We start from the raw sequence: 49,725 nt of genomic DNA, 5'->3' as shown, positions 1-49,725 counted from the left end.
CCCCCCCCTCCCCACCCCCCCCCCCCCCCCACCCCCCCCCCCCCCCCCCCCCCCCCCCCCCCCCCCCCCCCCCCCCCCCCCCCCCCCCCCCCCCCACAGGTTTTTTGTCGCCTTGGATAATGATTTCAACCACCCGCACTGTGTTTCAAACGATTGAAACCGTGGACACTGGCGGCGTTCTCGCACATCCCGTCGAACATTCCTGTGATTAACTGGTTTGCGCAAACCAACAGGAGTTGCTTGCTCATGGAATTGAGAATCGATCGACGGGCCTTGGTGCCGGTCGTACAGCAAATCGTTGATGCGTTGACCTGCTGGATCCGCTGCAACGACGTCGCCCCCGGCACGCGTTTGCTTTCCGTGCGAAAAATCGCGCACATCAATCTGCTCAGTCAGTCTTGTGTCGCCGAAGCCTGTGAGCGACTGGTTGCACAAGGGGTGCTGGCGTCTCGTCATGCGGCCGGTTACGTCGTGGCCAATCCGGCTTCGGGCTCTGGGCCGCAGCAGGATGCTACCTTGTGTCTGTTGCCATTGGGGGCTGGTGGCTTGCCCGAAAGCTGGCGCGAGACGGACGATCTGTCTTACGCAATCCGGGAGGTCAGTCGCACCGATATGGCCGGCCTGTTCAATTACAGTTCGCCGCTGGGCCTGCCCGCTTTACGCCAACAGATCCTCAAGTGCTTGAAACAGCTGGATATCAACGTCGTGGACAGTCGAATCCTGACGACGGCGGGGGCCAGTCAGGGGCTGGATCTGATCGTGCGGACGCTGTTCAAGGCGGGAGATTGCGTGGTCGTCGAAAGTCCCGGTTATCCCGTGTTGTTCGATCTGCTCAACCTGCATGGTGTCGGCATGCTTGAAGTGCCACGAACTCCCTGCGGGCCGGACGTGACTGCTTTGGAGGCGTTGATGGTGAAATACCGCCCTCGCGGATTATTCATCAACAGCTTCCATCACAATCCGACCGGCTGCAGCCTGACGCCCGAGGTGGCGCAGCGGGTGCTGCAACTGGCGAAAGATCATGGCGTGCTGGTAATCGAAGACGATGTTTATGCGGACCTCCACAGAAGCCCCGGCAAGCGCCTCGCCGCGCTGGATGGCGACGTGATCTATGTCGGCAGCTATTCCAAAACCCTCAGCAGCTCCTTGCGGGTCGGTTTTGTCGTGGCCAGTGTCGAGATGATTGCGCGGTTGGCCGAGATCAAGATGATCAGCAGCATGGGCACCTCGCGATTTTGCGAGGCGGTGGTGGCCTGCCTGTTGGCCAATGGCACCTACCGCCAGTTGGTGCAGCGTCAGCGACAGCGTCTGGACAGTGACCGCCATGCGGCATTGAAGCTGCTCGAGGATACCGGGTGGGAGGTGTTCGGTGAGCCGGCGGGCGGCCTGTTTATATGGGCACGATCGCGGATGCAGACCTGTGCTCAAATGAGAGAACAGGCTCGGCGCCTCGGCGTCTTGCTGCCATCGACGACGGCCTTCAGTCCTACCGGCGCAGCCACTGACTGGCAGCGTATCAATGTGGCCTATGCGTGTGATCCGCGAGCCCGTTTTTTTTTTCAGGCCTGCGCTCCGAATCGACCTCAAGCGTTCTGAAAACGACGCGGACGTAGCTTTTTGCCATTATTCCGACGCCAGAGACTTGTGTTGCCACAGGCCCGTTGCGAATCTGCGCCTACAGAAAATGGCAGGGGACTGAGTGCAATGATTTCGGGCGTGCAAGGACGTTTTGCCAACCTCGGTATGGCAAAAAAACTGGGACTCGGGTTTGTGCTGGTGCTGTTGTTGACGGCCTTGGTGGCGGCCATCGGCGTCTGGTCCCTGCAAACCATCAGCCATCGCTTCGACGGGCTCAAGCAAATGTCATCGCTCAACAGCGGGCTGCTGAAGGTACGTTTGTTGGAGCAGGAATACGCCTTGCACGGTAACCCGAAAACCGCCGATGCCTTGCACGAAGGCGTGGATGGCTTGATCGCCCTGGCCAATCACCTCAAGACTGAGTCGGCGGCCAACGTACCAGTGATGAATGATGTCGAGCAGTCACTCGTTGCTTACCGCAAGGCGTTCGACGAGTTCGTCTCGCTCAGTCAGGCCAAGGACCTGGCGCTGGAAATGGCCAGTTGGTCGGTGTCCAGCGTGGCCAATAACCTAGATGTATTGCAGTCCGGGTTGGCCGATGACGGTACCTACACCTTGAAAGATTCCGAGGGCAAGGACGGTGCGCAATTCGTCGAGCAGGCCAATCAGGTCAGCCAGGTGTCGCGCTTGATGCTGCAGGCCATGAACGAAGCACGCGTTCGCCTGGATCAGAGCCGCAAGGGCGACGACAGCGCTGGACAAGGCAAGATCGAGCAGGCCAGCCAGGCGCTGGACCTGGCCGGACAGCTGAAAACCTCGGTCAAGGATGAGGGATATCTGACCGTCCTCAATGAAGTGACGGGTCACATCGCCAGTTTCAGCGACAAGCTCGCCGAGTACACCGGGCTTCTGGAACAGGAAAAGACCGTCTATCAGCAATTGCATCAACGCGCAGCCCAGGTGGTGGAGCGGGTGGATCAGGCCTATGTCGCCGAAGACCAGTCGATGCAGGCCGAACTGAAAAAGAACTCGCTGCTGATCATCGGTTCTTCCGCGTTGGCGTTGCTGGTTGGATTGATTGCGTCCTGGGTCATAACCCGTTTGATCGTGGGGCCGCTGCGCAGTGTGATTTCCGTGGCGCAACAGATTGCCTCGGGGGATTTGAGCGGAACGGTCGAAGTCTCCCGCCGGGACGAGATCGGTCAGTTGATGCAGGCCATGCAGCAGATGGGGGCGGGACTGAGCCATATCGTCAGCGGTTTGCAGGCAGGTATCGAACAACTGGCGACTTCAGCGCAATCGCTGTCGGCGGTGACTGAGCAGACCAACCTTGAGGTCAGTAGCCAAAAGGAAGAAACCGAACAGGTTGCCACGGCAATGAACCAGATGACGGCCACTGTGCATGATGTCGCTCGTAACGCCGAGGAGGCTGCCGTAGCGGCGCAAACGGCGGACGGCAAGGTTGAAAGTGGTCAGCTTGTGGTGCGCCAGAGTATGACGCGGATCGAACAACTGGCGGATTCGGCCACTTCGGCCAGTTCGAGCATTGAGAGCCTGAGCGCGGAAATCCAGAATATCGGCTCGGTGCTCAGTGTCATCAAGAGCGTGGCTGAACAGACCAACCTGCTGGCGCTCAACGCCGCCATCGAAGCTGCCCGGGCTGGCGAACAGGGCAGGGGTTTTGCGGTCGTGGCCGATGAGGTGCGTGCATTGGCCAAGCGGACCCAGCAGTCGACCGAAGAGATCGAACGTCTGGTCAGTGCCTTGCGCTCGGCGGCGCAGACGTCGGTGCAGCAGATTCAGAACAGTGGCGAATTGGTGAAGCTGGCGGTCAGCGATGCACTGCAAACCGAAAGTGCGCTGGGCAGCATCGCGGCGGCGGTGTCGTTGATTCAGCAGATGAACCAGCAGATCGCTGCGGCTGCCGAGGAACAGAGTTCGGTGGCCGAGGAGATCAATCGCAGTGTCACGAGTATCCGTGCCAGCGCTGATCAGTCATCCCTGGCGATGCAGGGGAATGCGGCGTCGAGTATTGAGCTGGCACAGTTGGGCGTTGAATTGAAGGGGATGGTGGGGCATTTCAGGCTTTGATTCCGAAACCGCCGGCCCCTGTAGGAGCGAGCTTGCTCGCGATGGACGTTGACGATGACGAGGGGTGTCAGGATGAACGCGGCGCCCTGAAGTTGATCGCGAGCAAGCTCGCTCCTACATGAAGCAAAAAAGCCACCTGTCCGGGTGGCTTTTCTATTTCCGATCGCTTGATCAGTCGTAGATCACTTTCTTCTTCCAGTCCGCATCGGCTTCGACGTCCTTGAGGCCTTCGGTCAACTGGTTCACTTCGCCTTCTACCGGGGCGATGCGGTCCATGACCTGTGCGTTGGCGCGAGCCAGGAGCTTTTCCAGATACTCCAGCTGTTCTGCGTAGACCTGTGGTTCCTGCTGCTTGCGCAGGTATTGCACGCCGCGTTCGAACGCCAGGCGTGCCTGGCCGGGCTGGTTCTGTTGCAGGGAATGCTGGCCGAGGTTATTGAAGAACTCGATGTGCAGCAGCACCAGGATATGCCGGACTTCGCGGATCCAGCGCTTGGCTTCGTTGGGCGGCAGGAAGCCGTCCTGGGCGGCGCGGGTGATCTGTCCATGCATGGCTTCGAGCAGGAAGCGCACGTCCTTGGCCTTGGCTTCGGTCTGGATCGGTGCCGGTGGATTGTTGACCGGGATCGATTCGCCTTGGGCAACCAGGGTTTCCAGCTCGGCGATCCGCGCCTTGAGGTTGGCGCTGGTTTTTTCCAGGTTCAGCAGGCGTTGGCAGACGTTCAACTCCAGGCGGGTCAGCAACAGCTTGAGCGCCGGTGTCATCAATTGGCCAGGGAAGGTCTCGGTGATCTCTCCACAACGACGCAGGCGGTCGTTGAGTTCAACCTTGGTGCGGGCCCTTTCCAGCTTATTGTTCTCCACCACATGGTTGATGTAGCCAATGGCGATCAATAATGCGATCCCGGCTACGACGAGCAGGGTGATCATGAGTGGTGTCACCGGTAAGACCTCTTATATGGGGTTCGCGTGCGAGTGTAGTGGCTGGGCATTTAAGCGCCTAGCACCGCACAACGGGCTGGTTCGACAAGGCATAACCTGTATCGGCCACAGCCCTGTTTTATAAATGCTGGCACCAATAAAGCAAATCGCCATCATTTAAGACATGGACTATAGCCTTTTGATGAGTGTCAGAATATAGGCGTCAAACACCGTGCGACGGAAAATCCGGATGGGGGCGAAAAGCAGGGCCAAGTCATTGATTTAAAAAAATTTATAACAGGGGGTTGACGACCTCTCAAACCATCCATAGAATGCGCGCCACTTGCAGCGTAAAGCACACAGCGAAACGAAGCAGGGAGTGAATGTTGTAGCGTGTCCCCTTCGTCTAGTGGCCTAGGACACCGCCCTTTCACGGCGGTAACAGGGGTTCGAGTCCCCTAGGGGACGCCAATGCGGGAATAGCTCAGTTGGTAGAGCACGACCTTGCCAAGGTCGGGGTCGCGAGTTCGAGTCTCGTTTCCCGCTCCAATTTTAAACAGCATTGCTTTCGGGCAGGGCTGAGTGAAACCAGAACCAAGTCTTCGGATGCGGATCTGGACACCGAAACACACACCATGTGTTCCGGGTAGCGTGTCCCCTTCGTCTAGTGGCCTAGGACACCGCCCTTTCACGGCGGTAACAGGGGTTCGAGTCCCCTAGGGGACGCCATTTGCGGGAATAGCTCAGTTGGTAGAGCACGACCTTGCCAAGGTCGGGGTCGCGAGTTCGAGTCTCGTTTCCCGCTCCATATTTAACGAAAACGCCGCTCAATCGAGCGGCGTTTTTGTTTGCGTGCGATTTGTACCTGAAGCAGAAAAAGGCCCGTCAGTCAGACTGAGCGGGCCTTTTGCATGTCCGGTGTTTTACATCGACAACATCAACCGACCGGCAAACAGAATCAGGATCACGCCCATGGTGCGTTCAAACCAATGCCCCATGCGCAAAAACAGCAGTCGCACTTTGTTGCTTGAAAAAAACAAGGCAACGATCACAAACCACGATGCGTTCACAACGCACATCCACAGGCCGTAGAGTGCTTGAATCTCCAGCGGTGTGGTGGCGCTGATGAGCGTGGTGAATATCGCTAAAAAAAACAGAGTGGCCTTGGGGTTGGTGGCGTTGGTCAGAAAACCTGTAGTGAACGCCTTCAGCAGGGTTTGCTCTCCACTCGGAACGCCCGCTTCCTCTTCGCCTTCAATCACGGATTTGGGTTTGCTGCGCATCAGGCTGATGCCCAAGTACAGGATGTATACACCTCCGATAACCTTGGCCACGGTCAATAGCCAAGGCGTTGTGTGCATCAATGCCCCGACGCCAAGCAGGGTGTACAGCACATGCACGGAAATGCCGGCGCCGATACCCAGTGCTGTGCAAATACCCACCCACCGGCCAAAGCGCACGCTCTGGCGGATCGTCACGGCGAAGTCCGGTCCGGGGGCGACCACGGCCAGGAAGTGGATGGCTGCCAGTGCCAGAAACTCTCCCAGGTAATTCGGAAACATCTCAACTCCAGAAGGTCAGGGGCGAAGTCGTGCCGCGGTAGCCGACAAAGAAGGAAAGGCTCAAGCGTGGATCGGCCACGCCCGGTGTCACCGCATGCATTCGGCGCGAATTGAACATGATGAAGTCGCCCGTCTCCGGGCGAACCTCCAGGCTTGGCGTGCCGAGGAGTGCCGGGTCGATGCCGTAGCTGTCGCCACGCATTTCATCGAACCGTTCCGGGGACATGTCGTGGTTCCACATCTGCAATGCACCGCCTTCGGTGGGCATGTTCAGATAAACATTGCAGGCGAACTGAGCTTTGAGGCTTCGTGCCCGCAAGCTGTCCGGGGCGTCCTTGGCGAATATGTCGTGATGGGCAAGAAAGCACACACCGGGTTTCACCACCCGGGACAACCCTACGTACATCTTGCGACCATCGAGATTTTCCAGCTGTGCCCCCGCTGGCCAGCACTCATCGAGCATGCAACGCAAGGTGTCGACCGGTGATGAGTAGGGTGCGCAACGGTTGCGCAGTTCCGCGATGTTGCGCGTAGCGCGTTCGAAGTAGTCCTCGACCAGCAACGGCTGGTTTTCCGCCTCATAAAACGCCATGCCGATGCGGCCGATACTGGGCGCATTGATATAGCCTTCGAATCCCGGTGCGAGGATCCTGTCGCCGATCTGGATCGCCAGAGGCGGGGGCAGCCAGCCTTTGACGCGGATGGCGAGGACTTCTTCGTTGGCCAGCTTTTTTATGCACGTCTCATCGAGACGCTCGACGTCTAGCATCATGTCTCAGGTCCGTCTGTCAGAGAGTCAATGAAGCCCGCGAATGCAGGTGCCTGCCGCGTCAGGCGATGTCGGTAGCGGCATCGCCCAGGACGTTCAGTCCACGCGGTAGTGAACGGATAGCGTCCCTTTCTTGTGTGAAAGGGATTCGATCGTGACCGTGCCCAAATCCTTCAGGCTACGTACATGGGTGCCGCCGCAACCGTAGGCGGGAAGTTCGCCGAAACCGATTTCCCGGGCGCCTTCACGTAGTGACGTGAGGCGCGGCAGATCATGGGCGATCCATTGTTGAATACCGTGCTGCCGGGTGTGGGCTTCGACGTCCTGTGCCGATTCTGCGGGTTTGAATTGCACACGTCCTTCGCCCGGCCAGTGATGAGCCTTGGTCGGCATCCAGCCCATGGCTTGAACGAAGTGTCCGATCAGGTGGCCGGCGGAATGCATGCGCGTGTTGAATTGACGACGCGGTTCATCGATCCGGATCCGGATCATCCCGAGCGTTACCGGGCGGTCGACAAAATGAATGATCCGGTCCGGATCCTGAACGACTCGCAAAACCTGGCTGTCGCCGATCCATCCCGTGTCACAGGGTTGTCCTCCACCCTGGGGGTGAAACAATGTCGCGCGCAGCACCACCGCAAACTCGTTCTCGTGAGGCGTGCATTCCAGGACTTCCACATTGGCCTTGAGGTCATCACTATGGAAAAAGAGGCGAAGCGTCATATTCCATGCTCGTATTAATCTTTCCATTTTAATTATATGGATCGTGGAATTACGTGATAATCCGTTCAAACATCAAAGGACTGTTGCGTTGTGAGCATAAATCTTCCATTGCCGCTGCTGGGTGAAATGGCGATATTCGTCAAGGTGGTCGAGACCGGCAGTTTCTCCGAGGCGGCTCGCCAGTTGGGCTCTTCACCCTCGGCGGTCAGTCGTAGCATTTCGCGGCTGGAGAAAGCCCTCGCCATACGCTTGCTGCAACGGACTACGCGCAAATTGCGCTTGAGCGATGGTGGCGAGGAAGTCTTCAAACGTTGTCAGGACATGGTCAGCGCTGCCCGGTCGGTGATGGAAATCAGTGGCCAGTTCACTGATGAGCCTGAGGGTGTGGTGCGAATCAGCGTCCCGAAAGCGGTTGGCCGAATCGTGATTCACCCACATATGCCGGAGTTTCTACGCCGTTACCCCAAAGTGGATGTGGAACTATTGCTTGAGGATCGCCAGGTGGATTTGATCGACGATCACGTCGACCTGGCGATTCGAATCACCGATCGGCCGCCGGCAGGGCTGGTGGGGCGGCAATTGCTGACCATCGATCATTTGCTCTGCGCAACGCCACAGTACCTGGCCGAGCACGGGACGCCGACTCATCCCCATGATCTGCTCAATCACAGTTGCATCTACCTGGGTGAAACGCCGAGCGATGCGCGCTGGAAGTTCAAGAAGGGCAACAAAACAGTGACCGTTGGCGTGCGCGGACGATATGCCGCCAATCATACGGGCGTACGTTTCGGTGCCGTGTTGCAGCACATCGGCATTGGCAGTCTTCCGTACTTCACGGCGCGCCGTGCCCTGGAAAAGGGGTTGATGGTGCAAGTGCTGCCGGACTGGACCTTTCTGGCGTCCTACCACGGAGGTGCCTGGTTGCTGCATTCGCCAACCCGATACCTGCCACCCAAGATACGGGTGATGATCGATTACCTGGTGGAGTGTCTGGAGAAGGAACCGACGTTGGGCAAGCCGGGCAAGTCAAGCCGGGAAAACATTGCCGTTTCGGAGTATGAGCTGCCCGAGAGTGATGGGTTGTTCTGAAGGACCCTTTCGCGAGCAGGCTCGCTCCCACAATGGATTTGTGAGGGATATGGATTTTGTGTTCACTACCGAACCCTGTGGGAGCGAGCCTGCTCGCGAAGAGGCATTCAAATGCTCCACAAAAATCCAATCAAACAAAAAGGCCCGCATGAATAACCATGCGGGCCTTTCGCATTACTGATCGAGGATCAGTGCTTGCTGTCCTGATCCGACAACGCCAGCAACTGCTTTTCCTGATTCCAATCGAAAGGTTCGTCGTTCTGCTCGGCTTCGAAGCGACGTTCCTCCAGTGCCTGATACAGGTTGATTTCGTCATCGGGCATGTAGTGCAGGCAGTCACCGGCGAAGTACCACAGCAGGTCGCGCGGGACCAGGTGGGCAATTTGCGGGTAGCGGGTGATCACCTGGCACAGGATGTCCTGGCCCAGGTATTGGCTTTCGATCGGATCGACCGGCAGCAGGGCACGCAGTTCGTCAAAGCGCTCCAGGAACAAGGCATGGCTTTCTTCGGGAACCTGGTCGGCCTCACCCACGGCGACCAGGATGCTGCGCAGGTGGTCGAGCAAAACGAGATGATCGGCAACGATGTTGGACACGAGATAAGTCCTCAAGAGCAAAACGGGCGCGGGAGTATAAAGCTCCTGCGCCCTTTTTTACATGCTGTACAGGCTTGGCTGGATCAGCGGACCTTGCCTTTGGCCAATGCAATCTCGTCTTTGTCGAAATCATCGACATCGATCACCTTGCGTCGTGCCGCTTCCGCCTCCCGAAGGGTTTGAGCTTCCACTGGTTGCAACACGCCGGCTTCCAATGCGGCATCGATGACGTGTTCACCGGCGGCCGGTTTGACCTGGCCGCTCTTGAGCGCCACATGAAGCTTCTTCTGCAGCGGTTGTGCAGCGCTCAGCAGGTTGCAGGCATGTTGCAGGATGCCGATCGGATCTTCCTTCGATTGCGGGCGGTAGCAACCCAGCAGTACTTCCTCGAGTGCCGGGTCGCCTTTCGCTCGGCCGATCACCTTGGCGACTTCGGCGCCAAGCTTGTCCGACGGCCCTTTGTGTCGGCGGCCGAGCGGGAACACGATCACCCGCAGCAGGCACGCCAGCATTTTGTTCGGGAAATTATTGAGCAGTTCATCCATGGCCCGCTCCGCCTGGCCGAGGCTTTCCTCCATGGCCCAGATAAACAGCGGTTCCATGTGCTGCGGTGCATCGAGGTCGTTGTAACGTTTGAGCGCGGCGCTGGCCAGGTACAGGTTGCTCAACACATCGCCCAGTCGCGCCGACAGACGTTCACGGCGTTTCAACTCGCCGCCCAGTAACATCATGCTGAGATCGGCCAGCAGCGCGAAGGCGGCCGCCTGACGGTTGAGCGCGCGGAAATAACCCTGGCTGAGCGTGTTGCCCGGCTCGTGTTCCAGAAGACCGAAACCGAGGTTCAGCACCAGCGTGCTGGCCGCGTTGCCGATGGCAAAACCGATGTGCTTGAGCAACAGGGCGTCGAACTCGGTCAGTGCCTGATCCTTGTCCTCACGGGTGGCCAGGGCCATTTCCTTGAGCACGAAGGGATGGCAGCGAATCGCGCCCTGGCCGAAGATCATCAGGTTGCGCGAGAGAATGTTCGCACCTTCAACGGTGATGCAGATCGGTGCGCCTTGCCACATGCGTCCGAGATAGTTGTTCGGCCCCATGATGATCGCCTTGCCGCCATGAACATCCATGGCGTGGCTGATGCACTCGCGGCCGCGTTCGGTGAGGTGATACTTGAGAATCGCCGACAGCACCGACGGTTTCTCGCCGAGGTCCACGGCGTTGGCAGTCAGCATTCGCGCGGCGTCCATCATCCAGGCGTTGCCGCCGATGCGGGCCATGGCTTCCTGAATACCTTCGAAGGCTGCAATCGGCACATTGAACTGCTCGCGGATCTGCGCGTATTGGCCGGTCACCAGGCTGGTGAATTTGGCCATGCCGGTGCCCACCGCCGGCAGGGAAATCGAACGTCCGACCGACAGGCAATTCATCAGCATCATCCAGCCCTTGCCGAGCATGTCCTGTCCGCCGATCAAGAATTCCAACGGTACGAACACGTCCTTGCCCGAATTCGGGCCGTTCATGAATGCCGCGCCCAGCGGCAGGTGACGTCGACCGATGTCCACGCCCGGGGTGTCGGTTGGAACCAGTGCCAGGCTGATGCCCAGGTCTTCCTGCTCACCCAGCAGGTGGTCCGGGTCGTAGGCCTTGAACGCCAGGCCGAGCAATGTGGCGACCGGGCCAAGAGTGATGTAGCGCTTTTCCCAGTTCAGGCGCAGGCCTAGAGTTTCCTTGCCTTCCCATTGACCTTTGCAGATCACCCCGGTGTCGGGCATGCCGCCAGCGTCAGAGCCGGCCAGCGGCCCGGTCAGGGCGAAACAAGGGATGTCGTCGCCCCGCGCCAGGCGTGGCAGGTAGTGATTGCGTTGTTCGTCGGTGCCGTAGTGCAGCAGCAGTTCCGCCGGCCCCAGAGAGTTGGGGACCATCACGGTGGATGCGAGGTCGCCGCTGTGGCTCGCCAGCTTCATCGCCACCTGCGAGTGGGCATAGGCCGAGAAGCCTTTGCCGCCATACTCTTTGGGAATGATCAGGGCGAAGAAACCGTTGTCCTTGATGTAGGTCCAGGCCTCGGCCGGCAAATCCATGGTCTGGCCGAGTTGCCAGTCGCTGACCATCGCGCAGAGTGCTTCGGTAGGACCGTCGATGAAGGCCTGTTCCTCTTCGCTCAATTGCGCCTTCGGATACGACAGCAGTTTGTTCCAGTCCGGACGACCGCTGAACAGTTCGCCGTCCCACCACACGGTGCCGGCTTCGATGGCGTCGCGTTCGGTTTGCGACATCGGCGGCAGGGTTTTCTGGAACCAGTTGAACATCGGCGCGCTGAAGAATTTGCGACGCAGATCTGGCAATAGCAACGGTGCGGCCACGGCGGCGACCAGCACCCAGAAAATCAGCAGTAACCAGCCCGGTGCGCGACTGAAGGCGCCCATTGCCAGCAGGTAGACAGCCACGATGCCCAGGGCGGGCAGTGGCGCGATGCGACGGTGGGCTAACCAAGCTATCCCGACAACCAAAACCAGTATCCACAACAGCAGCATATTTAATCCTCCGTGAAACCAGGGCGAACCAACCCACAGAGCTTAGACGGCATCCGCGAAACAGGCGGGTCGGAGCGATGTGATCGAATCGTGGGAAACCATGGATGATTTTGTAGGCCTTCCAGGTGAGAGACCCGTGAAAAATCGTTCATTGAGCGGGCGACAAAGCGTCCATGTTTGGCCGAAACGTCGTTATCTCTGTGCTGAACCTCTCGCTAGACTCGGGGCTTGCCCTGGACATTACCAGCATGGAGATTGCCCGCATGCACGAGTACCTAAGCCCCGGCCGCTTCATCGATAGTGACCACCCCTCGGTGGTGGAGTTCGCCGAAAAACATCGTGGCGACAGTCGCGAGCCGATCGAGCAGGCGGTTCGTCTTTACTACGCCGTGCGCGAGGCCGTGCGCTACAACCCGTACACCTTCAGCCTGGATCCGCAGACGTTGCGCGGCAGCTATGCGCTGGCGGCCGGGGAGAGTTATTGCGTGCCCAAATCCACGCTGCTGGCCGGCGCGGCGCGGCATTGCGGGATCCCGGCGCGGATCGGCCTGGCGGACGTGCGCAATCATTTGTCGACGCCGCGCTTGCTTGAGTTGCTCAAGAGCGACGTGTTCGCCATGCACGGTTATACCGAGCTGTATCTGAACGACCGCTGGGTCAAGGCCACGCCGGCGTTCAATCAAGGCTTGTGCGATTTGTTCAATGTCGCACCGCTGGAATTCGACGGGATCAGCGACAGCGTTTTCCATCCCTTCAATCGCGACGGCGAGAAATTGATGGAGTACCTGATCGATCACGGTCAGTTCACCGACGTGCCCGAAGCATTCTTTTTCGAGCACCTGCGCAAGTGCTATCCGCATCTGTTCGGCGCACAACAGCAACCTCTGCTGGGGGACATGCAGAGCGATTTGAGTCGCGCCTGATCCGGCGTATGCTGCCTGCGCATTCATCAATCGAGAGGCGGTCATGCTGAAGATCTGGGGTCGGAAGAATTCGTCGAATGTAAGGAAACCATTGTGGGCCGCCGAGGAACTCGGCCTGGCCTACGAAGCCATTGATGCGGGCGGCGCTTTCGGTGTCGTCGATACGCCCGAGTACCGCGCCATGAACCCCAATGGCCGCGTGCCGGTGATTGAAGACGACGGTTTTGTGCTGTGGGAATCCAACGCCATCGTTCGTTACCTGCTGGCCAAACATGCGGCGGACACCGCGTGGTATCCGTCAGATTTGCAGGTACGCGCCACCGCTGACAAATGGATGGATTGGACCACGTCCAGTTTTGCCGGCCCTTTCCGCACCGTGTTCTGGGGCGTCTTGCGCACCCCGGCAGAGCAACAGGACTGGCCCGCCATCAAGGCGGCGATCAAGGAGTGCGACGCGCTGCTGGCCATGGCCGATCAGGCATTGGCGACCCAGCCGTATCTGTCCGGAGACCAGATCGGCATGGGCGACATCCCTTTGGGCAGTTTCATTTATGCCTGGTTCGAGATGCCGATCGAGCGTGCCCCGCAGCCTCATCTGGAGGCCTGGTACGCGCGATTGAAACAGCGTCCGGCGTATCGCAAAGCGGTCATGACCGCGTTGACTTAATACTCACTATCGACACACTTGACTGTACTTGTGTGGCGGCGACAAGCACCATTGTGCTAGCGCGCTGTGGTTGTGTTGCTCGCCGCCCGCCCATATTCATTCCTTTCTTTCCTTCTTGGTGCGTAAATCCGATATGAGTTCCGCTCTGTCCATCCGGCAGCTAACCAAAACCTACGGCAACGGTTTCCAGGCCCTGAGTGGTATCGATCTGGACGTCGCCGAAGGTGACTTTTTCGCCTTGCTCGGCCCGAACGGCGCCGGCAAATCCACGACCATCGGCATTCTTTCGACCCTGGTGAACAAGACCAGCGGCACGGTGAATATCTTCGGTCACGACCTGGACAAGAACCCGGCCGCGCTCAAGCGCTCCATCGGCGTGGTCCCCCAGGAATTCAACTTCAACCAGTTTGAAAAGACCTTCGACATTGTCGTGACCCAGGCCGGTTACTACGGCATTCCGGCGAAGGTCGCCAAGGAACGCGCCGAGCAGTACTTGACCCAGCTCGGTCTGTGGGACAAGCGCGATGTGCCGTCGCGTTCGCTGTCCGGTGGCATGAAGCGCCGGCTTATGATCGCCCGCGCGTTGGTTCATGAACCGCGCCTGTTGATCCTCGACGAACCGACTGCCGGCGTAGACATCGAACTGCGTCGCTCGATGTGGACCTTCCTCACCGAGCTGAACAAAAAAGGCATCACCATCATCCTCACCACACACTATCTGGAGGAGGCCGAGCAGTTGTGCCGCAACATCGGCATCATCGACCACGGCACCATCGTCGAAAACACCAGCATGAAGCAGTTGCTCGGCCAGTTGCATGTCGAGACCTTCCTGCTGGATCTGAAAAACAGCCTGAGCGCGGCACCGCAACTGATCGGCTACCCCTCGCGGTTGCTTGATGCTCACACCCTGGAAGTCCAGGTGGACAAGAGCATGGGCATCACCGCGCTCTTCACCCAGTTGGCGCAACAGAGCATCGAAGTGCTGAGCCTGCGTAACAAAACCAATCGCCTCGAGGAGTTGTTCGTGTCCCTGGTGGAGAAAAATCTGTCGAAGGTGGCGGTATGAGTTCCGAGCTGCGCCCCAACCTCGTAGCCCTCAATACCATCGTTTACCGTGAAGTCCGGCGATTTACCCGGATCTGGCCGCAGACCCTGCTGCCGCCGGCCATCACCATGGTCCTGTACTTCGTGATCTTCGGTAACCTGATTGGTCGGCAGATTGGCGACATGGGTGGCTTCACCTATATGGAGTACATCGTGCCGGGTCTGATCATGATGTCGGTGATCACCAACTCCTATGGCAACGTGGTGTCGAGTTTCTTCGGCAGCAAGTTTCAGCGTTCCATCGAAGAACTGATGGTGTCGCCGGTTTCGCCGCACACCATTCTGATCGGTTACACCTTGGGTGGCGTGCTACGCGGATTGATGGTCGGGATCATCGTGACCCTGCTGTCGCTGTTCTTCACCCAATTGCAGGTGCATCACCTGGGCGTGACTGTTCTGGTGGTGGTGCTGACAGCGACGATCTTTTCGCTACTGGGCTTCATCAACGCCGTTTTTGCGCGCAACTTCGATGACATCTCAATCATTCCGACCTTTGTGCTCACGCCGTTGACCTACCTGGGCGGGGTGTTCTACTCGATCTCGTTGCTGCCGCCGTTCTGGCAGACCGTCTCCCTGGCCAACCCGGTGTTGCACATGGTCAATGCGTTTCGCTACGGGATCCTCGGTGTTTCGGATATCCGGATCAGCGTGGCGATTGCGTTCATGCTGGTGGCGACGGTGATTCTGTACTTCGGTTGCGCGCGGTTGCTGGTGAGTGGGCGGGGGATGCGTACTTAAGAAATTCCGCGGTGTCTGCAATCGCGAGCAGGCTCGCTGCCACATTGGAATGCATTTCAAATGTGGGAGCGAGCCTGCTCGCGAAGGCGTCATCTCAGGTACCAAAAAAAACGGCCTCCCAATCGGAGGCCGTTTTGCATTTCTCACAGGCGACTCTGCTTGCGCCGCCGCCATTGCCGGGCGACCCACCAGCGCCAGTACATCATCACCAGACAATAGGCCAAGGCCCCAAGCGCCAGCCCGGTCACCACCGACCCCAGCAAAAACGGCTGCCACAATGTCGAGAGCTCGCCGCTGATCCATTCCCAGGTCAATTCGTCCGGCAGATGACGAGCGGGAACATCCATCAGCCAGGCACCGGCCTGGTAGGTGCAAAAGAACACGGCGGGCATGGTGATCGGGTTGGTCAGCCAGACCAGACTGACAGCAATCGGCATGTTGCCGCGCACGACGATGGCGAGTACGGCGGCGACCAGCATCTGCAACGGAATCGGCAGGAACGCCGCGAACAGGCCGACGGCCATAGCCCGGGCGACCGAGTGACGATTGAGGTGCCAGAGGTTGGGGTCATGCAGCAGCGTCCCGAGAAAGCGTAAGGATTTGTGTTCCCTGATGCTGGTCGGATCTGGCATGTAACGTTTGAATAAGCGCCGGGGCATAAGGCTTCTCGGTCGGTTAAGGCCGCAAGTATGTCTGGATTCCATGAACCGCCCATTCAGACTTTGTGACAATTGTTAACCGTGCTTGTGCGGTCGACCGGCTATGCCTAGGGGCGGGAATTTAAGTACAGCTCAAGGACGGGCGTATGCGCACTGGGATGGTGGCATTGGCGCTGGGTTTGCTGACCCTGCGTTTTTTACCGGTTTTACCGTCGGTCGGGTTGTGGTTTTTGTTACCGGTGGCGGGTTTGCTGTTGCTGCCATTCAGGACATACCCGGTGGCGTTTTTTCTGTTTGGTTTGAGTTGGGCTTGCTTGCAGGCGCAGTGGGCGCTGGATGATCGGTTACCGCCGGACCTGGATGGCGAAACACGGTGGGTCGAAGGACGGGTAACGGGGCTGCCCCAGCTCGGCGAGGCCGTGGTGCGTTTCGAATTGGCAGACGCCAAGTCGCGGCACGGACAAGTGCCACGTCTTATGCGCCTGGCCTGGTACGACGGACCGCCAGTGAACAGCGGCGAACGCTGGCGACTGGCGGTCAAGTTGAAGCGTGCCGCAGGGTTACTCAATCCCCACGCCTTTGATTACGACGCCTGGCTGCTGGCGCAGCGCATCGGTGCTACCGGAACGGTCAAGGACGGCGAGCGACTGGCCGAGGCGCGATGGGCCTGGCGTGACAGCATTCGTCAGAAGCTATTGGCAGTGGACGCACAGGGTCGATCGGGCGCACTGGCGGCGCTGGTGCTCGGGGACGGTGCCGGGCTCAGTCGCGAAGACTGGCAAGTATTGCAGGACACCGGCACCGTGCATCTATTGGTGATTTCCGGACAGCACATCGGTTTGCTGGCGGGATTGGTGTACCTGCTGATCGCCGGCCTTGCCCGATATGGTCTCTGGCCAAGCCGTTTGCCGTGGCTTCCCTGGGCCTGCGGTCTGGCATTCGTCGCCGCCCTCGGCTACGGCTTATTGGCCGGTTTTGAGGTGCCAGTGCGGCGCGCCTGCCTGATGATCGGTCTGGTGCTGTTATGGCGCTTGCGATTTCGCCATCTTGGCGCGTGGTGGCCGTTGTTACTGGCACTTAATGGTGTTCTGTTACTGGATCCGCTGGCCAGCCTGCAACCGGGGTTCTGGCTGTCTTTCGCCGCCGTCGCGGTGCTGATCTTCACCTTCAGTGGTCGCTTGGGGCCCTGGCGCTGGTGGCAAACCTGGACTCGCGCCCAATGGCTGATCGCGATCGGTCTTGGGCCGATCTTACTGGTGTTGGGGCTGCCGATCAGCGTCAGTGGGCCATTGGTCAACTTGCTGGCGGTCCCCTGGATCAGCCTGGTGGTGCTGCCTCCGGCGTTGCTCGGGACGCTATTGTTGCCGGTGCCTTACATCGGCGAAGGTTTGCTGTGGCTGGCGGGCGGTTTGATCGATGGGTTGTTCAGGGTGCTGGGATGGGCGGCTGGCCGGGTTCCGGCGTGGGTGCCCGTTGCAATTCCGCTGTGGGTCTGGGGTTTTGGCGCCTTGGGGGCTTTTCTTTTGTTACTGCCGCGAGGCGTGCCGATGCGCCCGTTGGGATGGCCGATGCTGCTGTTGCTGGTTTTTCCGCCGCGCTCCGAGGTGCCCGATGGGACCGCCGATATCTGGCAGCTGGATGTCGGCCAAGGCCTGGCAATCCTGGTGCGAACCCGTCATCACACGCTGTTGTATGACACGGGCCCGCGTTTCGGCGAAATCGACCTGGGTGAGCGCGTGGTTCTGCCGACCTTGCGCAAACTGGGCGTGAAAGATCTGGACCTGATGCTCATCAGTCATGCCCATGCAGATCACGCCGGCGGGGCGCAATCGGTTGCCAATGGGCTGCCGGTAAGGCGCGTGCTGGGCGGTGAACCTGACGCGTTGCCGACCGAACTGCTATCAGGGGACTGCGAAAGCGGTCGGCGATGGACCTGGGATGGTGTGAACTTTGAACTGTGGCAGTGGCCGGGCGCCCGCGAAAGTAATCCAAAATCCTGCGTCCTGCAGATTGAAGCCAACGGCGAGCGATTGCTGCTGACCGGCGATATCGACACGGCCGCCGAGCATGCCCTGCTGGACAGTCCATTGGCCGTGACGACCGATTGGTTGCAGGCGCCGCACCATGGCAGTCGCAGTTCGTCTTCCATGGCGCTGCTCAACGGCTTGCAGCCTCGAGCAGTACTGATCTCCCGTGGCCAGGGCAATTCGTTTGGCCACCCCCATCCCACGGTGCTGGCACGCTATCGAAAACACGGCATGGCAATTTATGACAACGCGCAGCAGGGTGCCATTCATCTGCAACTGGGGCGTTTCGAATCACCGCGTACGATGCGTCAGGAACGGCGTTTCTGGCGCGATCCGCCCCCCATGGACAAATAACCGCGAGCTATTAAAGCCCGACCGGATGCGACATCACGGTCTTCGGTGCGCTCACCCCCTATGTTAGAGTGGCGCACTTTTTCGAGGGGACTGTCACTGTGTGGGAATTGGTCAAATCCGGCGGTTGGATGATGCTGCCGATCATTCTGAGTTCCATCGCGGCCATGGCGATCGTTGCCGAGCGCCTTTGGACCCTGCGTGCCAGTCGCGTGACCCCGGAGCACTTGCTCGGGCAGGTCTGGGTCTGGATCAAGGACAAGCAACTCAATAAGGAGAAGCTCAAGGAACTGCGTGCCAATTCGCCATTGGGCGAGATCCTGGCGGCGGGCCTGGCCAACTCCAAACATGGTCGCGAGATCATGAAAGAATGTATCGAAGAGGCTGCCGCCCGGGTCATCCACGAGCTGGAACGCTACATCAATGCCCTCGGTACCATCGCCGCCATGGCGCCGCTGCTGGGGCTGCTGGGTACCGTTTTGGGTATGATCGATATCTTCAGTTCGTTCATGGGCACGGGTATGGCGACCAACCCGGCAGTGTTGGCTGGTGGTATTTCCAAAGCCCTGATTACCACGGCTTCAGGTCTGATCGTCGGTATCCCGGCGGTCTTCTTCCACCGCTTTCTGCAACGACGCATCGATGAACTCGTCGTGGGCATGGAGCAGGAAGCCATCAAGCTGGTTGAAGTCGTGCAGGGCGACCGCGACGTTGATCTGGCTGGGAGCAAAGCGTGAAGTTCCGCCGCAAACAACGGGAGAACATCGACATCAACCTCGTGTCGCTGATCGACGTGGTTTTTGTCCTGCTGCTGTTTTTCGTGGTGACCACCACCTTCACCCGTGAAACGCAGCTGCGCGTTGACCTGCCTGAAGCGGTCAGTGGCTCACCTGCCGAGGACCAGTCCAAACCGCTGGATATCGCGATCAGTGCAGATGGCGTGTTCTCCGTGAACAACCAGATTCTGCCGAAGAGCGATCTGGCAAGCCTGATGGATGCGTTGCAGAAAGAGTCCAATGGCGACACCAGTCGACCGCTGTCGATCAGTGCCGATGGCAAATCCCAGCATCAATCGGTGATCACCGCCATGGACGCCGCCGGCAAGCTTGGCTTCAGCCACTTGCGCATGACGACTGTCGAGGCGGCGCCGACCGCGCCCTGATAGCCATGTCCGATCGCCTGCTCGCCGCGTGGTACCGAGGTCATCCGGCCCTGAAGTTGCTGCAGCCGCTGGAATGGTTGTACCGACGCGTGGTCAACAACAAACGCAAGCGTTTTCTGGCGGGCGAGGGTGAAATCTATCAGCCGCCCGTACCGCTGATCGTCGTTGGTAATATCACCGTCGGCGGCACCGGCAAGACGCCAATGATTCTGTGGATGATCGAGCATTGTCAGCGCAGCGGCCTGCGGGTCGGCGTGGTCAGTCGCGGTTACGGCGCCAAACCGCCGCACTTGCCGTGGCGGGTGGAGGCGGATCAGGGTGCAGGCATTGCCGGCGATGAACCGCTGTTGATCGTCCAGCGCACGGGAGTGCCATTGATGATCGACCCGGATCGCAGCCGCGCCGTCAAAGCCTTGCTGGCGAGCGAGCCGCTGGACCTGATCCTGTCCGATGACGGCATGCAGCATTACCGTTTGGCTCGCGACCTGGAACTGGTGTTGATTGACAATGCCCGGGGCCTGGGCAACCGCCGTTGCCTGCCGGCCGGACCCTTGCGCGAACCGGTCGAGCGCCTGCAAAGCGTTGATGCGGTGCTCTACAACGGCGCCGAGGCTGATCGCGAGGGCGGCTTTGCCTTCCAGTTGCAACCTACCGCATTGATCAATTTGCGCAGCGGCCAACGGTGCACCCTTGATCACTTTGCCCCGGGTCAGGCGGTGCACGCCGTCGCCGGGATCGGTAACCCGCAACGTTTCTTCAGGACCCTCGAAACGCTACACTGGCAGCCAGTCCCGCACGCATTCGCCGACCACGCCGAGTACAGTGTTCAGGCTTTGAATTTCACCCCGTCATTGCCATTGGTGATGACTGAGAAGGACGCGGTGAAGTGCCGTGCCTTCGCCGCTGCCGACTGGTGGTACCTGGCGGTCGATGCTGTGCCGTCGCCGGCTTTTATAGCCTGGTTCGACACACAGTTGATGCGCCTGTTGCCGGCTCGTCTGTTGCCATAAATCCGTTTTTATCCAGGGAATGCTCATGGACACCAAATTGCTCGACATCCTCGCTTGCCCGGTCTGCAAAGGCCCGCTCAAACTCAGCGCCGACAAGACCGAGCTGATCAGCAAGGGCGCAGGTCTGGCTTACCCGATTCGCGACGGTATCCCGGTAATGCTTGAAAGCGAAGCCCGCACCCTGACCACCGACGAGCGTCTGGATAAATGACCACAGCCTTTACCGTCGTCATTCCATCGCGCTACGCCTCCACCCGTTTGCCGGGCAAGCCACTGCTGCCAATCGCTGGCAAGCCGATGATCCAGCACGTCTGGGAACAAGCGAGCAAAAGCAGCGCCCAGCGTGTTGTGGTGGCGACTGACGATAAGCGCATCCGCGAGGCCTGCATCGAGTTTGGCGCCGAAGTGGTGATGACCCGCGAGGATCACAACTCCGGCACCGATCGCCTGGCGGAAGTCGCGGCGAAACTCGGCCTGGCACCCGACGCCATCGTGGTGAACGTCCAAGGCGACGAACCGTTGATCCCGCCCAGCGTGATTGATCAAGTTGCCGCCAACCTGGCCGCCCACACCGAAGCCCGCATGGCTACCCTGGGCGAGCCGATCGAAGACGTTGAATCCCTGTTCAATCCCAACGTGGTCAAAGTTGTCAGCGACATCAATGGCCTGGCACTGACCTTCAGTCGCGCCACGTTGCCTTGGGCGAGGGATGCCTTTGCCCAGAGTCGTGAATCCCTGCCGGAAGGCGTGCCTTATCGTCGCCACATCGGCATCTATGCCTACCGCGCCGGATTCCTGCATGACTTCGTCAGCTGGGGGCCGTGCTGGCTGGAAAACACCGAATGCCTGGAACAGCTGCGGGCACTTTGGCACGGCGTGCGGATCCACGTCGCCGACGCATTGATTGCGCCACCAGCGGGCGTCGATACCGTTGAAGACCTTGAGCGCGTTCGTCGCCTGCTGGAGGCCTGATGCGGGTCTTGTTTGTCTGCCTGGGCAACATCTGCCGTTCACCCACGGCCGAAGGCGTGTTGCGACACAAACTGCGGGAGGCGGGGCTGGCCGATCAGGTCGAAGTCGCTTCCGCCGGTACCGGTGACTGGCACGTTGGCAAGGCGCCGGACAAGCGCAGCCAGGCCGCGGCAAAGCTGCGCGGTTATGACCTGTCTGCCCAGCGCGCCCAGCAAGTCACCCGCGCCGATTTCGCCACCTACGACCTGATTCTGGCGATGGACAACAGTAACCTGCGCAACCTCAAGGCCTTGCAACCGGCCAAGGGCAAGGCCGAGCTGGACCTGTTCCTGCGCCGCTATGAATCCGAAGTCGATGAAGTCCCGGACCCGTATTACGACGGGGAGCAGGGCTTCGAGCAGGTGTTGGACTTGATTGAACGTGCCAGTGATCGGCTGGTGATCGAACTGAAGGGACGCGTATGAGTTTGCAGGTTCGATCACAGGTTTCGCTCAAACCGTACAACAGTTTCGGTGTGGACGTTCAAGCCCGCCTGTTTGCCGAAGCCCATAACGACGCCGACGTGCGAGAGGCCTTGGCCTATGCGCGGCAGCATGACGTGCCACTGCTGGTGATCGGCGGTGGCAGCAACCTGCTGCTCACGGCGGATATCCCGGCGCTGGTGCTGCGCATGGCCACTCGCGGAATTCGCGTGGTGAGCGATGATGGTAGCAAAGTAGTCATTGAGGCAGAGGCGGGCGAGCCCTGGCACCCGTTCGTGCAACATACGCTGGTGCACGGCTTGTCGGGCCTGGAGAACCTCAGTCTGATTCCCGGCACCGTGGGTGCGGCCCCGATGCAAAACATCGGCGCCTACGGTGTGGAGATCAAGGACGTGTTCGCCGGCCTGACCGCCCTTGATCGCCAGAGTGGCGAGCTGCGCGAGTTCACTCTGGATGAATGCAACTTCGCGTACCGTGACAGCGTGTTCAAACAGGAGCCGGGTCGCTGGTTGATCCTGCGCGTGCGTTTCATCCTCGACCGCACCGCGCACTTGCATCTGGAGTACGGGCCGGTGCGTCAGCGCCTGACCGAGCAAGGCATCGAGCATCCGACGGCCACCGATGTCAGCCAGGCGATTTGCAGCATTCGCAACGAAAAGCTCCCGGATCCGGCGGTGCTGGGTAACGCTGGCAGCTTCTTCAAGAACCCTCTGGTGTCAGCGGCGTTGGTTGCACGACTCAAACTCGAGCACCCGGATCTGGTGGCCTACGCTCAACCCGACGGGCAGATGAAGCTGGCCGCCGGTTGGTTGATCGAGCGGGCGGGTTGGAAAGGTTTCCGCGAGGCCGATGCAGGCGTGCATAAGTTGCAGGCGCTGGTGTTGGTCAACTATGGAAGCGCGACCGGTCTGCAGTTGCTCGACCTGGCGCAGCGAATCCAAAAAGACATTTCAGAACGTTTCCATGTCGAACTGGAAATGGAGCCGAACCGCTATTAGAGGAGCAGCGGCAAGCTTCAAGTTGCAAGCCGCAAGCTACAATCTCTATGTATCGAACTTCTCTGCACTGCTTCTACTTGAAGCTTGCAGCTTAAAGCTTGCAGCTAAAAAGCCCTGTCTCAGCAGGGCTTTTTTGTTAATGCTGCGTTAACTTAGCGAGCTAACGATGCATTGCATTTGCTCCACAAAAGGCCCGGTGCAGACACCTCCGTCGGCATAAGAGAGCCCCATTAGCCTGAGTCGATCTGCGTGATGCCAACCGCCGACTTTCCGGCGGCAGATTGCTCGACCCCATAACCCAATACTATGCGGGCGTGCCCATGATTACCCTGAAACTCAATGGTCAAGACCATCAACTCGACGTCACCGAGGACATGCCGCTGCTCTGGGCCATCCGTGACGTGGCCGGTTACAACGGCACCAAATTCGGCTGCGGCATGGGCCTGTGCGGGGCCTGCACTATTCACATCGAGGGTGCGCCGGCGCGTAGCTGCATCACGCCGATTGGTTCGGTGATAGGCCAAAACGTTACCACCATCGACAACCTGCACGCCGACCCGGTGGGTAAAGTGGTGCAGCAAGCCTGGCTCGATACCGCCGTGGCCCAATGCGGTTACTGCCAGGGCGGGCAAATCATGTCCGCCACTGCGCTGCTCAAGACCAATCCGAACCCGAGCGACGAACAGATCGAAGAGGCAATGGTCGGCAACATCTGCCGTTGCGGCACCTACAACCGCATCAAGACGGCTATTCGTGCGGCATCCACTCACCTGAAGGAGGCCAAGGCATGAACCGGTTACCGAATGATTTTGCCCTGAGCAACCTCAGCCGCCGTGGATTCCTCAAGGGGGTGGGGGCCACCGGCGCCCTGGTGGTCGCCGCGAGTTGGGGCTGGCAAGACGTTTTCGCCGAAGAGAAGGAGAAGAAGTTCGGTGCTGACGGCATGCCTAACGGCTGGGTCGATGACCCCAAGGTGTATGTCAGTATCGCCACTGATGGCACGGTGACTGTGGTTTGCAACCGTTCGGAAATGGGCCAGGGCGTGCGCACCAGCCTGACCATGGTCGTGGCCGACGAACTGGAAGCTGATTGGGCGAAGGTCAAAGTACGGCAGGCACCGGGCGACGAAGTGCGCTTCGGCAATCAGGACACAGACGGTTCCCGCAGCATGCGTCACTGGTACGAGCCGATGCGCCGTTGCGGTGCCGCCGCGCGAGCCATGCTGGAACAGGCTGCCGCCGATCAGTGGAAGGTGCCGGTCGGTGAGTGTCATGCGCAATTGCACAAAGTCGTCCACAAACCGTCCGGTCGCGAACTGGAATATGGCGCATTGGCCACTGCCGCCAGTGCCCTGGCTGTACCGGCACGTGACAGCTTGAGGCTCAAACAGCCATCGGAGTTTCGCTATATCGGCAAGGAAGGCACCAAGGCCATCGACGGTGACGACATCGTTAACGGTCGCGCCGTGTATGGTGCCGATGTGTATTTCGACGGCATGCTGTTCGCGGTCATTGCCCGGCCTGCGGTGTATGGCGGCAAGGTGAAAAGTTTCGATGCCTCGGAGGCCATGAAAGTCCCCGGCGTGGTCAAGGTGATTCAGATCGAAAGCCGCCCGTTGCCATCGGAGTTTCAACCCCTGGGCGGCGTTGCCGTGGTGGCGAACAATACCTGGGCGGCGATCAAGGGCCGCGAGGCGCTGAAAATCGAATGGGATGATGGTCCCAACGCCAGTTACGACTCGATTGCTTACCGCAAAGAGCTGGAAGCAGCCTCCCTTAAACCCGGCAAAGTGGTGCGTAATACCGGCAACATCGATGAAGCCATGAAAAGCGCTGACAGCACGCTGGAAGCGTCCTATTACCTGCCGCATCTGTCGCAATCGCCGATGGAGCCGATGGTCGCCATCGCCCGTTATAAGGACGGCATGTGTGAAGCCTGGGGACCGAGCCAGGCGCCGCAAGTCACCCGCGAGCGGATCGGCGAACGCCTGGGCCTGCCATTCGACAACGTCACCTTCAATGTCACCCTGCTCGGCGGCGGTTTTGGTCGCAAGTCCAAGCCTGACTTCATCATCGAAGCCGCCATTTTGGCCAAGGAGTTCCCCGGTAAAGCGGTGCGGGTGCAATGGACCCGTGAAGACGACATCCATTGCTCGTATTTCCACACAGTGTCGGTTGAACACCTGAAAGCCAGCCTGAACAAAGATGGCCTGCCGTCCGGTTGGTTGCACCGTACGGTGGCACCGAGCATCACTGCGCTATTTGCACCGGGTATGAACCACGAAGCGGCTTTCGAATTGGGCATGGGTTTCACCAACATGGCTTACGCGATTCCCAACATCCGCTTGGAAAACCCCGAAGCGACCGTTCACACCCGCGTGGGCTGGTATCGCTCGGTGTCGAACATTCCTCACGGATTTGCGATTCAAAGCTTCATCGACGAGTTGGCGCACAAGGCCAAGGAAGATCCGCTCAAGTATCAGATCAAGTTGCTTGGTCCGGACCGGCAGATCGATCCGCGTACCCTGAGTGAAGAGTGGAACTACGGCGAATCGCCCGAGCGTTATCCGATCGACACCGCGCGTTTGCGCACCGTGTTGGAAACCGCCGCCAAGGCTGCCGGTTGGGGGCGCCAGTTACCGAAGGGGCGAGGCCTGGGGCTGGCGGTGCATTACAGCTTCGTCACCTACGTGGCGGCGGTGATCGAGGTCGAAGTCAAAGACGATGGCACCTTGATCGTGCACAAGGCGGACATCGCCGTGGATTGCGGGCCGCAAATCAATCCCGAGCGGATTCGCGCGCAATTCGAAGGCGCGTGCGTCATGGGGCTGGGCAATGCGGTGCTGGGCGAGATCAGCTTCAAGGACGGCAAGGTCCAGCAGGACAACTTCCACATGTACGAAGTGGCGCGCATGTCGCTGGCGCCGAAGGAGGTCGCCGTGCATCTGGTCACGCCACCTGGCAACGTGCCCTTGGGTGGCGTAGGCGAGCCGGGTGTGCCGCCGATTGCCCCGGCGTTGTGCAACGCGATTTTCGCCGCCACTGGCAAGCGCATCCGCGATCTGCCGGTCCGTTACCAGCTGCAGGGCTGGGATAAGGCTGGGGCCTGATGGACAGCGCTGATCTGAACGTCCTGCGCAGCGTGCTGGAGTGGCATCGCGCGGGTCACAGGGTGGTGTTGTACAGCGTGGTTCAGACCTGGGGCACCGCGCCCCGGGCACCGGGGGCGATGCTGGCACTGCGCGAAGACGGAATGGTGATTGGCTCGGTGTCCGGCGGCTGTGTCGAGGATGACCTGATTGCGCGACTGCATGACGGTCGTATCCCGGCTGACGGGCCGCCGGTGCAACTGATTACCTACGGCGTGACTCGCGAGGAGGCGGCGCGTTTCGGTTTGCCCTGTGGCGGCACCTTGCGCCTGACCGAAGAGCGCATTCGCGAGGCCGATTGGGTTGCACAATTGCTGGCCCGTTGTGAAGCGCATGAAATCACCGCACGCGAGCTGAACCTTGAGTCCGGTGAAGTGACTTTGACTCCGGCCAGCAAGTTGGACGCGTTGACGTTCGATGGGCAGCTCTTGCGCGCCATCTACGGCCCGCGTTGGCGTTTGTTGCTGATTGGTGCGGGGCAATTGTCCCGTTACGTGGCCGAGATGGCCCGGTTGCTGGATTTCGAAGTGCTGATCTGCGATCCGCGCAGTGAGTTCGTCTACGGCTGGGAAGAGCAGCACGGTCGATTTGTCTCGGGCATGCCCGACGAAGCCGTGCTGAACATTCAGGCCGACGAACGCACGGCCATCGTCGCCCTGACTCACGATCCACGCCTGGATGACATGGCCTTGCTCACGGCCCTGGATTCCAAGGCTTTCTATGTCGGTGCGCTGGGCTCGCGGGTCAATAGCCAGAAGCGCCGGGACAATCTGGCTCAACTGGGATTGTCACAACAGGCCATCGACCGCCTGCACGGCCCGATCGGCTTGCACATCGGCAGCCATAACCCCGCGGAAATTGCCTTGTCGCTGCTGGCTGAAATTGTAGCGATCAAGAATGGCGTGGAGTTGAAGCAGAAAAAGCCGTCGCGGGAGGGCGTATGAGCGTGTCTATCGGTGTCATCGTCCTGGCGGCGGGGCAGGGCAGTCGGTTTCGGCAAATCGCCGGTGATGAAAAGGACAAACTGTTGGCGGACTGTGCGGGGCGTGATGGCGCTGTCCGTTCGGTGATCGAGCATGCACTGGTGAATTTACCGGCCGGACTGAACAAGCGCGTCCTCGTGACCACCGCGGATCGCCCGCAAGTCATCCGCATGGCCAAGGCTTATGGCTGCGAGATCGTTTTAATCGAGTCGACGGGAATGGGTGACAGCATTGCGGCCGGGGTGGCGGCGTGCCCGCATCTTGGTGGTTGGTTGATGGTGCTGGGGGACATGCCGTTTATCCTGCCATCAAGCATTGAGCAGATCGTTGCGCAGATGGCGGAGGATTGCATCAGTGTGCCGGTGCAGGAGGGTGACTATGGGCATCCGGTGGGGTTTGGCGGCAGCTTCGGCTCGGGGTTGATGGCTTTATCAGGCGACCGCGGCGCCAAGCCGTTGTTTGCGCAGGGGCGCGTGATTGAAGTCGCGGTGGATGATCCCGGCGTGCTGTGGGATGTGGATGTGCCTGAAAAGTTGGTCTACCAGTAATCTCAGATCCAATGTGGGAGCGAGTCTGCTCGCGAAAGTGTTTTCAGATTCAACATAGATATTGGCTGATCAACCGCTTTCGCGAGCAGGCTCGCTCCCACAGGAAATCAATGTGATGGTGTCTGGCATAAAAAAGCCCCGCCCGGGTTCACCGGGCGGGGCTTTTCAGTGGCCGATGGAATCAGACGAGGGGTTTAGGCTCGTGCTCTTTTTCCTGGGCCTGTTCGTGTTGCTCTACCGCGTCCTGAACGGAGCGTGGTGCTTCGTGGATCACGGATTCAGCGGGCTCGGCAGCGACTTCAACTGTCGGGGCAGGTGCAGCCTCGACTGCTTCAGCGACAACCGCTTCAACTGGAGCAGCAGCGGCAGCGGCGGCCAGTTCGGCTTCCTTCTGCAGGCGCTCGGCTTCACGCTTGCGACGACGCACTTCACGCGGGTCGTTCGGCGCACGGCCACTTGGGGTCAGGGCGCTGACAGGAGCGGCTTCCGCCACTGGAGCAGGGGCCTCAACAACCGGCGCCTCGACCACTGGAGCAGGCTCGGCAGCGACAACCACTGGCTCGGAGGCGGTAGCTTCAACCACTTCAGTCTCGACGACCGGTGCTGGTGCTTCGACAGCGGCTGGCTCGGCAACCCAGTTGAACGCAGTTTGCTCTTCGCGAACTTCACGAACGACTTCAGTCACGGCTTCGACAACCGGCTCGGCTGCAACCACTGGTTCCGCGATAACGGCAGGCTCGGCGGCTGCTTCAACCACAGGCTGTGCCTCAGGTGCTGCTGCCAGCTCGATTTCCTGCGAAGCAGTGGCTTCGACCGGAGTGGTCGCTTCAACGACTGGCGCTTCGACTGGAGCGGTTTCCAGGGTGGCGGCAGTGGCACGCTCGGCTTGCTCGTTGGCTTGTGCTTCAGCTGGAGCGCTGATCACGGAGCTGGCAACGGCTGCGGTAACAGCCAGACCGGCAGCCAGATCGGCGGTGCTTGGTGCTTCGCTGCTTTCGCCGAACTCGGACTCTTCCGAACCTTCGATCACATTGCCATTGGCATCACGCTGACGCTCGCGACGGTTGCTGCGACGACGTTGACCACGGGAGCGGCGGCGTGGGCGATCGCCTTCGGCGCCTTCCTGACCTTCTTCCTGCAGTTGCTCTTCGTTGGTTGGCAGCTCTTCATCGGCAACGGCCGCAGCAGCTTGCTCGGCGCGTGGTTGACGTTCTTCACGCGGTGGGCGTGGAGCGCGTTCTTCCCGTGGCTGACGGGTCGGACGTTCTTCGGCGGTAGCTGCGGCGGCCGGGGCGGCATCCAGAGGCTCGCGCAGTTCACGCACACGTTCTTCACGCTCGCCACGTGGCTTGCGGTCTTCACGTGGCGCGCGCGGTGCGCGTTCTTCACGCGGAGCACGTGGTGCGCGTTCTTCGCGAGCTACCGCTGGCGTTTCCTCGCGGGCTTCGCGCAGTTCGCGTGGCTGGCGCTCTTCACGTGGTTGACGCTCTTCACGTGGCGCGCGCTCTTCACGCGGTGCACGTTCCTCGCGAGGCTTGCGATCTTCATCGCGGCGACCATTACGGTTGCGGCTCTGTTGACGACCGCTGCGACGCTCTTCATTACGGGCCGGGCGCTCGGCAGTCGGCTTTTCAACCACGACCGGAGCGGCAGGCTCTTCCTTGCTGGCGAACAGGCTGACCAGCGATTTCACCAGGCCTTTGAACAGGCTTGGCTCTGGCGCAGCGACCGGTGCGGCAACCGGTGCGACCACTTCGGTCGGAACCGGAGCATTGGCGCGGGCCGGCGCAGTCTTGACCGCGGCTTCCTGGCGAACCAGGGTGCGGGTCGCGGCGGCTGGCTGGACGTCTTCCACTTCGGCAGCGGCAGCAGCGATTTCATAGCTGGACTGGTTGGTGGCGGCTTCCGGGCTGTCATCACGCAGACGCTGGACTTCGAAGTGCGGCGTTTCGAGGTGATCGTTCGGCAGAATGACGATGCGGGCGCGGGTGCGCAGTTCGATCTTGGTGATCGAGTTGCGTTTTTCGTTGAGCAGGAACGCGGCCACCGGGATCGGCACTTGGGCGCGAACTTCGGCAGTGCGGTCTTTCAGGGCTTCTTCTTCGATCAGGCGCAGGATCGCCAGCGACAGCGATTCAACATCACGGATGATGCCGGTGCCGCTGCAGCGTGGGCAAACGATGCCGCTGCTTTCACCCAGGGAAGGGCGCAGGCGCTGACGGGACATTTCCAGCAGGCCGAAGCGCGAAATGCGGCCGACTTGTACGCGAGCGCGGTCGGCTTCCAGGCATTCGCGGACTTTCTCTTCCACGGCGCGCTGGTTCTTGGCTGGGGTCATGTCGATGAAGTCGATGACAATCAGGCCGCCGATGTCGCGCAGGCGCAACTGACGGGCGATTTCTTCGGCGGCTTCAAGGTTGGTCTGCAGGGCGGTTTCTTCGATGTCGCTGCCTTTGGTGGCGCGCGCCGAGTTGATGTCGATGGACACCAGTGCTTCGGTCGGATCGATAACGATGGAACCGCCGGAAGGCAGTTCGACGACGCGCTGGAATGCGGTTTCGATCTGGCTCTCGATCTGGAAGCGGTTGAACAGCGGAACGCTGTCTTCATACAGCTTGATCTTGCTGGCGTACTGCGGCATGACCTGGCGAATGAAGGTCAGGGCTTCGTCCTGGGCTTCAACGCTGTCGATCAGCACTTCGCCGATGTCCTGACGCAGATAGTCGCGAATCGCGCGGATGATCACGTTGCTTTCCTGATAGATCAGGAATGGCGCGGAACGATCCAGCGACGCTTCTTTGATGGCGGTCCAGAGTTGCAGCAGGTAATCGAGGTCCCACTGCATTTCTTCACTGCTGCGGCCGAGGCCGGCAGTGCGCACGATCAGGCCCATGTCGGCCGGGGCAACCAGGCCGTTCAAGGCTTCACGCAGTTCATTGCGCTCTTCGCCTTCGATGCGACGGGAGATGCCGCCCGCCCGTGGGTTGTTCGGCATCAGGACCAGGTAACGACCGGCCAGGCTGATGAAGGTGGTCAGGGCTGCGCCCTTGTTGCCACGTTCTTCTTTTTCAACTTGAACGATGACTTCCTGGCCTTCGCTCAGGACGTCCTTGATATTGACGCGGCCTTCGGGGGCTTTCTTGAAGTATTCGCGGGAGATTTCTTTGAGGGGCAGGAAGCCGTGGCGCTCAGAGCCGAAATCGACAAAGGCAGCTTCAAGGCTTGGTTCGATGCGAGTGATCCGGCCTTTATAGATGTTGGCTTTCTTCTGCTCGCGTGCACCGGATTCGATGTCCAGGTCGTAGAGGCGCTGGCCATCTACCAGTGCAACACGCAACTCTTCGGGTTGAGTTGCGTTAATCAGCATTCTTTTCATGTAGTACCGTCGGTTTCCGGGCTGCCGGAAACGGCGTTCGGCACACACGACTTCTCACGGTCGGTGTCAGGTGCGTCGGGAGTGGTTGGCCATTCCCGTGTCCAGCGATGTGCGGCCAATGTGGGCCAGCATCGCGACGTACGCGTCCTGCTTGCTGTGGCTACTTAAGCACTCAGTCAGGAGGAGGAATCAACCGGCGGCTGTGGACGAGATGAAGCGTCTTGATAAAGCCTATTGCTACACAGTCCAGCGGTTGTGCATCTCCACCCTACACGTATCCCTGATAATTCGGGTGCTGCCGCGCGCAGAATCCGCAGCGGGTTGGCATTTACCGTGAGCTCCGAAAGGGGAGGTCACGCATCATGGCTAATTTAGGCGTTGTTTCCGAAGTGTTCGCTCGGGGTCATTCGCAGCTGACTGCACTTTGTGAACTGGCCGTGAATATTGGCTCGCGTGGCGAGTGGAAACTCTGCTTTGCGGCGTGATTCAGGCCTCATGTCACCTGCGCTCGTTACACCTGCAAACTCCACCGTTACGTAGCGAAAGCCCCGTAGGACGGCCTCGCGTCCTGGTGAATTGCGTTGGTCAGGGTCGGTTTTTAACCGTTGGTCCGCTGTCCAGGCCGCTTTTGGCGGCGTTCGCGACTATAGCAGTAATGATTAAGTGCTTCAATTCCATAAAAAATTGATATCATCCGCGCCATGACGACGACTACCCCCCCGACTCCAGGCGTACAACTGCTTGAGGTCTCGCCGGAATATGCCGGCCAACGTATTGATAACTTCCTTCTCGCTCGGCTTAAAGGCGTGCCCAAGACCTTGATTTATCGCATTTTGCGCAAAGGCGAAGTGCGGGTGAACAAGGGGCGGATCAAGCCTGAATACAAGCTGCAGGCGGGCGATATCGTGCGCGTGCCGCCGGTTCGCGTGCCGGAGCGTGACGAGCCGGTGCCCTTGGCCCAAGGGTTGCTGCAGCGACTCGAAGCCTCGATTGTCTACGAAGACAAGGCGTTGATCGTGATCAACAAGCCTGCCGGGATTGCAGTCCATGGTGGCAGCGGCCTGAACTTTGGCGTGATCGAAGCCTTCCGTCAGTTGCGTCCCGATGCCAAGGAGCTGGAGCTGGTTCATCGCCTTGATCGCGACACTTCCGGTCTGCTGATGATCGCCAAAAAGCGCAGCATGTTGCGCCATTTGCACACAGCCTTGCGCGGTGATGGTGTCGACAAGCGCTATATGGCGTTGGTTCGTGGTAATTGGGCCTCTTCGATCAAGCAAGTCCGTGCGCCGCTGGGCAAGAGCAATCTGCGCTCCGGTGAACGTATGGTCGAGGTCGACGAGGAGGAGGGCAAGGAGTCTGTGACCGTGTTCAAGGTCCTGCGTCGCTTCGGTGACTTTGCCACCATGATCGAGGCCAAGCCGATCACCGGTCGAACCCACCAGATTCGCGTCCACACCCTGCACGCCGGGCACTGCATCGCCGGCGACACCAAGTACGGCGATGACGATTTCAGTAAAGAAATCCGTGACCTGGGCGGTAAGCGCCTGTTTCTGCACGCCTACATGCTGACCGTGCCGCTGCCCGATGGTGGCGAACTGAAGCTTCAGGCGCCGGTCGATGAGATGTGGGCCAAAACCGTGGAGCGCCTGAGTGCACCCATCTGACTACAAGCTGTTGATCTTCGATTGGGATGGCACGCTGGCCGATTCCATTGGTCGGATTGTCGAGGCGATGCATGTGGCGTCCGAGCGATCCGGTTTTCCGTTGCGCGATGATTTTGCCGTCAAGGGGATCATTGGTCTGGGGCTGCCGGAAGCGATCCGTACGTTGTATCCAGATATCGGTGATGCTGAATTGGTGGCGTTTCGGCAGCACTATGCGGATCACTACATAGCCTCCGAGGCCGTACCTTCGCCGCTGTTTGAAGGGGTCGTCGAATCGCTCGAGGCGTTTCGGGCCGAGGGTTATCATCTGGCTGTCGCGACCGGCAAGGCGCGTCGCGGGCTGGATCGGGTGCTGAAGTCTCACGGTTGGGAAGATTACTTCGATATCACTCGTGCGGCTGACGAAACCGCCAGCAAGCCGCATCCGCTGATGCTTGAGCAGATCCTCGCCCATTGTGAGGTGCGTCCGGAGCAGGCGTTGATGGTCGGTGATTCGTCATTCGATTTGCAGATGGCGCGCAATGCCGGCATGGATTCGGTGGCGGTCAGCTACGGTGCCCAGTCGATCGAGGCGCTGAAGCTGTTCGAGCCGCGGCTGGCCATTGATCGTTTTTCAGAATTGCATGCCTGGCTGAGTCAGCGGGCTTAATACGTTTTTTGCTGGGGTAGATGGCATGGCCGACGAATGGAAGGCGCCCGCCAAGGCGAGCGCAGAGAACGGTGACGAAAAAAGCTGGAAGCTGCTGGAGAAGACCTTGCTGGCGGGTGTGCAGGAGCAGCGCCGGTCCCGTCGCTGGGGGATTTTTTTCAAGCTGCTGACGTTCGTGTACCTGTTTATTGCGTTGGCGCTGTTCTCGCCGCTGATGGACATCGAAAAAGCGGCCACCCGCAGCGGCAACTACACGGCGCTGATCGATGTGAATGGCATGATCGCCGACAAGGAGCCGGCCAGTGCCGACAATATCGTCGGCAGCCTGCGTGCCGCTTTTGATGACGAGAAGGTCAAGGGTGTCATTCTGCGCATTAACAGTCCGGGCGGCAGTCCGGTGCAGTCGGGTTACGTCTATGACGAAATCCGTCGCCTGCGCGGGCTTCATCCGGATACCAAGCTGTATGCGGTGATTTCCGATCTCGGTGCCTCCGGTGCTTATTACATCGCCAGTGCTGCCGATCAGATCTACGCCGACAAGGCGAGCCTGGTGGGGTCTATCGGTGTGACTGCGGCCGGCTATGGCTTCGTGGGTACCATGGAGAAACTGGGTGTCGAGCGTCGCACCTACAACTCCGGCGAGCACAAGTCGTTCCTTGATCCGTTCCAGCCGCAGAAGCCTGAAGAAACCGCGTTCTGGCAGGGCGTGCTCGATACCACGCATAAGCAGTTCATCAATAGCGTCAAGCAAGGTCGTGGCGATCGTCTGAAGGACAAGGAGCATCCGGAGCTGTTCTCCGGGCTGGTCTGGTCTGGCGAGCAGGCGCTGCCGCTGGGGCTTATCGATGGTCTGGGCAATGCCAGTTATGTGGCGCGGGATGTGATTGGCGAAAAAGAGTTGGTGGACTTCACTGTTCAGGAGTCGCCGTTCGATCGCTTCTCGAAAAAACTCGGTGCCAGCGTGGCCGAGCATTTGGCGATATGGATGGGGTTCAACGGTCCATCGCTGCGCTGAAAGTCCTAAAAGATCGCAGTCTGCGGCAGCTCCTACACAAATCACCTGCAGGAGCTGACGAAGGCTGCGATTTTTTGCGTTTCAGGGGATTTGCACGCCTTCAGTCAGCAGCATGTCCACGAGACGGATCAAGGGCAGGCCAACGAGGCTGGTGGCATCAGGGCCCTCGGTGCTTTGAAACAAGCTGACTCCCAGGCCTTCGGCCTTGAAGCTGCCAGCGCAGTCGTAGGGTTGTTCTGCGTGCAGGTAGCGTTCGATGCGTGCAGAGTCGAGCGTGCGCATGTGTACGGTGAAAGGCACGCAGTCGACCTGGCAGCGGCCGGTTTGGCTGTTGAGTAGGGCTAGGCCGGTCAGGAACGTCACGCTGGCGCCACTCGCGGCCAACAGCTGTTCGCGGGCCTTTTCGAAGGTGTGGGGCTTGCCGATGATGGTGTTGCCGAGCACGGCAACCTGGTCGGAGCCGATAATCAGATGGCCGGCATGGTTGTCGGCCAGCGCCAGTGCCTTTTCCTCGGCGAGGCGTTTGACCAGATCAACGGCGGACTCCCCTGGGCGATGGCTTTCGTCGATATCCGGTGAGCTGCAGGTGAACGGCAGTTGCAGGCGGGCCAGCAATTCCCGGCGATAGACCGAGCTAGAAGCGAGTAATAAAGGCAGCATGGGCAGCTCCAGAAGGCGAGTGCGGATTTTAGCGGGGCTTGCAAGTGACCGACAGGGCTGAATTTCCTTTGACATGGGCGGGTGCATCCCTATAATGCTGCGCCTATGTTGAATGACCCGATTCCACCTCACGTTGACCCGCGCAAATTGGCTGACCGTGGCACCACCCTTCAAGGTGAATTGCTGCTGGCCGATTTGGAGAGACTCTGCGACCCGCTTTCCGACAATGTCGGTACGGTGCAGGCCAAATTAGTTTTTGAACGAGATGAACGTAAATCTGTGGTCATCCACAGCTTTATCGACACTGAAGTCAAAATGGTTTGCCAGCGTTGTCTTGAGCTGGTCACCCTGCCGATCCATAGCGAATGCAGTTATGCTGTGGTGAAGGAGGGTGCGAATACCCAGTCGTTGCCGAAAGGTTATGACGTGCTGGAACTGGGCGAAGATCCTTTGGATCTGCAGTCACTGATCGAGGAGGAGCTTCTGCTCGCCTTGCCCATTGTGCCTGCTCATCATCCGGAAGAATGCCAGCAGCCGGCGGGAGCAGATGAGCCCGAACCGAGCGAGGACGAGGTAACGCGGTCCAACCCGTTCAGTGTATTGGCGCAGTTAAAGCGTGACCCAAACGTTTAGGAGTTAATCAATTATGGCTGTTCAGCAGAACAAAAAATCCCGCTCTGCCCGTGACATGCGCCGTTCGCACGACGCTCTCGAGGCTAGCACCCTGTCTGTAGAAAAAACCACCGGTGAAGTTCACCTGCGTCACCACGTATCGCCAGAAGGCGTATACCGTGGCCGTAAAGTGATCGACAAGGGCGCTGACGAGTAATCACTTGTCCGCTCAAGTCATCGCGATTGACGCAATGGGCGGGGACTTCGGTCCCCGCAGCATTGTTCAGGCCAGCCTTGCTTGCCTGTCTGCAACTCCCTCGCTGCACCTGACCCTCGTCGGTCAACCCTCCCTCCTTGAAGAATTGATCGCTGGCCAATCGGCCGTGGATCGCGCGCGCCTGTCCATTGCTCCGGCGTCCGAAGTCATCACCATGGATGAAAAGCCTGCCCAGGCCTTGCGCGGCAAGCCCGACTCGTCGATGCGCGTGGCGCTTGAGTTGTTGCGCGACGACAAGGTCCAGGCGTGTGTCAGTGCCGGCAATACCGGTGCGTTGATGGCGTTGTCGCGGTTCGTGCTCAAGACTTTGCCGGGTATCGATCGACCGGCCATGGTCGCGGCGATCCCCACGCAGAAGGGTTATTGCCAGTTGCTGGATCTGGGTGCCAATGTCGATTGCAGTGCCGAGCATCTGTTGCAATTTGCGGTGATGGGCTCGGTGGCGGCCGAAACCCTGGGCATCGTTCGTCCGCGCGTCGCGTTGCTGAACATCGGCACTGAAGACATCAAGGGCAACCAGCAAGTGAAGCTGGCCGCCACCTTGCTGCAGAGTGCTCGCGGCATCAACTACATCGGTTTTGTGGAGGGTGACGGTTTGTATCGCGGCGAGGCGGATGTGGTGGTGTGCGACGGTTTTGTCGGCAATATTCTGCTCAAGTCCAGCGAGGGGCTGGCGACCATGATTGCCGGTCGTATCGAGGCGTTGTTCAAGAAAAGCCTGCCGTCGCGCATGGTCGGTGCATTGGCCTTGCCGTTGATGAAGCGCCTGCAAGCCGATCTGGCGCCGGCGCGGCATAACGGTGCCAGCTTTCTCGGTTTGCAGGGTATCGTGGTGAAAAGCCACGGTTCTGCCGGCGTGCAGGGGTTTCAGAGTGCAATTTCCCGTGCGTTGATCGAGATTCAGGAAAACCTGCCGGAACGCATCCACGGTCGTCTGGAGGATTTGTTGCTTTAGGCGTTTTCGTCGGACAATGCTTAAATGTGACCGCTCAGTTTAATTGGCCATCCAACTGTCAGTTTCTTGCGCCCCCAAAGTGGGGCGTCAATTCTCCGACGACAAGATCATTAGGGGCTTGTTACATGTCTGCTTCCCTCGCATTCGTCTTTCCGGGACAAGGTTCGCAGTCCCTCGGCATGCTGGCCGAGTTGGGCGCACAACATCCGCTTGTCCTCGAAACATTCAAAGAAGCTTCCGATGCTTTGGGTTATGACCTGTGGGCACTGACCCAGCAAGGGCCGGAAGAGCAACTCAATCAAACCGATAAAACCCAGCCGGCCATTCTGACCGCCTCGATCGCCTTGTGGCGCCTGTGGCTGGCGGAAGGTGGTGCGCGCCCGGCTTATGTGGCCGGTCACAGCCTGGGTGAATACAGCGCGCTGGTCGCGGCAGGCAGTCTGAGCCTGGGCGATGCAGTGAAGCTGGTTGAAACCCGCGGCAAGCTGATGCAGGAGGCCGTACCGGCCGGGCAGGGCGGTATGGCAGCCATTCTCGGTCTGGAAGACGCGGACGTGCGGGCTGCCTGCGCCGAAGCGGCTCAGGGCGAAGTGGTTAGCGCCGTCAACTTCAACTCCCCGGGTCAGGTGGTGATCGCCGGAGCCAAGGCTGCCGTTGATCGTGCCATCGAGATCTGCAAGGCCAAGGGCGCCAAGCGTGCCATGCCGCTGCCGGTCAGCGTGCCGTCGCACTGCGAGTTGATGCGTCCGGCTGCCGAGCGCTTCGCTGAATCCATCGCTGCCATTGACTGGCAGGCGCCGCAGATTCCTGTAGTGCAGAACGTCAGTGCAGAAGTACCGGCCGATCTGGAAACCCTCAAGCGCGATCTGCTCGAGCAGCTTTACAAGCCTGTACGCTGGGTCGAATCGGTCCAGGCGCTGGCAGCCAAGGGTGCGACCAATCTTGTCGAATGCGGCCCTGGCAAAGTGCTGGCCGGTCTGAACAAGCGTTGCGCCGATGGCGTATCGACTTCCAACCTCAATACCCCAGATGCTTTCGCTGCCGCACGCGCAGCGCTGGCCTGAATCAGGAGAAGCTTGCATGAGTCTGCAAGGTAAAGTTGCACTGGTCACCGGTGCGAGCCGCGGTATCGGCCAGGCTATCGCCCTGGAACTGGGTCGTCAGGGTGCCATCGTTGTCGGCACCGCGACCTCCGCCTCCGGGGCTGAGCGCATTGCCGCCACCCTGAAGGAAAACGGCATTCAAGGCACCGGCCTTGAGCTCAATGTCACCAGCGACGAGTCCGTGTCTGCTGTCCTGGCCAGCATCCAGGAGCAATTCGGTGCCCCGGCGATTCTGGTCAACAATGCCGGTATCACCCGCGATAACCTGATGATGCGCATGAAAGACGACGAATGGTATGACGTGGTCGATACCAATCTGAACAGTCTGTATCGCCTGTCCAAGGGTGTTTTGCGTGGCATGACCAAGGCCCGTTGGGGACGAATTATCAGTATTGGTTCGGTTGTGGGTGCCATGGGCAACGCTGGCCAAGTAAACTATGCCGCCGCCAAGGCCGGACTGGAGGGTTTCAGCCGTGCGCTGGCGCGTGAAGTCGGTTCGCGTTCGATTACCGTCAACTCGGTGACCCCAGGGTTCATCGATACCGATATGACCCGTGAACTGCCGGAAGCGCAGCGTGAAGCCTTGCAGACGCAGATTCCGCTGGGTCGTCTGGGGCAAGCTCAAGAGATCGCGTCTGTGGTCGCTTTTCTTGCGTCCGACGGTGCAGCCTACGTGACCGGGGCTACAATCCCGGTGAATGGCGGGATGTACATGTAAGTTAAATGTGACGGATTGCTTCAAAAAAATGTCATACGAGCTGTCTAAAATCCGTTATAAAGCTGCAATCTATTTATAGGCAGAGGGCTGCAGGGTTTGAGGAGTGAAGCTTTCAGTTGAAAAGCTGAAAAGCCTTTCTATACACTTACCCACTGGCCAGCTGCCTGAATTTGTCCATTAGGAGTGAAAACAAGGTATGAGCACCATCGAAGAGCGCGTCAAGAAAATCGTTGCCGAGCAACTGGGCGTTAAAGAAGAAGAAGTGGTCAACACTGCTTCCTTCGTTGAAGACCTGGGTGCCGACTCCCTTGACACCGTTGAGCTGGTGATGGCTCTGGAAGAGGAATTCGAGACCGAAATCCCTGACGAAGAAGCTGAGAAGATCACTACTGTACAAGCTGCAATCGACTACGTTACTAGCCACCAGGCGTAATAGTTTGTAATCGTTGCTCGCTGTCATGGAAAAACCGCACTGCCGCATGGCGTGCGGTTTTTTCTTTAGGCCTGATGCAAAGTCGTCATTTGAAAAAAGGAGAGTGCTGTGTCGCGTAGACGCGTCGTAGTCACCGGTATGGGTATGTTGTCGCCACTGGGCACGGATGTGCCAAGCAGCTGGCAGGGCATTCTGGCTGGCCGCAGTGGCATTGGTCTGATCGAACACACCGACCTTTCTGCCTATTCCACCCGTTTTGGCGGCTCGGTAAAGGGCTTCAATGTCGAGGAGTACCTGTCGGTCAAGGAAGCCCGCAAGCTCGACCTGTTCATTCAATACGGTCTGGCTGCAGGTTTTCAGGCAGTACGCAATGCCGGTCTGGAAGTCACCGACGCCAACCGTGAGCGTATCGGTGTGGCCATGGGATCGGGTATTGGCGGACTGACCAATATCGAAGAAACCAGCCGCACGCTGCATGAGACCGGTCCACGACGGATTTCTCCGTTTTTCGTACCGGGCTCGATCATCAATATGATTTCCGGTTTCCTGTCCATCCACCTGGGTGCACAGGGGCCTAACTACGCCATCGCCACGGCCTGTACCACCGGTACGCACTGCATTGGCATGGCCGCTCGTAACATCATGTACGACGAAGCCGACGTGATGATTGCCGGCGGCGCCGAGATGGCGGCCTGCGGTCTGGGCATGGGTGGCTTCGGTGCTTCCCGCGCGCTGTCGACCCGCAACGACGAGCCGACCCGCGCCAGCCGCCCATGGGACAAGGGGCGTGATGGCTTCGTGCTTTCCGACGGCGCCGGTGCGCTGGTGCTGGAAGAGCTGGAACACGCCAAGGCTCGCGGCGCGACCATTTATGCCGAGCTGATAGGCTTCGGTACCAGCGGCGATGCTTTCCACATGACTTCGCCACCTGCCGATGGCGGCGGCGCGGCGCGTTGCATGACCAATGCCTTGCGCGACGCCAAAATCAATGGCGATCAGGTCCAGTACATCAATGCCCACGGTACTTCGACGCCCGCTGGCGACCTTGCCGAAGCCAATGCAATCAAGTCGGTGTTCGGTGACCACGCCTACAAGCTGGCCGTCAGTTCGACCAAGTCCATGACCGGTCACCTGTTGGGTGCAGCGGGCGCCGTCGAAGCGATCTTCAGCGTGCTGGCGATCAACAGCCAGGTAGCGCCACCGACCATCAACCTCGATGAGCCGGACGAAGGCTGCGATCTCGATTTCGTGCCGCACACCGCGCGCCATATGGATATCGATGTGGTCCTGTCCAACTCCTTCGGTTTTGGCGGCACCAATGGCTCGCTGGTGTTCCGTCGGTTCGCAGGCTGATGGACTGCTGGGTCGACGGTCAGCCGGCTGACGCTTTGTCGCTGAAGGATCGCGGCCTGGCTTACGGCGATGGTCTGTTCGAAACCATCGCCGTGCGGGATGGCTTTCCAGTCCTGCTGGATCGCCATCTGGTGCGGCTGGCCAGGGGTTGCCGGCGGTTGGCAATCAATCTGGATCATGGTGCTGTGGTCACGGAAGTGTTGACCTATGCCGAGCAACTGAAGGAAGGCGTGCTCAAGCTGATCGTGACTCGCGGCGACAGCCTGCGTGGTTACGCTTTCGATCCTTCGGCCCCGGCCCGTCGTATCCTATCGGGCAACCCTCCTGCGGTTTACCCGCAGGCCTATGCGGAGCAGGGCATTCGCCTGTTTCCCTGTACCACACGACTTTCCTTTCAACCTCTTCTCGCCGGTCTCAAACACTTGAACCGTCTTGAGCAGGTGATGGCGCGCGCCGAGTGGCAGGACAGCGAACATGCCGAAGGTTTGATGCTCGATCAGGCCGGTCGTGTGATCGAGGGCGTGTTCAGCAACCTGTTCCTGGTGCATAACGGCGTGTTGATCACTGCAGATTTGAGCTACTGCGGTGTAGAAGGTGTGATGCGTGCCGAATTATTGTCTCAGGCCGAATCCTTGGGTATCCCCATACAAATCACCGACATCACGCTTGAGCAGCTGCAGGGAGCGGACGAAGTCTTTGTCTGCAACAGCGTGTATGGCGTATGGCCGGTAAATGCCTATGCAGCGCTGAGCTGGCCGGTTGGGCCGCTCACCCGTAAACTTCAAACTATTGCCTGCGCGCTACTGGATGCTTGATACGTGAGACGTAAATTCTTGCTGCTGCTGGAAACCGGACTGGTTCTGGCGGGGCTGATGTTGGGTGCTTCCGCCTGGAAGATTCATTCGGCGCTGGTACAGCCGTTGAATATCACTCAGGAAGAACTGTTGGAGGTGCCCAAGGGCACCACACCGAACCGCACCTTCCTGCGACTTGAAGCCGATGGCCTCATCAAGGACGCTTTCTGGCTTCGCGTGTACTGGCGCTTCAATTTGCCCAAACAACCGCTGCACAGTGGTGAGTACCGGATGGTACCCGGTATGACCGTCGAAGGTCTGATCGATCTGTGGAAGCGTGGGGAAATGGTGCAATACAGCATGACCCTGGTCGAAGGCTGGAACTTCCATCAGGTCCGTGCAGCGCTCGCCAAAGAAGAGAAGCTTGATCGTACCCTTGACGGTTTGAGCGACAGTCAGGTCATGGACAAACTGGGCCATGCCGGGGTTTTCCCTGAAGGACGATTCTTCCCCGACACTTACCGCTTCGTGCGCGGCATGACGGATGTCGAACTGTTGAAAACAGCCTACGACCGCCTCGACGAGGTGCTGGCCAAGGAATGGAGTCAGCGTGCGGCGGACGTGCCCTATACCGACCCCTATCAAGCCTTGATCATGGCCTCGCTGGTTGAAAAAGAGACCGGCGTGCCGCAGGAGCGTGGGCAGATCGCCGGTGTGTTCGTGCGACGCATGGCGATCGGTATGTTGCTGCAGACCGACCCGACGGTAATCTATGGCCTCGGTGATCGGTACAGTGGCAAGTTGACCCGCGCCCATCTCAAGGAACCTACGCCTTACAACACCTATGTGATTGCGGGTCTGCCGCCGACCCCGATTGCGATGGTTGGCCGCGAAGCGATCCATGCGGCGCTGAATCCGGTGGCCGGAAACAGCCTGTACTTCGTGGCGCGTGGAGATGGCAGTCACGTGTTCTCCGATGACCTGGACGCCCACAACAATGCCGTGCGTGAGTACCAGCTCAAGCGCCGTGCCGACTATCGCTCCAGCCCGGCGCCGGTCAACGCGTCCGAGACCCCGCAAGGCCCGGCTGCGCATATCCAGGCTTCGGACGCTCAAGCGCCGCAATCTGAAGCTGCGGAATCTGCAACTCCTGAATCTCAGGCCGAGCAGGATCAGGCTCCAATCCCGGCCGCTTCGCCCAATACCGCGCCCGAGGTTCTGCCTCCGGTACAGCCGCAAGAGACCGCGCCTGAATCTGCACCCGCCCCCGAGTCGGCAGCAAACGCATCGCAAGGCCCGCAATGAATCTGATTAAGGACTGCCTGTGACTGGCTTGTTTATTACACTGGAAGGCCCCGAAGGCGCCGGCAAGAGCACCAACCGTGAATACTTGGCCGAGCGCCTGCGCGCCGCAGGTATCGAGGTGGTACTGACCCGTGAACCGGGTGGCACGCCACTGGCCGAGCGCATCCGCGAAGTGCTGTTGGCGCCGGTCGATGAAGTCATGAATCCGGACACGGAGTTGCTGCTGGTGTTTGCTGCACGCGCCCAGCACTTGTCCGAGGTGATTCGCCCGGCCCTGGCCCGAGGTGCCGTGGTGTTGTGTGATCGTTTCACCGATTCGACTTATGCCTACCAGGGCGGCGGCCGTGGCTTGTCACTGGAGCGTATCGCTACTCTGGAAACTTTTGTCCAGGGTGATCTGCGCCCCGATCTGACGCTGATCTTCGATTTGCCGGTGGAGGTGGGCCTGGCCCGCGCCAGTGCCCGAGGTCGTCTGGATCGCTTCGAACTCGAAGGCCGGACCTTTTTCGATGCCGTGCGCAGTGCCTTCCTCAAGCGCGCGGCAGCGGAGCCGGCGCGTTACGTACTGATTGATGCCGCACAGCCGTTGACGCAGGTTCAGCAATCGCTCGACACCTTGTTGCCGCGTTTGCTGGAGTTGAGCCGTGGCTGAAGCCTATCCGTGGCAGGACAGTCTCTGGCAGCAGTTGGCTGGCCGTTCACAACACGCTCACGCCTATTTGCTGCATGGTCCGGCCGGAATCGGCAAGCGGGCGCTGGCCGAGCGCTTGATGGCGAGCCTGTTGTGCCAGCGCCCGATGGCGCAGGATGCCTGCGGCGAATGCAAATCCTGCCTGCTGCTCAAGGCTGGCAGTCACCCCGATAACTACATTCTGGAGCCGGAAGAGGCTGACAAGGCCATCAAGGTCGACCAGGTCCGGGATCTGGTCAGCTTCGTGGTCCAGACTGCACAGCTGGGCGGGCGCAAAGTGGTGCTGATCGAGCCGGTCGAGTCGATGAACATCAACGCTGCCAACGCCTTGCTCAAAAGCCTGGAGGAGCCTTCTGGCGACACGGTCCTGCTGCTGGTCAGTCATCAGCCCAGTCGTTTGCTGCCAACCATCAAGAGCCGGTGCGTGCAGCAGGCGTGTCCGCTGCCGAGTGAAGTCATGAGTCTGTCATGGCTGGCCAAGGCGCTCCCGGACTGTTCTGAAGAAGAGCGCATTGAGCTGCTGATCCTGGCGGCTGGCTCGCCATTGGCCGCCGTCAACCTGCACACCCAAGGTGTGCGCGAACAGCGTGCGCAAGTGGTTGATGGGGTGAAGAAGCTGCTCAAGCAGCAACAATCGCCCACGCAGCTGGCCGAAGGCTGGAATGCGATTCCGTTGTTGCTGCTGTTCGACTGGTTCTGTGATTGGTCGAGCCTGATCCTTCGCTATCAGCTGACCCAGGATGAAGACGGGCTCGGACTCGCGGATATGCGCAAGGTCATCCAATACCTGGCGCAGAAAACCGGCCAGGACAAGGTTCTGGATATCCAGGACTGGATCCTCGCCCAGCGCCAGAAAGTGTTGAGCAAAGCCAACCTCAATCGAGTGTTGTTGCTGGAGGCGTTGCTGGTGCAATGGGCGACGTTGCCTGCCCAGAGATAACCGTCTGTGCCTAGACTCTGATTGTCAGCAGTGGAGGTCAGCATGAATGAATCTGTCAGTCCGGGACCACGTAACGGTATTTTGTCCCTGACCATCAAAGACAAGTCCGTGCTTTACGCGGCCTACATGCCATTTATCAAGAACGGCGGCCTGTTTATCCCGACCAACAAGAGCTACAGGTTGGGCGATGAGGTTTTCATGCTGCTGCACTTGTTCGATGAACCGGAAAAGATCCCCGTGGCCGGCAAGGTCACCTGGGTCACCCCTAAAGGCGCGCAAGGTAATCGTGCCGCCGGGGTTGGCGTGCAGTTCAATGAAGGCGACAACACTGCGCGCAGTCGAATCGAAACCCATCTGGCCGGAGCCCTGAAGTCCGACCGTCCCACCCATACGATGTAAGTTGCAGCCCTTTTATGCTCGTAGATTCCCATTGTCACCTTGATCGTCTCGACCTTGCCGCCCATGACGGCTCCCTGGATGCCGCACTCGATGCGGCCCGTCAGCGTGGGGTAGGGCACTTTTTGTGTATCGGTGTCAGCGCCGACAACGCCGCCGACGTCAAAGCCTTGGCCGAGCGCTATGACGATGTCGACTGTTCGGTCGGCGTCCATCCTCTGGACGTGCAGCCGGGGGCGGCGCCCGCGCTGGACTGGCTGTTGCAGGAACTCAATCACCCGCGTGTGGTGGCGATCGGTGAAACCGGTCTGGACTACCACTACGAGCCGGAAGCGGCGGAGTTGCAGCAAGAATCCTTCAGGTTGCACCTGCAAGCCGCTCAGCAGACCGGCAAGCCGGTGATCATTCATACCCGTGGCGCCCGTGCCGATACCTTGAACCTGTTACGTGAAGCGGCGTTGCCCCAGGCGGGCGTGTTGCATTGCTTCACGGAGGACTGGGACATGGCCAAGGCGGCGCTGGACATGGGGTACTACATCTCCCTGTCGGGCATCGTCACGTTCCGCAATGCCGATGCGTTGCGCGATGTGGCCAGCAAGGTGCCGGCCGACCGATTGCTGGTGGAAACCGACTCGCCCTACCTGGCACCGATCCCGTATCGCGGCAAACCGAACCTGCCGCAGTATGTGCGGGAAGTGGCAGAGTTTCTGGCAATGTTGCGCGGGGAGCCTTACGAGCGATTTGCCGAACAGACGACGGAAAACTTCAAGCGTTTGTTTCCGTTGGCCCATGTGAAAGGCTGAATCGCAGGCAAAAAAAACCCGGGTTCTGGGGGGTGAATCCGGGTTAAGACCATTAGGAGTAAAACAATGGTACGCGGTCCGTTGGTACCAATATCGGCGTGACACTTGGGGGAGATGCCCCGCCGACAGTTCAAGTATTGATCAGTATTTCACCCAGTCCAGTTTGTCTGCCGCGGTTTTTAAACAAATTTGGAATACGGGCGCTTCAGAAGAGTTCTCATCACCGGGCGACCCAACGGGAAATACTCAAGAAACACAGATATGGTCGGATGATCCGTGCATTTTTGCGTAATTTAGGCATAATACGCGGCTTCGAATTTTGACCCCTACAGACCTTTTCTTATGCATAAAGAACCTCGTAAGGTCCGTGAGTTTCGTCGCCGCGAGCAAGAAATTCTCGATACCGCGCTCAAGCTGTTCCTCGAACAAGGTGAAGACAGTGTCACCGTCGAGATGATTGCTGATGCCGTCGGTATCGGCAAAGGCACGATCTACAAGCACTTCAAATCCAAGGCCGAGATCTACCTGCGCCTGATGCTCGACTACGAGCGCGATTTGAACGAGCTGTTGCACTCCGCCGACGTCGACAAGGACAAGGAAGCCCTGTCCCGCGCCTATTTCGAGTTCCGCATGCGCGATCCACAACGTTATCGCCTGTTCGATCGTCTGGAAGAGAAGGTGGTCAAGGGCAACCAGGTGCCTGAGATGATCGAGGAGCTGCACAAGATCCGCGCCTCGAACTTCGAACGCCTGACCCTGTTGATCAAGGGGCGGATCAGCGAAGGCAAGCTTGAAGACGTGCCGCCTTATTTCCATTACTGCGCGTCCTGGGCGCTGGTGCACGGTGCTGTGGCGCTGTATCACTCGCCGTTCTGGAGCAACGTGCTGGAAGATCAGGAAGGCTTCTTCCAGTTCCTGATGGACATCGGCGTGCGCATGGGCAACAAGCGCAAACGCGATACCGACACCCCGAGCAGCTGAACCATTCAGCAGCCTGATTGCGCCATTATTTTGCTACATGGTGCAGTACCGCAGGAATATACTCAGGCTAAGGACTTGCTAAAACTTGATTTGTGAGTCAAGTTTCAGCGGTCCGAATATTCTTTCGCCGGAGTGACCATGATCGTTGACCGTCAAGGCAGGCGTTTCCGCAATTTGCGAGTCAGCCTGACTTCAGCCTGCAATTACGCCTGTACCTACTGCGTGCCTAACGGCAAGCGGCTGGTGGCTGCGCAGGATGAATTGTCGGCCGAAGCCATGGCACGCGGTGTGGCCTATCTGATTGAAGCGGCCGGCATCGAGCGCTTGCGCATCACCGGTGGCGAGCCGCTGGTCAGTCCGAAACTCGAAACCTTCATGACTGCGGTCGGGCGGATGGGGCTGCAGGACATCAGCCTGACTACCAATGGTCAATTGCTGGCGAAAAAGTTGCCACTGCTGGTGGACGCTGGTATTCGTCGCATCAATGTTTCCCTCGATACCCTGGACGCCGGTGCATTCCGCGGCATTGCCCGTGGCGGCGATCTGGCGACCGTGCTTGGCGGCATGGAGCAGGCCCGCGCAGCCGGGATGAAGATCAAGGTCAACATGGTGCCTCTGCGTGGTCAGAACCTCGATCAGGTCATGCCCTTGCTCGATTACTGCCTGGAGCGCGGCTATGAGCTGCGCTTTATCGAGTTGATGCGCATGGGACACCTGGCCAGTGACGCCAATGCTTTCCTGCAACAGTTCGTCAGTCTTCAACAGTTACTTGGCCTGATCGGCGAGCGCTATGAATACCTGCAGGCTGATGCGCCGATGGATGCCACGGCGGTGCGCTACGAGATTCCGGGGCAGGGCTATTTCGGGGTGATCGCCAACGAAAGCGTGCCTTTCTGTCGTACCTGTTCACGTTTGCGCCTTTCATCCACGGGATGGCTGCATGGCTGTCTCTCGTCGAGTAACCGCCACTATGTCGGCGATTTGCTGGACAAGCCGCGGCATCAAGCACTTCCTGCGCTGCAACGGCTGCTGGTCAAGGCCTTGGGCGACAAGCAGGAAGTGGCGTTTTCCGGCGGTGCGACCGTAATGAAAATTATCGGCGGCTGAACTGGCCTGCTCGCGAATCGATCTGTGCTGATCGATCGCGAGCTGGCGCAAAAGCTGCATCCCACGGCCATTCGCCGGTTTTCCGTCACCGGCCTCTGGAGGATAGGATGCGTAGCCTGGTTTTGCTGCTGGCCGTTTTGGCGCTCGGTGGCTGCATGAATGTCAGCGATATGGCCGAAGGGGCTCGCTACCATATGAGCGACGCCGGCTTTCTGGATCACAGCGACAGTCGCCGGGTGAATAACCTGCGCATTCAACCGGATTCGTTCGTCTACATCGCCCAGGGCGCTTTTATGCCGCCGGGCGGCACCGCTTATCCACGTCCCAACGTAATCGCCGAAGTCGCCTTCGACGGCTTCATCGAATACTTCCCGATGGTCCGCCGCGCACGTACGCCGGAGGGGCTTGACCAGGCCATGAGCGAAGCGCGTTCCGTTGGCGCTCATTACCTGCTCTATACCCGCTTCGCCAAGGCCGATGACCGCATCGGCAACTCGGATGAGTGGCTGGATCAGGAAGCCGTGGACCGCCTTGGTATCGACACTGGCGTGATTCAGATCATGTTGATCGAGACCAGCACCCAGTATTTGATTGATACTGCACGGATCAAGAGTCGTGGTGGCTTGCTGACGTTCCACGACGAGAAACCAGAAGACCTGATGGGCCCGCCGCTGGAGCAATATGCTCGCAGCCTGTTGGGGCTCAGCAACCAGTAATCCAAGGAGATCGCCATGAGTGGCCCGCAAAAAGCCAACGACCTGCTGGGGCAAATCCCCAAGACCCAAGGCTTGCCACCGGTCCACTTGTGGAACCCCGACTTCTGCGGCGACATCGACATGCGTATTGCCCGCGATGGCACCTGGTATTATCTGGGCACGCCGATCGGGCGCAAGCCGATGGTCAAGCTGTTTTCCACCATCATTCGCCGCGACGGTGATGATTATTTCCTCGTTACCCCGGTCGAGAAGGTTGGCATCAAGGTTGATGACGCGCCCTTTGTTGCGGTTGCGCTGGAGGTGGAAGGCGAGGGCGAGGCTCAGGTGCTGCGCTTTGCCACGAATGTCGAAGAGACCGCCGATGCGGGTTCCGAGCACCCGATTCGCGTGGTGATCGATCCGCAGACGCAAGAGCCATCCCCTTACGTACATGTGCGCAGCAACCTCGAGGCCTTGATTCACCGCAACGTGTTCTATCAGTTGGTGGAACTGGCCGTTACCCGCGAGATCGACGGGCAGCGGTGGCTTGGTGTGTGGAGTGCAGGCGAGTTCTTCCGCATCGGTCTCGAACCCTGACACATAACCCTGTGGGAGCGAACAGGCTCGCTCCCACAGTGGTTCGTCGCATTTCCCCGAAAAATCAAATTGACAGTCAATCGTATGATGATTAGCGTGGACCTCCATCGCGAATGGCGTTGAGGTGTCCATGTCCAGCAGTTTTCATGCGTCGACGGTCGATTGGCTGGGTTGCTGGATCGCCACCGGGCAGGTAAAGCCCGGCGAAACCCTCAAGGTCGAAGCCGACCTTGGTGAACAGCTCGGCGTCAGCCGCACGGTCATTCGCGAAGCCATCAAAACCCTGGTCGCCAAAGGCATGCTCGAAGTCGGGCCGAAGGTCGGCACGCGGGTGCTGCCGGTGCGACGCTGGAACCTGTTCGATCCGCAAGTCGTGGGCTGGTTGTCCCGAAGCGGTTTGCCGGAAAATTTTGTCGATGACTTGCTCGATCTGCGCCGCACCATCGAACCGATGGCAGTGCGTTGGGCGTGCGAACGCGCAACCGCCGTGCAAGTGGACGCAATTCTATTGGCTTACAACGCTTTGGAGCGTTCGGTGGACAGTGGCGTCGACTATAACCGCGCCGATCAGCTTTTCCACGAGTGCATTCTTGCCGCCAGCCACAATCAATTCATCGAGCAAATGGTCCCGGCCCTTGGTGCGTTGCTGGCGGTGTGTTTCGAAGTCTCTGCCGCCGACCCGGATGAATTGCGCCGTACCTTGCCCATTCACAAAGACATGGCTGACGCGATCGCTGCACGAGACTCCGCGCGGGGTGTCTGGGCCTGCATGACCCTGATCGATAACGCCGACTTGGCCATCAAACGCTATTACCCACAGGTCATGGCTGACAAAAAAACCGGTTGAATATGAATCCCCTTGTGGGGGGGGGGGGGGGGGGGGGGGGGGGGGGGGGGGGGGGGGGGGGGGGGGGGGGGAGGAGAACCGACTTCAGAGGGGCGTGGCCACACAATACAAAACAAAAAAAA

49 protein-coding genes, 4 tRNA genes and 1 pseudogene are annotated in these 49,725 nt (G+C 59.5%); 45 read left to right on the top strand and 9 right to left on the bottom strand.

Annotated elements, in window-relative coordinates; all coding sequences use genetic code 11:
• Window positions 1-246: 246 nt before the first annotated feature.
• The 3 genes and pseudogenes from ACSFE6_RS17900 (at window position 247) to ACSFE6_RS17890 (ending at window position 3,669) form a co-directional block, all read left to right on the top strand.
• Window positions 247-1,596, top strand: coding sequence for a PLP-dependent aminotransferase family protein (locus ACSFE6_RS17900; RefSeq protein ID WP_435428871.1), 1,350 nt, complete (start codon window positions 247-249; stop codon window positions 1,594-1,596).
• Between the two features lie 108 nt (window positions 1,597-1,704).
• Window positions 1,705-2,808 (top strand): annotated as a pseudogene (locus ACSFE6_RS17895) (HAMP domain-containing protein); the annotation flags it as partial.
• Complete coding sequence (locus tag ACSFE6_RS17890) at window positions 2,788-3,669, top strand: methyl-accepting chemotaxis protein (protein ID WP_435428873.1); 882 nt, start codon at window positions 2,788-2,790, stop codon at window positions 3,667-3,669. The pseudogene ACSFE6_RS17895 and the gene ACSFE6_RS17890, both read left to right, overlap by 21 nt.
• A 171-nt stretch (window positions 3,670-3,840) precedes the next feature.
• On the opposite strand, the gene ACSFE6_RS17885 is transcribed toward ACSFE6_RS17890, so the two are convergent.
• Complete coding sequence (locus tag ACSFE6_RS17885; protein ID WP_435428870.1) at window positions 3,841-4,599, bottom strand: hypothetical protein; 759 nt, start codon at window positions 4,597-4,599, stop codon at window positions 3,841-3,843.
• 386 nt (window positions 4,600-4,985) lie between these two features.
• On the opposite strand from ACSFE6_RS17885, the gene ACSFE6_RS17880 reads away from it, so the two are divergent.
• The 4 genes from ACSFE6_RS17880 (at window position 4,986) to ACSFE6_RS17865 (ending at window position 5,398) form a co-directional block, all read left to right on the top strand.
• Window positions 4,986-5,061 (top strand) — tRNA-Glu (locus ACSFE6_RS17880).
• A gap of 2 nt (window positions 5,062-5,063) precedes the next feature.
• Window positions 5,064-5,139: transfer RNA gene (locus ACSFE6_RS17875), tRNA-Gly, on the top strand.
• Window positions 5,140-5,243: 104 nt separating this feature from the next.
• Window positions 5,244-5,319, top strand: a tRNA-Glu gene (locus ACSFE6_RS17870).
• A gap of 3 nt (window positions 5,320-5,322) precedes the next feature.
• Window positions 5,323-5,398, top strand: a tRNA-Gly gene (locus ACSFE6_RS17865).
• Between the two features lie 115 nt (window positions 5,399-5,513).
• On the opposite strand, the gene ACSFE6_RS17860 is transcribed toward ACSFE6_RS17865, so the two are convergent.
• From ACSFE6_RS17860 to ACSFE6_RS17850, 3 genes are all read right to left on the bottom strand, one after another.
• Window positions 5,514-6,152, bottom strand: a complete 639-nt coding sequence (locus tag ACSFE6_RS17860) for a LysE family translocator (protein WP_435428869.1) — start codon at window positions 6,150-6,152, stop codon at window positions 5,514-5,516.
• A 1-nt stretch (window position 6,153) separates the two neighbouring features.
• A complete protein-coding gene (locus ACSFE6_RS17855) occupies window positions 6,154-6,924 on the bottom strand; it encodes a 2OG-Fe(II) oxygenase (protein ID WP_435428868.1) in 771 nt (256 codons plus the stop codon).
• Between the two features lie 93 nt (window positions 6,925-7,017).
• Window positions 7,018-7,644 carry an alanyl-tRNA editing protein gene (locus ACSFE6_RS17850; protein ID WP_435428867.1) on the bottom strand — a complete coding sequence of 209 codons (627 nt, stop codon included), beginning with the start codon at window positions 7,642-7,644 and terminating at the stop codon, window positions 7,018-7,020.
• 90 nt (window positions 7,645-7,734) lie between these two features.
• Here ACSFE6_RS17850 and ACSFE6_RS17845 point away from each other — a divergent pair, with 90 nt between their 5' ends.
• Window positions 7,735-8,733, top strand: coding sequence for a LysR substrate-binding domain-containing protein (locus tag ACSFE6_RS17845; RefSeq protein ID WP_435428866.1), 999 nt, complete (start codon window positions 7,735-7,737; stop codon window positions 8,731-8,733).
• Between the two features lie 188 nt (window positions 8,734-8,921).
• On the opposite strand, the gene ACSFE6_RS17840 is transcribed toward ACSFE6_RS17845, so the two are convergent.
• Together ACSFE6_RS17840 and ACSFE6_RS17835 are read right to left on the bottom strand one after the other, a co-directional pair.
• A complete protein-coding gene (locus tag ACSFE6_RS17840; protein ID WP_433739245.1) occupies window positions 8,922-9,329 on the bottom strand; it encodes a PA2817 family protein in 408 nt (135 codons plus the stop codon).
• Window positions 9,330-9,412: 83 nt separating this feature from the next.
• Complete coding sequence (locus ACSFE6_RS17835; RefSeq protein WP_435428865.1) at window positions 9,413-11,860, bottom strand: acyl-CoA dehydrogenase; 2,448 nt, start codon at window positions 11,858-11,860, stop codon at window positions 9,413-9,415.
• 263 nt (window positions 11,861-12,123) lie between these two features.
• Here ACSFE6_RS17835 and ACSFE6_RS17830 point away from each other — a divergent pair, with 263 nt between their 5' ends.
• From ACSFE6_RS17830 to ACSFE6_RS17815, 4 genes are all read left to right on the top strand, one after another.
• On the top strand, window positions 12,124-12,783 hold the full coding sequence (locus ACSFE6_RS17830; RefSeq protein WP_435428864.1) for a transglutaminase-like domain-containing protein: 660 nt from the start codon (window positions 12,124-12,126) through the stop codon (window positions 12,781-12,783).
• A gap of 43 nt (window positions 12,784-12,826) precedes the next feature.
• Window positions 12,827-13,450 carry a glutathione S-transferase family protein gene (locus ACSFE6_RS17825; protein ID WP_435428863.1) on the top strand — a complete coding sequence of 208 codons (624 nt, stop codon included), beginning with the start codon at window positions 12,827-12,829 and terminating at the stop codon, window positions 13,448-13,450.
• Between the two features lie 133 nt (window positions 13,451-13,583).
• Window positions 13,584-14,516, top strand: coding sequence for an ABC transporter ATP-binding protein (locus ACSFE6_RS17820; RefSeq protein WP_435428862.1), 933 nt, complete (start codon window positions 13,584-13,586; stop codon window positions 14,514-14,516).
• Entirely contained in the window at window positions 14,513-15,292 is a 780-nt protein-coding gene (locus ACSFE6_RS17815; protein ID WP_435428861.1) for an ABC transporter permease, read from the top strand. Before ACSFE6_RS17820 ends, ACSFE6_RS17815 begins: the two co-directional genes overlap by 4 nt.
• A 143-nt stretch (window positions 15,293-15,435) precedes the next feature.
• Here ACSFE6_RS17815 and ACSFE6_RS17810 read toward each other — a convergent pair whose 3' ends face one another.
• Window positions 15,436-15,951, bottom strand: coding sequence for a DUF2062 domain-containing protein (locus tag ACSFE6_RS17810; RefSeq protein ID WP_435428860.1), 516 nt, complete (start codon window positions 15,949-15,951; stop codon window positions 15,436-15,438).
• Window positions 15,952-16,097: 146 nt separating this feature from the next.
• Here ACSFE6_RS17810 and ACSFE6_RS17805 point away from each other — a divergent pair, with 146 nt between their 5' ends.
• The 12 genes from ACSFE6_RS17805 to ACSFE6_RS17750 all read left to right on the top strand — a co-directional run bounded on the left by ACSFE6_RS17805 (window position 16,098) and on the right by ACSFE6_RS17750 (window position 27,632).
• Window positions 16,098-18,332: a DNA internalization-related competence protein ComEC/Rec2 gene (locus ACSFE6_RS17805; protein ID WP_435428859.1), complete on the top strand. Its 2,235-nt coding sequence runs from the start codon at window positions 16,098-16,100 to the stop codon at window positions 18,330-18,332.
• A 98-nt stretch (window positions 18,333-18,430) separates the two neighbouring features.
• Window positions 18,431-19,066 (top strand): MotA/TolQ/ExbB proton channel family protein, encoded by a 636-nt coding sequence (locus tag ACSFE6_RS17800; RefSeq protein ID WP_435428858.1) that lies wholly within the window; start codon window positions 18,431-18,433, stop codon window positions 19,064-19,066.
• Entirely contained in the window at window positions 19,063-19,491 is a 429-nt protein-coding gene (locus tag ACSFE6_RS17795; RefSeq protein WP_435428857.1) for an ExbD/TolR family protein, read from the top strand. Before ACSFE6_RS17800 ends, ACSFE6_RS17795 begins: the two co-directional genes overlap by 4 nt.
• On the top strand, window positions 19,491-20,501 hold the full coding sequence (gene lpxK, locus ACSFE6_RS17790; protein ID WP_435428872.1) for a tetraacyldisaccharide 4'-kinase: 1,011 nt from the start codon (window positions 19,491-19,493) through the stop codon (window positions 20,499-20,501). The genes ACSFE6_RS17795 and lpxK overlap by 1 nt, the downstream gene beginning before the upstream one ends.
• Window positions 20,502-20,526: 25 nt before the next feature.
• The gene (locus ACSFE6_RS17785; protein WP_003179363.1) at window positions 20,527-20,712 is read left to right on the top strand and encodes a Trm112 family protein; all 186 of its coding nucleotides are present in this window, start codon (window positions 20,527-20,529) and stop codon (window positions 20,710-20,712) included.
• Entirely contained in the window at window positions 20,709-21,473 is a 765-nt protein-coding gene (gene kdsB, locus ACSFE6_RS17780; RefSeq protein ID WP_435428856.1) for a 3-deoxy-manno-octulosonate cytidylyltransferase, read from the top strand. The genes ACSFE6_RS17785 and kdsB overlap by 4 nt, the downstream gene beginning before the upstream one ends.
• Window positions 21,473-21,937, top strand: a complete 465-nt coding sequence (locus ACSFE6_RS17775; RefSeq protein ID WP_435428855.1) for a low molecular weight protein-tyrosine-phosphatase — start codon at window positions 21,473-21,475, stop codon at window positions 21,935-21,937. Before kdsB ends, ACSFE6_RS17775 begins: the two co-directional genes overlap by 1 nt.
• Window positions 21,934-22,953 carry a UDP-N-acetylmuramate dehydrogenase gene (gene murB / locus ACSFE6_RS17770; RefSeq protein WP_435428854.1) on the top strand — a complete coding sequence of 340 codons (1,020 nt, stop codon included), beginning with the start codon at window positions 21,934-21,936 and terminating at the stop codon, window positions 22,951-22,953. The genes ACSFE6_RS17775 and murB overlap by 4 nt, the downstream gene beginning before the upstream one ends.
• A 320-nt stretch (window positions 22,954-23,273) precedes the next feature.
• Window positions 23,274-23,744, top strand: a complete 471-nt coding sequence (locus ACSFE6_RS17765) for a (2Fe-2S)-binding protein (RefSeq protein ID WP_435428853.1) — start codon at window positions 23,274-23,276, stop codon at window positions 23,742-23,744.
• The gene (locus ACSFE6_RS17760; protein WP_435428852.1) at window positions 23,741-26,062 is read left to right on the top strand and encodes a molybdopterin cofactor-binding domain-containing protein; all 2,322 of its coding nucleotides are present in this window, start codon (window positions 23,741-23,743) and stop codon (window positions 26,060-26,062) included. Before ACSFE6_RS17765 ends, ACSFE6_RS17760 begins: the two co-directional genes overlap by 4 nt.
• Window positions 26,062-27,045 carry an XdhC family protein gene (locus tag ACSFE6_RS17755; protein WP_435428851.1) on the top strand — a complete coding sequence of 328 codons (984 nt, stop codon included), beginning with the start codon at window positions 26,062-26,064 and terminating at the stop codon, window positions 27,043-27,045. The genes ACSFE6_RS17760 and ACSFE6_RS17755 overlap by 1 nt, the downstream gene beginning before the upstream one ends.
• Entirely contained in the window at window positions 27,042-27,632 is a 591-nt protein-coding gene (locus ACSFE6_RS17750; protein ID WP_435428850.1) for a nucleotidyltransferase family protein, read from the top strand. Before ACSFE6_RS17755 ends, ACSFE6_RS17750 begins: the two co-directional genes overlap by 4 nt.
• Window positions 27,633-27,813: 181 nt before the next feature.
• Here ACSFE6_RS17750 and rne read toward each other — a convergent pair whose 3' ends face one another.
• Window positions 27,814-31,008 carry a ribonuclease E gene (rne, locus tag ACSFE6_RS17745; protein ID WP_435428849.1) on the bottom strand — a complete coding sequence of 1,065 codons (3,195 nt, stop codon included), beginning with the start codon at window positions 31,006-31,008 and terminating at the stop codon, window positions 27,814-27,816.
• A gap of 701 nt (window positions 31,009-31,709) precedes the next feature.
• Here rne and rluC point away from each other — a divergent pair.
• The 3 genes from rluC to ACSFE6_RS17730 are packed head-to-tail and all read left to right on the top strand — an operon-like array spanning window position 31,710 to window position 34,336.
• Window positions 31,710-32,672 carry a 23S rRNA pseudouridine(955/2504/2580) synthase RluC gene (gene rluC, locus ACSFE6_RS17740; protein WP_435428848.1) on the top strand — a complete coding sequence of 321 codons (963 nt, stop codon included), beginning with the start codon at window positions 31,710-31,712 and terminating at the stop codon, window positions 32,670-32,672.
• The gene (locus ACSFE6_RS17735) at window positions 32,659-33,321 is read left to right on the top strand and encodes an HAD-IA family hydrolase (protein ID WP_435428847.1); all 663 of its coding nucleotides are present in this window, start codon (window positions 32,659-32,661) and stop codon (window positions 33,319-33,321) included. Before rluC ends, ACSFE6_RS17735 begins: the two co-directional genes overlap by 14 nt.
• Window positions 33,322-33,346: 25 nt before the next feature.
• Complete coding sequence (locus ACSFE6_RS17730) at window positions 33,347-34,336, top strand: S49 family peptidase (protein ID WP_435428846.1); 990 nt, start codon at window positions 33,347-33,349, stop codon at window positions 34,334-34,336.
• Window positions 34,337-34,417: 81 nt separating this feature from the next.
• Here the strand turns inward: ACSFE6_RS17730 and ACSFE6_RS17725 are convergent, their stop codons facing one another.
• A complete protein-coding gene (locus ACSFE6_RS17725; protein ID WP_435428845.1) occupies window positions 34,418-34,996 on the bottom strand; it encodes a Maf family protein in 579 nt (192 codons plus the stop codon).
• Window positions 34,997-35,101: 105 nt separating this feature from the next.
• On the opposite strand from ACSFE6_RS17725, the gene ACSFE6_RS17720 reads away from it, so the two are divergent.
• The 18 genes from ACSFE6_RS17720 (at window position 35,102) to ACSFE6_RS17635 (ending at window position 49,603) form a co-directional block, all read left to right on the top strand.
• A complete protein-coding gene (locus ACSFE6_RS17720; protein ID WP_175376100.1) occupies window positions 35,102-35,629 on the top strand; it encodes a YceD family protein in 528 nt (175 codons plus the stop codon).
• Between the two features lie 13 nt (window positions 35,630-35,642).
• On the top strand, window positions 35,643-35,825 hold the full coding sequence (gene rpmF, locus ACSFE6_RS17715; protein WP_003179396.1) for a 50S ribosomal protein L32: 183 nt from the start codon (window positions 35,643-35,645) through the stop codon (window positions 35,823-35,825).
• Window positions 35,826-35,829: 4 nt separating this feature from the next.
• Window positions 35,830-36,840 (top strand): phosphate acyltransferase PlsX, encoded by a 1,011-nt coding sequence (plsX, locus tag ACSFE6_RS17710; RefSeq protein ID WP_435428844.1) that lies wholly within the window; start codon window positions 35,830-35,832, stop codon window positions 36,838-36,840.
• Window positions 36,841-36,965: 125 nt separating this feature from the next.
• Window positions 36,966-37,904 carry an ACP S-malonyltransferase gene (fabD, locus tag ACSFE6_RS17705; protein ID WP_435428843.1) on the top strand — a complete coding sequence of 313 codons (939 nt, stop codon included), beginning with the start codon at window positions 36,966-36,968 and terminating at the stop codon, window positions 37,902-37,904.
• A gap of 16 nt (window positions 37,905-37,920) precedes the next feature.
• Window positions 37,921-38,661 carry a 3-oxoacyl-ACP reductase FabG gene (fabG, locus tag ACSFE6_RS17700; protein ID WP_096512916.1) on the top strand — a complete coding sequence of 247 codons (741 nt, stop codon included), beginning with the start codon at window positions 37,921-37,923 and terminating at the stop codon, window positions 38,659-38,661.
• Window positions 38,662-38,857: 196 nt separating this feature from the next.
• Complete coding sequence (gene acpP / locus ACSFE6_RS17695; protein ID WP_003175607.1) at window positions 38,858-39,094, top strand: acyl carrier protein; 237 nt, start codon at window positions 38,858-38,860, stop codon at window positions 39,092-39,094.
• A gap of 108 nt (window positions 39,095-39,202) precedes the next feature.
• The gene (gene fabF, locus ACSFE6_RS17690; protein ID WP_435428842.1) at window positions 39,203-40,447 is read left to right on the top strand and encodes a beta-ketoacyl-ACP synthase II; all 1,245 of its coding nucleotides are present in this window, start codon (window positions 39,203-39,205) and stop codon (window positions 40,445-40,447) included.
• Window positions 40,447-41,262 (top strand): aminodeoxychorismate lyase, encoded by an 816-nt coding sequence (gene pabC / locus ACSFE6_RS17685; RefSeq protein ID WP_435428841.1) that lies wholly within the window; start codon window positions 40,447-40,449, stop codon window positions 41,260-41,262. Before fabF ends, pabC begins: the two co-directional genes overlap by 1 nt.
• 3 nt (window positions 41,263-41,265) lie before the next feature.
• The gene (gene mltG / locus ACSFE6_RS17680; protein ID WP_435428840.1) at window positions 41,266-42,546 is read left to right on the top strand and encodes an endolytic transglycosylase MltG; all 1,281 of its coding nucleotides are present in this window, start codon (window positions 41,266-41,268) and stop codon (window positions 42,544-42,546) included.
• 19 nt (window positions 42,547-42,565) lie between these two features.
• A complete protein-coding gene (tmk, locus tag ACSFE6_RS17675) occupies window positions 42,566-43,198 on the top strand; it encodes a dTMP kinase (protein ID WP_435428839.1) in 633 nt (210 codons plus the stop codon).
• Window positions 43,191-44,177: a DNA polymerase III subunit delta' gene (locus tag ACSFE6_RS17670; protein ID WP_435428838.1), complete on the top strand. Its 987-nt coding sequence runs from the start codon at window positions 43,191-43,193 to the stop codon at window positions 44,175-44,177. Before tmk ends, ACSFE6_RS17670 begins: the two co-directional genes overlap by 8 nt.
• Window positions 44,178-44,219: 42 nt before the next feature.
• Window positions 44,220-44,576, top strand: a complete 357-nt coding sequence (locus ACSFE6_RS17665) for a PilZ domain-containing protein (RefSeq protein WP_435428837.1) — start codon at window positions 44,220-44,222, stop codon at window positions 44,574-44,576.
• A gap of 14 nt (window positions 44,577-44,590) precedes the next feature.
• Window positions 44,591-45,376 carry a TatD family hydrolase gene (locus ACSFE6_RS17660; protein ID WP_435428836.1) on the top strand — a complete coding sequence of 262 codons (786 nt, stop codon included), beginning with the start codon at window positions 44,591-44,593 and terminating at the stop codon, window positions 45,374-45,376.
• Window positions 45,377-45,718: 342 nt separating this feature from the next.
• Complete coding sequence (locus tag ACSFE6_RS17655; protein WP_034149949.1) at window positions 45,719-46,357, top strand: TetR/AcrR family transcriptional regulator; 639 nt, start codon at window positions 45,719-45,721, stop codon at window positions 46,355-46,357.
• Window positions 46,358-46,495: 138 nt separating this feature from the next.
• The gene (locus ACSFE6_RS17650) at window positions 46,496-47,464 is read left to right on the top strand and encodes a GTP 3',8-cyclase MoaA (protein WP_435428835.1); all 969 of its coding nucleotides are present in this window, start codon (window positions 46,496-46,498) and stop codon (window positions 47,462-47,464) included.
• A gap of 107 nt (window positions 47,465-47,571) precedes the next feature.
• Window positions 47,572-48,180: a DUF4823 domain-containing protein gene (locus ACSFE6_RS17645; RefSeq protein ID WP_435428834.1), complete on the top strand. Its 609-nt coding sequence runs from the start codon at window positions 47,572-47,574 to the stop codon at window positions 48,178-48,180.
• A gap of 15 nt (window positions 48,181-48,195) precedes the next feature.
• Window positions 48,196-48,756, top strand: a complete 561-nt coding sequence (locus ACSFE6_RS17640) for a DUF1285 domain-containing protein (protein ID WP_435428833.1) — start codon at window positions 48,196-48,198, stop codon at window positions 48,754-48,756.
• A gap of 130 nt (window positions 48,757-48,886) precedes the next feature.
• Window positions 48,887-49,603 (top strand): FadR/GntR family transcriptional regulator, encoded by a 717-nt coding sequence (locus tag ACSFE6_RS17635; protein WP_435428832.1) that lies wholly within the window; start codon window positions 48,887-48,889, stop codon window positions 49,601-49,603.
• Window positions 49,604-49,725: the final 122 nt, after the last annotated feature.

Source organism: Pseudomonas baetica (assembly GCF_051216495.1).
Classification (GTDB): Bacteria; Pseudomonadota; Gammaproteobacteria; order Pseudomonadales; family Pseudomonadaceae; genus Aquipseudomonas; species Aquipseudomonas baetica_B.
This window is presented reverse-complemented; position numbering and strand designations above follow the sequence as displayed.

Coding starts and splice junctions, on each gene's coding strand:
- ACSFE6_RS17900 (WP_435428871.1), top strand. CDS start 247: ATGGAATTGAGAATCGATCGACGGGCCTTGGTGCCGGTCGTACAGCAA.
- ACSFE6_RS17890 (WP_435428873.1), top strand. CDS start 2,788: ATGCAGGCCATGCAGCAGATGGGGGCGGGACTGAGCCATATCGTCAGC.
- ACSFE6_RS17885 (WP_435428870.1), bottom strand. CDS start 4,599: ATGATCACCCTGCTCGTCGTAGCCGGGATCGCATTATTGATCGCCATT.
- ACSFE6_RS17860 (WP_435428869.1), bottom strand. CDS start 6,152: ATGTTTCCGAATTACCTGGGAGAGTTTCTGGCACTGGCAGCCATCCAC.
- ACSFE6_RS17855 (WP_435428868.1), bottom strand. CDS start 6,924: ATGATGCTAGACGTCGAGCGTCTCGATGAGACGTGCATAAAAAAGCTG.
- ACSFE6_RS17850 (WP_435428867.1), bottom strand. CDS start 7,644: ATGACGCTTCGCCTCTTTTTCCATAGTGATGACCTCAAGGCCAATGTG.
- ACSFE6_RS17835 (WP_435428865.1), bottom strand. CDS start 11,860: ATGCTGCTGTTGTGGATACTGGTTTTGGTTGTCGGGATAGCTTGGTTA.
- ACSFE6_RS17830 (WP_435428864.1), top strand. CDS start 12,124: ATGCACGAGTACCTAAGCCCCGGCCGCTTCATCGATAGTGACCACCCC.
- ACSFE6_RS17825 (WP_435428863.1), top strand. CDS start 12,827: ATGCTGAAGATCTGGGGTCGGAAGAATTCGTCGAATGTAAGGAAACCA.
- ACSFE6_RS17820 (WP_435428862.1), top strand. CDS start 13,584: ATGAGTTCCGCTCTGTCCATCCGGCAGCTAACCAAAACCTACGGCAAC.
- ACSFE6_RS17815 (WP_435428861.1), top strand. CDS start 14,513: ATGAGTTCCGAGCTGCGCCCCAACCTCGTAGCCCTCAATACCATCGTT.
- ACSFE6_RS17810 (WP_435428860.1), bottom strand. CDS start 15,951: ATGCCCCGGCGCTTATTCAAACGTTACATGCCAGATCCGACCAGCATC.
- ACSFE6_RS17805 (WP_435428859.1), top strand. CDS start 16,098: ATGCGCACTGGGATGGTGGCATTGGCGCTGGGTTTGCTGACCCTGCGT.
- ACSFE6_RS17785 (WP_003179363.1), top strand. CDS start 20,527: ATGGACACCAAATTGCTCGACATCCTCGCTTGCCCGGTCTGCAAAGGC.
- kdsB (WP_435428856.1), top strand. CDS start 20,709: ATGACCACAGCCTTTACCGTCGTCATTCCATCGCGCTACGCCTCCACC.
- ACSFE6_RS17775 (WP_435428855.1), top strand. CDS start 21,473: ATGCGGGTCTTGTTTGTCTGCCTGGGCAACATCTGCCGTTCACCCACG.
- murB (WP_435428854.1), top strand. CDS start 21,934: ATGAGTTTGCAGGTTCGATCACAGGTTTCGCTCAAACCGTACAACAGT.
- ACSFE6_RS17765 (WP_435428853.1), top strand. CDS start 23,274: ATGATTACCCTGAAACTCAATGGTCAAGACCATCAACTCGACGTCACC.
- ACSFE6_RS17760 (WP_435428852.1), top strand. CDS start 23,741: ATGAACCGGTTACCGAATGATTTTGCCCTGAGCAACCTCAGCCGCCGT.
- ACSFE6_RS17755 (WP_435428851.1), top strand. CDS start 26,062: ATGGACAGCGCTGATCTGAACGTCCTGCGCAGCGTGCTGGAGTGGCAT.
- ACSFE6_RS17750 (WP_435428850.1), top strand. CDS start 27,042: ATGAGCGTGTCTATCGGTGTCATCGTCCTGGCGGCGGGGCAGGGCAGT.
- rne (WP_435428849.1), bottom strand. CDS start 31,008: ATGAAAAGAATGCTGATTAACGCAACTCAACCCGAAGAGTTGCGTGTT.
- rluC (WP_435428848.1), top strand. CDS start 31,710: ATGACGACGACTACCCCCCCGACTCCAGGCGTACAACTGCTTGAGGTC.
- ACSFE6_RS17730 (WP_435428846.1), top strand. CDS start 33,347: ATGGCCGACGAATGGAAGGCGCCCGCCAAGGCGAGCGCAGAGAACGGT.
- ACSFE6_RS17725 (WP_435428845.1), bottom strand. CDS start 34,996: ATGCTGCCTTTATTACTCGCTTCTAGCTCGGTCTATCGCCGGGAATTG.
- ACSFE6_RS17720 (WP_175376100.1), top strand. CDS start 35,102: ATGTTGAATGACCCGATTCCACCTCACGTTGACCCGCGCAAATTGGCT.
- rpmF (WP_003179396.1), top strand. CDS start 35,643: ATGGCTGTTCAGCAGAACAAAAAATCCCGCTCTGCCCGTGACATGCGC.
- fabD (WP_435428843.1), top strand. CDS start 36,966: ATGTCTGCTTCCCTCGCATTCGTCTTTCCGGGACAAGGTTCGCAGTCC.
- fabG (WP_096512916.1), top strand. CDS start 37,921: ATGAGTCTGCAAGGTAAAGTTGCACTGGTCACCGGTGCGAGCCGCGGT.
- acpP (WP_003175607.1), top strand. CDS start 38,858: ATGAGCACCATCGAAGAGCGCGTCAAGAAAATCGTTGCCGAGCAACTG.
- pabC (WP_435428841.1), top strand. CDS start 40,447: ATGGACTGCTGGGTCGACGGTCAGCCGGCTGACGCTTTGTCGCTGAAG.
- ACSFE6_RS17665 (WP_435428837.1), top strand. CDS start 44,220: ATGAATGAATCTGTCAGTCCGGGACCACGTAACGGTATTTTGTCCCTG.
- ACSFE6_RS17660 (WP_435428836.1), top strand. CDS start 44,591: ATGCTCGTAGATTCCCATTGTCACCTTGATCGTCTCGACCTTGCCGCC.
- ACSFE6_RS17655 (WP_034149949.1), top strand. CDS start 45,719: ATGCATAAAGAACCTCGTAAGGTCCGTGAGTTTCGTCGCCGCGAGCAA.
- ACSFE6_RS17650 (WP_435428835.1), top strand. CDS start 46,496: ATGATCGTTGACCGTCAAGGCAGGCGTTTCCGCAATTTGCGAGTCAGC.
- ACSFE6_RS17645 (WP_435428834.1), top strand. CDS start 47,572: ATGCGTAGCCTGGTTTTGCTGCTGGCCGTTTTGGCGCTCGGTGGCTGC.
- ACSFE6_RS17640 (WP_435428833.1), top strand. CDS start 48,196: ATGAGTGGCCCGCAAAAAGCCAACGACCTGCTGGGGCAAATCCCCAAG.
- ACSFE6_RS17635 (WP_435428832.1), top strand. CDS start 48,887: ATGTCCAGCAGTTTTCATGCGTCGACGGTCGATTGGCTGGGTTGCTGG.